The 56,948-nt window shown below is 59.0% G+C and carries 52 protein-coding genes and 1 tRNA gene (2 of these 53 cut by a window edge); 30 read left to right on the forward strand and 23 right to left on the reverse strand.

Annotated features, from left to right (window positions below):
• Together ICA16_RS07680 and ICA16_RS07685 are read left to right on the forward strand one after the other, a co-directional pair.
• Positions 1 to 29 (forward strand) — tRNA-Arg (locus tag ICA16_RS07680); it begins 48 nt to the left of the window's first position.
• A 140-nt stretch (positions 30 to 169) separates the two neighbouring features.
• Positions 170 to 556, forward strand: coding sequence for a c-type cytochrome (locus ICA16_RS07685; RefSeq protein ID WP_411959655.1), 387 nt, complete (start codon positions 170 to 172; stop codon positions 554 to 556).
• A gap of 66 nt (positions 557 to 622) precedes the next feature.
• Here the strand turns inward: ICA16_RS07685 and ICA16_RS07690 are convergent, their stop codons facing one another.
• Positions 623 to 2,104, reverse strand: a complete 1,482-nt coding sequence (locus ICA16_RS07690; RefSeq protein WP_338049915.1) for a lysozyme inhibitor LprI family protein — start codon at positions 2,102 to 2,104, stop codon at positions 623 to 625.
• A gap of 105 nt (positions 2,105 to 2,209) precedes the next feature.
• On the opposite strand from ICA16_RS07690, the gene ICA16_RS07695 reads away from it, so the two are divergent.
• From ICA16_RS07695 to ICA16_RS07710, 4 genes are all read left to right on the forward strand, one after another.
• Positions 2,210 to 3,814: a tetratricopeptide repeat-containing response regulator gene (locus ICA16_RS07695; protein WP_210700342.1), complete on the forward strand. Its 1,605-nt coding sequence runs from the start codon at positions 2,210 to 2,212 to the stop codon at positions 3,812 to 3,814.
• On the forward strand, positions 3,811 to 4,503 hold the full coding sequence (locus tag ICA16_RS07700) for a sensor histidine kinase (RefSeq protein WP_210554075.1): 693 nt from the start codon (positions 3,811 to 3,813) through the stop codon (positions 4,501 to 4,503). The genes ICA16_RS07695 and ICA16_RS07700 overlap by 4 nt, the downstream gene beginning before the upstream one ends.
• Before the next feature lie 313 nt (positions 4,504 to 4,816).
• A complete protein-coding gene (locus ICA16_RS07705; protein ID WP_191626476.1) occupies positions 4,817 to 6,058 on the forward strand; it encodes a glutamine synthetase family protein in 1,242 nt (413 codons plus the stop codon).
• 69 nt (positions 6,059 to 6,127) lie between these two features.
• On the forward strand, positions 6,128 to 7,510 hold the full coding sequence (locus ICA16_RS07710) for an MFS transporter (protein ID WP_210700343.1): 1,383 nt from the start codon (positions 6,128 to 6,130) through the stop codon (positions 7,508 to 7,510).
• Between the two features lie 264 nt (positions 7,511 to 7,774).
• Here ICA16_RS07710 and ICA16_RS07715 read toward each other — a convergent pair whose 3' ends face one another.
• From ICA16_RS07715 to flgA, 4 genes are all read right to left on the reverse strand, one after another.
• A complete protein-coding gene (locus ICA16_RS07715; protein ID WP_210554073.1) occupies positions 7,775 to 8,521 on the reverse strand; it encodes a flagellar brake protein in 747 nt (248 codons plus the stop codon).
• An 83-nt stretch (positions 8,522 to 8,604) separates the two neighbouring features.
• Entirely contained in the window at positions 8,605 to 9,072 is a 468-nt protein-coding gene (locus ICA16_RS07720; RefSeq protein ID WP_042560524.1) for a flagella synthesis protein FlgN, read from the reverse strand.
• A gap of 48 nt (positions 9,073 to 9,120) precedes the next feature.
• Positions 9,121 to 9,447, reverse strand: a complete 327-nt coding sequence (gene flgM, locus ICA16_RS07725) for a flagellar biosynthesis anti-sigma factor FlgM (RefSeq protein WP_042560523.1) — start codon at positions 9,445 to 9,447, stop codon at positions 9,121 to 9,123.
• A gap of 161 nt (positions 9,448 to 9,608) precedes the next feature.
• Positions 9,609 to 10,370, reverse strand: coding sequence for a flagellar basal body P-ring formation chaperone FlgA (gene flgA / locus ICA16_RS07730; protein WP_210554072.1), 762 nt, complete (start codon positions 10,368 to 10,370; stop codon positions 9,609 to 9,611).
• Positions 10,371 to 10,451: 81 nt separating this feature from the next.
• On the opposite strand from flgA, the gene ICA16_RS07735 reads away from it, so the two are divergent.
• The 6 genes from ICA16_RS07735 (at position 10,452) to flgE (ending at position 15,590) form a co-directional block, all read left to right on the forward strand.
• Positions 10,452 to 11,384, forward strand: a complete 933-nt coding sequence (locus tag ICA16_RS07735) for a chemotaxis protein CheV (protein WP_150604264.1) — start codon at positions 10,452 to 10,454, stop codon at positions 11,382 to 11,384.
• A gap of 46 nt (positions 11,385 to 11,430) precedes the next feature.
• Entirely contained in the window at positions 11,431 to 12,258 is an 828-nt protein-coding gene (cheR, locus tag ICA16_RS07740) for a protein-glutamate O-methyltransferase CheR (protein ID WP_150604263.1), read from the forward strand.
• Between the two features lie 368 nt (positions 12,259 to 12,626).
• A complete protein-coding gene (gene flgB / locus ICA16_RS07745) occupies positions 12,627 to 13,037 on the forward strand; it encodes a flagellar basal body rod protein FlgB (protein WP_150616072.1) in 411 nt (136 codons plus the stop codon).
• Positions 13,038 to 13,040: 3 nt separating this feature from the next.
• A complete protein-coding gene (flgC, locus tag ICA16_RS07750) occupies positions 13,041 to 13,484 on the forward strand; it encodes a flagellar basal body rod protein FlgC (protein WP_042560519.1) in 444 nt (147 codons plus the stop codon).
• Positions 13,485 to 13,499: 15 nt separating this feature from the next.
• Positions 13,500 to 14,225 (forward strand): flagellar hook assembly protein FlgD, encoded by a 726-nt coding sequence (gene flgD, locus ICA16_RS07755; RefSeq protein ID WP_150616071.1) that lies wholly within the window; start codon positions 13,500 to 13,502, stop codon positions 14,223 to 14,225.
• Between the two features lie 30 nt (positions 14,226 to 14,255).
• Positions 14,256 to 15,590: a flagellar hook protein FlgE gene (gene flgE / locus ICA16_RS07760; protein WP_210554071.1), complete on the forward strand. Its 1,335-nt coding sequence runs from the start codon at positions 14,256 to 14,258 to the stop codon at positions 15,588 to 15,590.
• Positions 15,591 to 16,280: 690 nt separating this feature from the next.
• Here flgE and ICA16_RS07765 read toward each other — a convergent pair.
• A complete protein-coding gene (locus tag ICA16_RS07765; RefSeq protein WP_210554070.1) occupies positions 16,281 to 19,175 on the reverse strand; it encodes a ribonucleoside-diphosphate reductase subunit alpha in 2,895 nt (964 codons plus the stop codon).
• Between the two features lie 851 nt (positions 19,176 to 20,026).
• On the opposite strand from ICA16_RS07765, the gene ICA16_RS07770 reads away from it, so the two are divergent.
• Positions 20,027 to 20,749, forward strand: a complete 723-nt coding sequence (locus ICA16_RS07770; protein ID WP_150597780.1) for a response regulator — start codon at positions 20,027 to 20,029, stop codon at positions 20,747 to 20,749.
• Positions 20,746 to 22,356 (forward strand): ATP-binding protein, encoded by a 1,611-nt coding sequence (locus tag ICA16_RS07775; RefSeq protein ID WP_150616068.1) that lies wholly within the window; start codon positions 20,746 to 20,748, stop codon positions 22,354 to 22,356. Before ICA16_RS07770 ends, ICA16_RS07775 begins: the two co-directional genes overlap by 4 nt.
• Before the next feature lie 117 nt (positions 22,357 to 22,473).
• Here ICA16_RS07775 and ICA16_RS07780 read toward each other — a convergent pair whose 3' ends face one another.
• Together ICA16_RS07780 and ICA16_RS07785 are read right to left on the reverse strand one after the other, a co-directional pair.
• A complete protein-coding gene (locus tag ICA16_RS07780) occupies positions 22,474 to 23,199 on the reverse strand; it encodes a 4'-phosphopantetheinyl transferase family protein (protein ID WP_150616067.1) in 726 nt (241 codons plus the stop codon).
• A gap of 144 nt (positions 23,200 to 23,343) precedes the next feature.
• Positions 23,344 to 24,135: a dienelactone hydrolase family protein gene (locus tag ICA16_RS07785; RefSeq protein WP_210700344.1), complete on the reverse strand. Its 792-nt coding sequence runs from the start codon at positions 24,133 to 24,135 to the stop codon at positions 23,344 to 23,346.
• A gap of 142 nt (positions 24,136 to 24,277) precedes the next feature.
• Between ICA16_RS07785 and ICA16_RS07790 the strand changes: the two genes are divergently transcribed.
• The 3 genes from ICA16_RS07790 to ICA16_RS07800 all read left to right on the forward strand — a co-directional run bounded on the left by ICA16_RS07790 (position 24,278) and on the right by ICA16_RS07800 (position 27,054).
• On the forward strand, positions 24,278 to 24,883 hold the full coding sequence (locus ICA16_RS07790) for a porin family protein (RefSeq protein ID WP_150604253.1): 606 nt from the start codon (positions 24,278 to 24,280) through the stop codon (positions 24,881 to 24,883).
• Positions 24,884 to 25,033: 150 nt separating this feature from the next.
• The gene (locus ICA16_RS07795; RefSeq protein ID WP_210554068.1) at positions 25,034 to 25,711 is read left to right on the forward strand and encodes a response regulator transcription factor; all 678 of its coding nucleotides are present in this window, start codon (positions 25,034 to 25,036) and stop codon (positions 25,709 to 25,711) included.
• Positions 25,708 to 27,054: an ATP-binding protein gene (locus tag ICA16_RS07800; RefSeq protein WP_150616065.1), complete on the forward strand. Its 1,347-nt coding sequence runs from the start codon at positions 25,708 to 25,710 to the stop codon at positions 27,052 to 27,054. Before ICA16_RS07795 ends, ICA16_RS07800 begins: the two co-directional genes overlap by 4 nt.
• Before the next feature lie 540 nt (positions 27,055 to 27,594).
• On the opposite strand, the gene ICA16_RS07805 is transcribed toward ICA16_RS07800, so the two are convergent.
• Both ICA16_RS07805 and ICA16_RS07810 read right to left on the reverse strand, forming a co-directional pair.
• Positions 27,595 to 28,659 carry a S8 family peptidase gene (locus ICA16_RS07805; RefSeq protein ID WP_210700345.1) on the reverse strand — a complete coding sequence of 355 codons (1,065 nt, stop codon included), beginning with the start codon at positions 28,657 to 28,659 and terminating at the stop codon, positions 27,595 to 27,597.
• A gap of 332 nt (positions 28,660 to 28,991) precedes the next feature.
• Positions 28,992 to 29,990: an AraC family transcriptional regulator gene (locus ICA16_RS07810; RefSeq protein ID WP_150616063.1), complete on the reverse strand. Its 999-nt coding sequence runs from the start codon at positions 29,988 to 29,990 to the stop codon at positions 28,992 to 28,994.
• A gap of 349 nt (positions 29,991 to 30,339) precedes the next feature.
• Between ICA16_RS07810 and ICA16_RS07815 the strand changes: the two genes are divergently transcribed.
• Together ICA16_RS07815 and ICA16_RS07820 are read left to right on the forward strand one after the other, a co-directional pair.
• On the forward strand, positions 30,340 to 31,674 hold the full coding sequence (locus tag ICA16_RS07815) for a dicarboxylate/amino acid:cation symporter (RefSeq protein WP_150616062.1): 1,335 nt from the start codon (positions 30,340 to 30,342) through the stop codon (positions 31,672 to 31,674).
• A 260-nt stretch (positions 31,675 to 31,934) separates the two neighbouring features.
• Complete coding sequence (locus ICA16_RS07820) at positions 31,935 to 33,116, forward strand: CaiB/BaiF CoA transferase family protein (RefSeq protein WP_150604249.1); 1,182 nt, start codon at positions 31,935 to 31,937, stop codon at positions 33,114 to 33,116.
• A gap of 134 nt (positions 33,117 to 33,250) precedes the next feature.
• On the opposite strand, the gene ICA16_RS07825 is transcribed toward ICA16_RS07820, so the two are convergent.
• Both ICA16_RS07825 and ICA16_RS07830 read right to left on the reverse strand, forming a co-directional pair.
• Positions 33,251 to 33,745, reverse strand: coding sequence for a SprT family zinc-dependent metalloprotease (locus tag ICA16_RS07825; protein ID WP_210700346.1), 495 nt, complete (start codon positions 33,743 to 33,745; stop codon positions 33,251 to 33,253).
• Positions 33,746 to 33,893: 148 nt separating this feature from the next.
• Positions 33,894 to 34,496, reverse strand: coding sequence for a Yip1 family protein (locus ICA16_RS07830; protein WP_042560502.1), 603 nt, complete (start codon positions 34,494 to 34,496; stop codon positions 33,894 to 33,896).
• A 476-nt stretch (positions 34,497 to 34,972) separates the two neighbouring features.
• On the opposite strand from ICA16_RS07830, the gene ttcA reads away from it, so the two are divergent.
• Positions 34,973 to 35,797, forward strand: coding sequence for a tRNA 2-thiocytidine(32) synthetase TtcA (gene ttcA, locus ICA16_RS07835; protein ID WP_150616060.1), 825 nt, complete (start codon positions 34,973 to 34,975; stop codon positions 35,795 to 35,797).
• A 130-nt stretch (positions 35,798 to 35,927) separates the two neighbouring features.
• The gene (locus ICA16_RS07840; protein WP_210700347.1) at positions 35,928 to 36,602 is read left to right on the forward strand and encodes a DNA-3-methyladenine glycosylase I; all 675 of its coding nucleotides are present in this window, start codon (positions 35,928 to 35,930) and stop codon (positions 36,600 to 36,602) included.
• A 114-nt stretch (positions 36,603 to 36,716) separates the two neighbouring features.
• On the opposite strand, the gene ICA16_RS07845 is transcribed toward ICA16_RS07840, so the two are convergent.
• Genes ICA16_RS07845 through arsC form a run of 3 tightly spaced genes read right to left on the reverse strand, consistent with a single transcriptional unit; the run spans position 36,717 to position 38,090 of the window.
• Positions 36,717 to 37,142, reverse strand: a complete 426-nt coding sequence (locus ICA16_RS07845) for a DUF2069 domain-containing protein (protein WP_210554064.1) — start codon at positions 37,140 to 37,142, stop codon at positions 36,717 to 36,719.
• Between the two features lies 1 nt (position 37,143).
• Positions 37,144 to 37,740, reverse strand: coding sequence for an NAD(P)H:quinone oxidoreductase (wrbA, locus tag ICA16_RS07850; protein WP_103306881.1), 597 nt, complete (start codon positions 37,738 to 37,740; stop codon positions 37,144 to 37,146).
• Positions 37,737 to 38,090, reverse strand: coding sequence for an arsenate reductase (glutaredoxin) (arsC, locus tag ICA16_RS07855; RefSeq protein WP_150616058.1), 354 nt, complete (start codon positions 38,088 to 38,090; stop codon positions 37,737 to 37,739). The genes wrbA and arsC overlap by 4 nt, the downstream gene beginning before the upstream one ends.
• A gap of 113 nt (positions 38,091 to 38,203) precedes the next feature.
• Here arsC and ICA16_RS07860 point away from each other — a divergent pair, with 113 nt between their 5' ends.
• Positions 38,204 to 38,671: a TlpA disulfide reductase family protein gene (locus ICA16_RS07860; RefSeq protein ID WP_210700348.1), complete on the forward strand. Its 468-nt coding sequence runs from the start codon at positions 38,204 to 38,206 to the stop codon at positions 38,669 to 38,671.
• Between the two features lie 156 nt (positions 38,672 to 38,827).
• Here the strand turns inward: ICA16_RS07860 and ICA16_RS07865 are convergent, their stop codons facing one another.
• Together ICA16_RS07865 and ICA16_RS07870 are read right to left on the reverse strand one after the other, a co-directional pair.
• Positions 38,828 to 39,232 (reverse strand): META domain-containing protein, encoded by a 405-nt coding sequence (locus ICA16_RS07865; RefSeq protein WP_150598205.1) that lies wholly within the window; start codon positions 39,230 to 39,232, stop codon positions 38,828 to 38,830.
• Positions 39,232 to 39,666, reverse strand: a complete 435-nt coding sequence (locus ICA16_RS07870; protein WP_210700349.1) for a hypothetical protein — start codon at positions 39,664 to 39,666, stop codon at positions 39,232 to 39,234. Before ICA16_RS07870 ends, ICA16_RS07865 begins: the two co-directional genes overlap by 1 nt.
• A gap of 133 nt (positions 39,667 to 39,799) precedes the next feature.
• Here ICA16_RS07870 and ICA16_RS07875 point away from each other — a divergent pair, with 133 nt between their 5' ends.
• On the forward strand, positions 39,800 to 40,246 hold the full coding sequence (locus ICA16_RS07875; protein ID WP_210700350.1) for a hypothetical protein: 447 nt from the start codon (positions 39,800 to 39,802) through the stop codon (positions 40,244 to 40,246).
• 12 nt (positions 40,247 to 40,258) lie between these two features.
• On the opposite strand, the gene ICA16_RS07880 is transcribed toward ICA16_RS07875, so the two are convergent.
• On the reverse strand, positions 40,259 to 41,248 hold the full coding sequence (locus tag ICA16_RS07880) for a 2-hydroxyacid dehydrogenase (RefSeq protein WP_210554059.1): 990 nt from the start codon (positions 41,246 to 41,248) through the stop codon (positions 40,259 to 40,261).
• 81 nt (positions 41,249 to 41,329) lie between these two features.
• Positions 41,330 to 44,083, reverse strand: a complete 2,754-nt coding sequence (locus tag ICA16_RS07885; protein ID WP_210700459.1) for a response regulator — start codon at positions 44,081 to 44,083, stop codon at positions 41,330 to 41,332.
• 219 nt (positions 44,084 to 44,302) lie between these two features.
• Between ICA16_RS07885 and ICA16_RS07890 the strand changes: the two genes are divergently transcribed.
• The 7 genes from ICA16_RS07890 (at position 44,303) to ICA16_RS07920 (ending at position 52,896) form a co-directional block, all read left to right on the forward strand.
• On the forward strand, positions 44,303 to 45,025 hold the full coding sequence (locus tag ICA16_RS07890) for a response regulator transcription factor (protein WP_210554058.1): 723 nt from the start codon (positions 44,303 to 44,305) through the stop codon (positions 45,023 to 45,025).
• Entirely contained in the window at positions 45,012 to 46,454 is a 1,443-nt protein-coding gene (locus ICA16_RS07895) for a sensor histidine kinase (protein WP_210700351.1), read from the forward strand. Before ICA16_RS07890 ends, ICA16_RS07895 begins: the two co-directional genes overlap by 14 nt.
• A 297-nt stretch (positions 46,455 to 46,751) precedes the next feature.
• Positions 46,752 to 47,654, forward strand: a complete 903-nt coding sequence (gene cysM, locus ICA16_RS07900) for a cysteine synthase CysM (RefSeq protein ID WP_210554168.1) — start codon at positions 46,752 to 46,754, stop codon at positions 47,652 to 47,654.
• Positions 47,654 to 49,054 (forward strand): 23S rRNA (uracil(1939)-C(5))-methyltransferase RlmD, encoded by a 1,401-nt coding sequence (rlmD, locus tag ICA16_RS07905; RefSeq protein ID WP_210700352.1) that lies wholly within the window; start codon positions 47,654 to 47,656, stop codon positions 49,052 to 49,054. Before cysM ends, rlmD begins: the two co-directional genes overlap by 1 nt.
• Positions 49,055 to 49,131: 77 nt before the next feature.
• On the forward strand, positions 49,132 to 51,375 hold the full coding sequence (gene relA / locus ICA16_RS07910; protein ID WP_150604235.1) for a GTP diphosphokinase: 2,244 nt from the start codon (positions 49,132 to 49,134) through the stop codon (positions 51,373 to 51,375).
• 119 nt (positions 51,376 to 51,494) lie between these two features.
• Positions 51,495 to 52,328, forward strand: a complete 834-nt coding sequence (mazG, locus tag ICA16_RS07915; RefSeq protein WP_210700353.1) for a nucleoside triphosphate pyrophosphohydrolase — start codon at positions 51,495 to 51,497, stop codon at positions 52,326 to 52,328.
• Positions 52,329 to 52,353: 25 nt separating this feature from the next.
• On the forward strand, positions 52,354 to 52,896 hold the full coding sequence (locus tag ICA16_RS07920; RefSeq protein WP_150604233.1) for a DUF2058 domain-containing protein: 543 nt from the start codon (positions 52,354 to 52,356) through the stop codon (positions 52,894 to 52,896).
• Positions 52,897 to 52,966: 70 nt separating this feature from the next.
• Here ICA16_RS07920 and ICA16_RS07925 read toward each other — a convergent pair whose 3' ends face one another.
• From ICA16_RS07925 to ICA16_RS07940, 4 genes are all read right to left on the reverse strand, one after another.
• Positions 52,967 to 53,155 (reverse strand): hypothetical protein, encoded by a 189-nt coding sequence (locus ICA16_RS07925; RefSeq protein ID WP_008079144.1) that lies wholly within the window; start codon positions 53,153 to 53,155, stop codon positions 52,967 to 52,969.
• A 391-nt stretch (positions 53,156 to 53,546) separates the two neighbouring features.
• Positions 53,547 to 54,767: a beta-ketoacyl-ACP synthase I gene (gene fabB / locus ICA16_RS07930; RefSeq protein ID WP_150604232.1), complete on the reverse strand. Its 1,221-nt coding sequence runs from the start codon at positions 54,765 to 54,767 to the stop codon at positions 53,547 to 53,549.
• An 11-nt stretch (positions 54,768 to 54,778) separates the two neighbouring features.
• Positions 54,779 to 55,294, reverse strand: a complete 516-nt coding sequence (fabA, locus tag ICA16_RS07935; RefSeq protein WP_042560484.1) for a 3-hydroxyacyl-[acyl-carrier-protein] dehydratase FabA — start codon at positions 55,292 to 55,294, stop codon at positions 54,779 to 54,781.
• Between the two features lie 247 nt (positions 55,295 to 55,541).
• On the reverse strand, positions 55,542 to 56,948 hold the 3' portion of the coding sequence (locus ICA16_RS07940; protein ID WP_210700354.1) for a response regulator. 498 nt of this gene lie beyond the right edge of the window; 1,407 of the gene's 1,905 nt are visible here — the last part of the coding sequence; its start codon lies beyond the right edge, outside the window; it ends in the stop codon at positions 55,542 to 55,544.

Raw genomic sequence — 56,948 nt, forward strand, 5'->3', positions numbered from 1 at the left:
TGGCAGTTCGAACCTGCCCTGGGACACCATATATTTCAGGCCTTCTGGCCACTTTTCTGCCAGCCGCGTTCCCTGCGATAGCAGCGCGGCAGCAGCAGGATAAAATAAAGCCCCTTTCAGAATGATCTGGAAGGGGCTTTTTCGTATTCACGGTTTAAGGATGTTGCCAATGGATGGCCTGAAAATACTGTTCATCGTTTCGCTTGGATTTTTATCGCTGATCCAAGCGTCGCGATCCTTTGCAGATAATGTCAGTGGGAAGAACCTCTATTCACAGCGGTGCGCCATGTGCCACGGGACAGATCTCAAAGCAACAGGGCCACTGGCTGATAAAAGCAATCCACCTACGCCTGATCTGACAACATCCGCTTTCAAACAGCGACTGAAGGCCTATCCGGGCGTTATCGTGTCATCAATAATTCTTCGCCCAAACGGGGATTTGATCCCGCGGACCTTGCAAGAGAATGGTGTAACGCTGGCGCCGCACGCTTGGACGGTTAAGGATTTTCGCGATTTGAATCAGTACATGAGTGGTGTGATTTCAAAAAGTCGGTGATTTCAGATGAAGCAAAGCCCCGCACAGCGTCAGTTGTCGTGGCTTTTTCATGTGCAGGCATCGGGACTATTGCTCAGCGCCACCTCCGGGTTTGCCGATTGAAGTGCTTATCTCGGTAATGCGCCGACGGCCGTTGACCTTATAGTCGAGCTCTTGTTCTGCCTCGCCCGGTTTGCGCACGGTTACTTGCGCGTACAAGCCATCCTTAGCGCTGTAGGTGCCGAACAAGTTATTCATTCTCGCAATAAAACACTCACCACCGGTGATCACCGGGAAGTCGGCGACTGGCTCGATGGCGTAATAGCCTGCTCCGTAGCCGTAATATTCCTCGACGTCTGTGGCGGACGCAGGAATGGGACAGAGGGGTTTTCTTTCTTGACCTGTGTCGGGAGTGTCTTCCTCGACGGTGGCCAGGCCTTGGGCAAGTGCCCGGTGCAGGTCCGGCTTCAGTTTGTAAGTTTTTTTGTGATCATCATCACGCTGAATGCGGGGGATGCTGAGTCGATAGCGGTAGCGAACCGTCAGCGTGGGCACTTCGCGGTTTACCTGCAACGGATTGAGCAGGTAGACATTATCAATGCCGTACCCACCGTCGCGATAGGCGGCGTAGACCTTGCCGCGAATGCTGATCCAGTTCACGGACTGGTTGGCGCCGCGATCATTGGTGGAGTAGAGGGCGCCGCCAATGGATTCTCCCTCCGACGCTTGGGTTCTGCGGGTGAACCAGTCTCCGACGCGGCGATAGGTTCCAACGAAAGTGAACAGGCCGGTGCCGCCGCTGTAGGTCTGAACAATCAGGTCACGTTGCCCATCACTGTCCAGATCCAGCAGCGTGAATGATGTCGGGCCCTGTGCGGTGTCAGCCTCGAAATCAGTGGCGCTCAAAGCCTTCCACTCATCTCGGGAAACGCCTTTGGGGATGGCTTTCGGGAAGTGGGTTTTATCAGAATACTGATCGGCGTCCGGCTCTGCAGAAAATGTGGTTTCAGGGCTTTTTAACGACAGTGAAGCGAGTGCCCGTTCCAGGGCAAACTCCGGATCATTTTTACTGATTGCCCGAATACTATTTTGCAGATCATCCAATACCTGTTTATCGACGCCACTCGGCTGATGGGCGACAACTACTGTCCACTGCGCATGCAAAACCTTCAGTTGCTCGCGGTAGCGTTGATCCAGGCAGGCGACATCTTCAACGCAATCGTTGCGCACTTTCAACCAAAGCCGCTGAGTACGTTGGAGCTCGGGTTGTGCCTCGACAGAAGCCTTCATCAAACCCCGATAAACCGTCCCCATCTGCGCATCCAGTTCATACAAACCTTTATTCGCGCAGATAGTGGTTTCAACGGCAGTCGCCGCTTTGCTGCAGTCCATTGCGTTCGCCATTGCCTGCTGGAGAAACAGCAGCGCACAGGCGGACACGATGTAGCGTCCTTTGATGTACACGAAGTAAGCCTTGTAGTGAGAGTTGTGCAGGCGCGCAGAGTAATCGCAGTGCGAGGAATCTTGAAGCGCGAGCTTCAGGGAACGCCACTTCTGGCCGATAAACACAAACGGTGACTTCAAAGTCGCGTGAAATCGCTTGATAGCATTTTGCCGCCAGCTATCATCTCCGCGCCCGAAATTGCCCTCACTTCAATTGCCTGGAAATCCTCGATGCTGTCGTATCACCAAAAGCGTTTTCTGATCGTCGATGATTTCTCGGATTTTCGCAGTTCCGTGCGCTCGATGTTGCGCGAACTGGGCGTCAAGGACGTGGATACGGCGGACACCGGCGAGCAGGCGCTGAAGATGTGTGCGCAGAAGTCCTACGATTTCATCCTGCAGGATTTCCACCTCGGCGACGGTAAAAAGAACGGCCAGCAAGTCCTCGAAGACTTGATGGTGGAAAAGCTCATCAGCCATGAAGCGGTGTTCGTCATGGTGACCGCCGAGACCAGTCAGGCGATGGTGCTTAGTGCTCTTGAGCATGAGCCGGATGCCTATCTGACCAAACCGTTCAACCGCTCGGGTCTGGCTCAGCGCCTTGAGCGTCTGGAGCAGCGCAAGACGTTGCTCAAACCGATTCTGCAAGCCCTCGATCGTGGCAAACCGGTCGAGGTGCTCAATGCCTGCATCGCCCTGTGCAAGCAGGACATCCGCTATTCGCCGCTGTGCCTGCGTTACCGCGCCGATGCGCTGCGCGACCTGAATCAGAACGAAGCGCTGGAGCGTCTGTACGACAGCATCATTGCTGATCGACCGCTGCCTTGGGCTTTTGCCGGGTTGGGCAAGTTGTTGTTCAAGCGTGGCCAGGTTGCACAAGCCAAAGGCGTGTACGAGAAAGCCCTGAAAGTGTTCCCGTTGATGCCGTCGCTGTATGACGGCATGGCCGATGTGCTGGTTGCCGAGGGCGATACCAAAGGCGCGCAGCGGGTGCTGGAAGAGGCGATCCGGTTGTCGCCGCTGGCGGTGCGTCGACAGGCGTTGCTGGGCAAACTGGCGATGGCCAACGAAGATTTCGACACCGCCTCGCGCGCTTATCGTCAGGCCGTGGCGCAGGGCGCGCAGTCGCGATTCAAGGATGCGGAAAGCAACCTCGGCCTGGCCCACGCCTTGATCAGCAAGGGCAGTGAGCGCGGTCTCGACACCCGTACGCGGCTCGAGATCAACACCACGCTCAGCGCTGTGGCCAAAGAGAACCCGAGCGATCCGGGCCTGCAGATTCGGGCGCGTCTGATGAAGGCCACCAGCCTGCTGCTCAATGATGCCGAAACCGCTGACAAGCTTACCGAGCAGGCAATGATGCGCCTCGACGGCATGGAGCAGTTCATGAGTCCGGAGGCAGCGCTGCTGGTCGCCAAGCAGTTGCAGATGCTCGGTCAGGCCGAGGCGGGCAACTCGATGCTCAAGAGTTGTGCGGAGATCTACGGCGACGATCAGGCGGTGATGAAAGACATCGCCAAGCTCACCGATGACCCGACTATCCTCAGTTCCAGCAACGCCGCCGCCGACCTCAATCGTCAGGGCGTGCGCGTGTACAAGACCGGCAATCTGGTGGAGGCCCGCGAGGTGTTCCGCAAGGCGCTGAAGATGCAACCGAAGAACATCAGTATTGCGCTGAACATGGCCCAGTCGCTGCTGCACGGCACCGACACCAGTGTGCCGTCGGCGGAGCTGGAAGAATGTCGGGCCTGCCTGAAAATGGTCGGCCTGATGCCCGACACCGACGCGCGTCATGCGCGTTATCAGAAGCTGAAAAGCAAGGCGTTTGGCGAATGAAACAAGACGAGCAGGCTCTGGATTTTTCCACGGTGATCGCCTCCACCGTCCACGACATGAAGAACTCGCTGGCCATGCTCATGCAGGCCCACAGCCAATGGCTGGCGCGTCTGCCGCAGGCGCAGCGCGAAGGCTCGGAGCAGGGCGTGATCGACTTCGAGTTCGCCCACCTCAACGGCATGCTGGTGCAACTGCTCGGGCTGTATAAGCTCGGCGTCAACCAGATGCCGTTACAGCCTGCGTACCACGAACTCGATGATTTCATCGAGGCGCAACTGGCGGCGCATCAAGAAGTGTTCGCCAGTCGCGGGATCATCGCGACCTATGAAGTTGATCCGCTGATTCCGCTGGGTTTCTTCGATCGCGAATTGGTCGCTTCGGTGTTGGGCAACTGCATCAATAACGCCATCCGTTACGCCCGCGAGTCGTTGCTGATCAGCGTAAGCGACGAGGCCGGACAATTGGTGATAAGCATCAACGATGACGGCGACGGTTATCCGGCCCAGATGCTCGAACGTCAGGCCGACTACGTGCAGGGCATCAATCACAGCAGCGGCAGCACCGGGCTAGGCCTGTATTTCGCCAATCGAATTGCGGCGTTGCATCAGCGCAATGGCGTTGAAGGGCGCACCGAAATCGGCAATGGCGGGCCATTGGGTGGCGGAGTGTTCAGTCTCTATCTCCCCTGACACCCGCTCTGCGTCATGTGAGCTGCCGAAGGCTCGGGGCGCGATCGGACGATCTTTTGATATTGAAAAAGCAACATCAAAAGATCGCAGCCTGCGGCAGCTCCTACATGGGGCATGGGATTTTGTTTGACGCTGCTTGATATTGCGAACAGCCGGAGCCTATTTTGTACGGGTCGCCGTTCGCGGCTCGCACAATAACAAGGATTGCGTCATGACAACCGATGGCCAGCGTTCACTCGCACAGCGACTGACGGGCATTGATGAGATTGAATGTGTCACGCCGGATTTGAACGGCGTACCACGGGGCAAGGTAATGACTGCCGAGGGTTTCCTCGAAGGGCGGCGCTTGCAGTTGGCGCGGGGTGTGCTGCTGCAATGCATCATGGGGGGGTATCCGCCGGCGCGGTTTTACGGCAGTGATGACGGCGACCTGGCGCTGATTGCCGAGCCAGGCCAGATTCATCGCTTGCCGTGGAGCGACGAACCACGTGCTCTGGCGATTTGCGATGCCGATGAGCTGACCGGCGAAAGCTCCAGTCTGTCGACCCGCGGCCAGCTCAAGGCAGTCATCGCCCGTTACGCGGCGCGCGGCCTGGCACCGGTGGTGGCGACCGAACTGGAGTTCTTCGTGTTCGCACCGAACACCGATCCAACCCAACCGTTTCGCCCGCCAGTTGGCCTCGATGGTCGCCGCGAGGATGGCTTGTCGGCGTTCAGCGTCAGCTCCAATAACGGTCTGCGGCCGTTCTTCAGCGAAGTGTATAAATGCATGGCGGCCCTCGGTTTGCCGCGCGATACCTTCATGCATGAAATGGGCGTCAGCCAGTTCGAGATCAACCTGCTGCATGGCGATCCGCTGCTGCTGGCCGACCAGACGTTCCTGTTCAAGCATCTGCTTAAAGAAGTCGCGCTCAAGCATGGCTTGACCGTGGTGTGCATGGCTAAGCCACTGGCGCACACGCCGGGCAGCTCGATGCATATTCACCAGAGCATCGTCGACATCGCCACGGGTAAAAACGTCTTCAGTGACGAGCACGGTGAGCCGACCGCGATGTTCCGCCACTTCATCGGCGGGCAGCAGGCCGGCATGGCCGATTTCACCGCACTGTTTGCACCCAATGTGAACTCCTACCAGCGCCTGTGCCATCCGTACGCGTCGCCGAACAACGCCTGCTGGTCGCACGATAACCGTGCGGCCGGGTTGCGGATTCCGGCCAGTGCGCCGGTCGCTCGTCGGGTGGAAAACCGTTTGCCGGGCGCCGATGCCAACCCCTATCTGGCGATCGCCGCCAGTCTGGCCGCCGGTTTGCATGGCATCGAGCATGAGCTTGAGCCGAGCGAAGCGATTCAGGGCGAGTTCGCGGTGCCGGACAATCTTTCGCTGCCGTGTACCTTGCACGCCGCGCTTGAGCGTCTGAAGCGTAGTCAATTGGCGAGGGAACTGTTTGGACAGGAGTTCATCGAAGGCTACATCGCTTCGAAGACCATGGAATTGACCAGCTTCTTTGATGAAATAACTCCCTGGGAACGGCGTGTTCTAGCAGCCCAGGCCTGACGTACCATCGTCACCGGGCTATCGTTCTGGTAGCCCGATCTTTACTGCAAGGAGCCGCTCGGAACGCCGATGCGCCAAATCTGGAAATCCTTTCGAGCGCTGTATTTCGCCTCGCTGATGATGTTGATCGGCTCGGGCCTTTTGTCTACTTATCTGGCATTGCGCCTGGCCGCCGAGAATGTCGACGGACTGTGGGTCGGTGCGCTGATGGCGGCCAACTATTTCGGCCTGGTGCTGGGTGGCAAGATCGGCCATCGGTTGATCGCCCGGGTCGGTCATATCCGGGCGTATTCCGCGTGTGCCGGGATCGTCGGTGCGGCGGTACTTGGCCACGGCATGGTCGATTGGTTGCCGGCGTGGCTGGTGCTGCGGACCATCGTCGGTCTGGGCATGATGTGCCAATACATGGTGATCGAGAGCTGGCTCAATGAGCAGGCTGATGCCAATCAACGTGGGTTGGTGTTCAGCGGCTACATGATTGCCTCGTACCTGGGGCTGGTGCTCGGTCAGCTGATTCTGGTCATGCACCCGGGGCTGGGTCTGGAACTGCTGATGCTGGTCGCGCTGTGCTTTGCCCTGTGTCTGGTGCCAGTGACGCTGACCCGGCGGATTCACCCGGCGCCACTGCATCCGGCACCGATGGAGCCGCGCTTCTTTATCAAGCGCGTGCCGCAGTCGTTAAGCACGGTGCTCGGTGCGGGATTGATCATCGGCGCGTTCTACGGTCTGGCACCGTTGTATGCGTCGCAGCAGGGGCTGTCGACCGAGCAGGTCGGTCTGTTCATGGGTAGCTGCATCTTTGCCGGACTGCTGGTGCAGTGGCCGTTGGGCTGGCTGTCTGATCGTTATGACCGCGCGCTGCTGATCCGTTGCTTCGCCGGTTTCCTTGCGGTGGCGGCGTTGCCATTGGCGATCATGCCGCAGGTGCCGTTGGAGGTGCTGTTCGTGGTCGGCTTCTTCTGCTCGCTGGTGCAGTTCTGTCTGTATCCGTTGGCGGTGGCGTTTTCCAACGACCACGTCGAAGGTGATCGGCGCGTGTCGCTGACGGCGATGCTGCTGGTCACTTACGGGGTGGGTGCGAGTATCGGGCCATTGCTGGCGGGTGTGCTGATGAAGTTTCTCGGCAGCCAGAGCCTGTATGCGTTCTTCAGCTTCTTTGCGCTGGTGCTGGTGTGGCGAATCCGCCCGAAAGCGGTGACCAATCTGCATCAGGTCGACGACGCGCCGCTGCATCACGTGGCGATGCCGGACAGCATGTCGAGTTCGCCGCTGGTCGCTGCGCTTGATCCGCGAGTGGATGAGCAGGTGGTGCAGGAGCAGATGCAGAATCCGGTGTCGCCGGAACCAGAGCCGGAGCCTGAAACAGAGCCTGAATCTCCATCTGAGCCAGAAGCAAGCCCCGATGACGACGGCGAAAAACCAACACCGGATATCAGCGGTGCCAGGCCTTGAATAAGGCAGAGCAATCAACTGAGGATTTGGGAGTTGCGCGGGCTTTTGTGGCGAGGGGATTTATCCCCGATGGGCTGCGCAGCGGCCCAAATCCTTTTGACCTGATCTCACTGTTACACCGCATTGAATGGTTTTTGGGGTGCTTCGCGCCCCATCGGGATAAATCCCCTCGCCACAGGGATTTCCTAGCGCTTCAATCCTTTGGCAGACAAAAAAAAGGGCAGTCACCGCGAGGTGACTGCCCTTTTTATTTGCGCGTACGACTCACATATCGTCTTTGTCGAAACGCCGTGCTTCACGTTGCAACTGATAGACGAAACGCTCGACGTTGCGCGCGGCCGGGCCACTGATGTTGTGGAAACGCAGGCCGGCGAAGGTGATGTTGAGTTTTTCTTCGAAGTGCAGATAACGCAGTTCGACTGAAATCGGCTGGTTGCCGAACAGTGGCGGGGCAATCATGCGGTCGTAGACCTGGCCCAGTTGCAGCCGGTCAGTGATGTCGCCTTCAAAGCGCAGTTTGCAACCGGTGGCGGAAATATCCAGCAGTTTGCCCTGGATCGGCGCCTTGAGCTTTTCGCCACCCAATTCAACGCTGACCAGGTCGGTCAGTTTCAGTGCTGCGCGAAACGCGTTGCGGCGCTGGTGATAAACCACTTCGGTCGGCAGCTCGCCGGTGTAAAAGCGGTCGCCGTCGGATTCTTCGATGTTCAGCGTACCGTTGCATTCCCAGGCAATGCGCACGCCATCATGAAAGCCTTCAACCCTGAACGGTTCACCGGCGAGCAGAAAGCGTTCGCCGTCGCGCGGGATCATTTCGTCCAGAGCGATCGAGGCGCTGTCGCGGTCGACTTTGATCAGGTAGCTCTGGAAGCGCTGGCTGCGTTCATGGAACGTGATGATCAGCGGGTCGTGACTGTCTTGCAGTTGACGCAGGTTGCTGGAGATTTCCAGGGGCGTGGTGAGCACCTTAGGTGGCTGCGGAGCATCATCCGCGCTTAGGGCGTTTGGCACGTTCTCTCAATCTCCAGACAAAATTTGACGATGAATGGCCAGCATTTTGCCAGCATGTTCCGCGTGTTGATAGTGCGAATGGCTCACGCCTGGCTGAAGGTGCGCGGCTTGACGGGTCTGGCGAAAGTGCCGCTGGCGTCATAAAGCGCTGGCGGTTCGCCCCCGGTGAGAATTTTCAACTGATTGGATGTCGCGGCCTGCTGGATCTGGATCGACTGGCCGTTCTTGGCGTTGGCTGCCTGGCACTGGCTGATGAGGTCAGTGAGGGCATCGCCCTGCGTCATCAACTGCTCGCCAATGCTCGACTGGCTGGCCAGTTGCTCGAGGCCTGTGCGGTCAGTCGGCAGGTTCAGGCTGGCGAGGATTTCGCTGCGCTTGCGGCCATGCTGTTCAAGCAGAATGATCAATGCCTGTTTGCGCGCCAGAATTTCTTCCAGCAAGGGCATGTCGCGACCGTGCAAGGCGAGGGCCTCGGTTTGCAGTAACTCCAGCAATTGTTGAGCTGGAGCAAAGTCGTCGTTGATCAGTTGCAGTAAATTAGTGTCGTGCATGGCTGGCCTTGGGTTTTAAGCGTCCAAAAGCCTGGCGCAGGCGAAGGCCTAGCGCTGGGCTTCGAAGTTGAGCAGTTTGCTGGCTACACGGTTGCTGTCGACTTTATAGCTGCCATCGGCAATCGCGGCTTTCAACTCGGCCACACGGGCTTTGTCGACAGCAGGTTGATCGCGCAGCTTGTCAGTGACCTTCTGCAACTGTTGAGCCTCATTGCTGAGGTGTACCGATTCCCCGCTTTTAGCGGTACTGGCCGATTCGGCCGGGGTATTCAGCGGCGCTGAGGTGCCGTTTTCGGCGGTTTCCTTGGCGTTGCTGGTACGCGTACTGCCCGTAAGTGACGAGGAGCTGTTCAAACGGCTGAAATCGATGACCATGATAAAAACCTCTGGGAATTTGGACGCTTGCCATGTTTTCGGCTATCCCCTGGAAAACTTTAGGCCCATTTGCGAATGAGTCTGCATGCGCCGGCGCGTGTCCTGCTGCGGCACAGTTTAAGGAAGCGACGAGGTCCGCGCCAGTTTTCTCACGAGGGCTTCTACATGGCGACTTCCACTTGGCCCGGCGCGACGACTTGCGCCTTGATGACCCGTTGCGAGTTGAGGTTTTTCACCCGGATCTGTTCCCTCAGGCCGCCGTTGGCCAAGGCTTCGCCGGGCATGCGCACGGCCATCGTCCCGCTGCGGGCGGTGATGACCACTTGATCGCCTTTGCGCACAACTTCCGCCTGTTCCAGATGCACCAGGGTAATGACCTGATCGGCTACCGTTGGTCGGGTTAATTTCTGCCCGATCGCGTCGTCTACCGACGTCAAAAAACCCTGGTTGATTGTGCTGACATCGCGCTCGCGCAAAACCACATCCTGAGGCTCGATAATTCCGGCGCGCTTGAGGGGGCGGGTAGTGGTCACAATCTCGCGAAACAGGCGGACTTGAGCGGGTACGAACACGGTCCAGGGGGAGGCGCCCTCGCAGCGAACCTTGACCGTTACCCGGCCCAAAGGACGTGCCGGACTCTCCAGTGAGGCTGTCAATTCCTTGTCGCACATGGGCATGCGCATGCGGGGGTCGAGCTGGTTCACTTCGATTTCGTAGCGGCCTTCCGTTTGACTGGTTGCCAGATAGTCTTCTACGGTGAACTCAAGAAAGCCCTGTGTGACGCCGATAAGCATGTCAGGCAGGGTAACCGCATCAGCAATGGCAGGGCTGCCAGCGAAACAGCAATAAATGGCGGACACCGCGCAAAGCCCTCTGCGGAGGGAAGATGTCAGGCGTCGGAAAAATGTCGTTTGAGCGTTCATACGAGTTAAAAAGCAAGCGCCGTGCCGTTTAGCAATGAATGTGCGTCGCAACAACACTTGGCGTTGGTTTAGGAGTCTGGCATGGCTGGTGTAATGGATTCGGTGAACCAGCGCACGCAACTGGTAGGGCAGAATCGCCTGGAGCTGTTGTTGTTCCGTCTTGACGGTCAGCAACTCTACGGGATCAACGTGTTCAAGGTTCGGGAAGTGCTGCAATGCCCGTCGCTGACGTTGATGCCCAAGTCCAGTCCTGTCGTGTGCGGGGTGGCAAGTATTCGGGGGGCGACCATTCCGATCCTTGATCTGGCAATGGCGACCGGCTCAGGTGCGTTGAAAGACAAGAACAACCCGTTCGTGATCATCACGGAGTACAACACCAAGACCCAGGGTTTCCTGGTCCGCTCGGTGGAGCGCATCGTCAACATGAACTGGGAAGAGATTCATCCGCCGCCCAAGGGCACGGGTCGCGATCATTATCTGACCGCTGTGACTCGGGTGGACAATCAGTTAGTCGAAATCATCGACGTCGAGAAAGTGCTGGCGGAAGTCGCACCGACGCCGGAAGCGATTTCGGTCGGCGTGGTCGATGTCGAGACCCAGACCAAAGCGTTGTCGCTGCGGGTGCTGACAGTCGATGACTCGTCGGTGGCACGCAAGCAGGTCTCGCGGTGTCTGCAGACGGTTGGCGTGGAAGTCGTGGCGTTGAACGACGGCAAGCAGGCGCTGGATTACCTGCGCAAGCTGGTCGACGAGGGCAAGAAGCCGGAAGAAGAGTTCCTGATGATGATCTCCGACATCGAGATGCCGGAGATGGACGGGTACACCCTGACGGCGGAAATCCGCAGCGACCCACGCATGCAAAAGCTTCATATCATCCTGCATACTTCGTTGTCGGGAGTGTTCAATCAGGCGATGGTCAAGAAAGTCGGTGCCGATGACTTTCTGGCCAAATTCCGTCCTGATGACCTGGCATCCCGGGTAGTCGACCGGATCAAAGCAGCAGATATCAGCTAGGGGCCTTCTGCCCCTGGCGGTCAACACGATTTAAGAGGCGGCATCATTGTCTACGGGTAATTTGGATTTCGAACAGTTCCGGGTGTTCCTGGAAAAAGCCTGTGGCATTTTGCTCGGTGAAAACAAGCAATACCTGGTCTCGAGCCGTCTCAACAAACTGATGGAAGTGCAAGGCATCAAGTCCCTGGGTGAGCTGGTTCAGCGCATCCAGACCCAGCCGCGCAGCGGTTTGCGCGAGCAGGTGGTCGATGCCATGACGACCAACGAAACCCTGTGGTTTCGTGACACCTATCCGTTTGAAGTCTTGAAGAACAAGGTGCTGCCCGAAGCCATCAAGGCCGCTCCCAACCAGCGTCTGCGGATCTGGTCGGCGGCGTGTTCCTCGGGTCAGGAACCGTACTCGCTGTCGATGTCGATCGACGAGTTCGAGCGCAGCAATCTCGGCCAGTTGAAGATGGGCGTGCAGATCGTTGCCACGGATCTGTCTGGTCTCATGTTGAACAACTGCAAGACCGGCGAGTACGACAGCCTGGCAATCGGTCGTGGCTTGTCGCCTGATCGCTTGCAACGTTACTTCGACCCGAAAGGGCCGGGTCGCTGGGCCGTCAAGGCGCCGATCAAGAACCGGGTGGAATTCCGCTCGTTCAACTTGCTCGACAGCTATGCAGCGCTGGGCAAGTTCGACATCGTGTTCTGCCGCAACGTGTTGATCTACTTCTCGGCTGAAGTGAAGAAAGACATTCTGTTGCGCATCCACAGCACGTTGAAGCCGGGCGGTTATCTGTTCCTCGGTGCTTCCGAAGCGCTGAACGGTTTGCCGGACCATTACCAGATGGTTCAGTGCAGCCCGGGGATCATTTACCAGGCGAAGTAACTGACATCGGCGTCACAAGAACGGGAGTCCTCAGGGGCTCCCGTTTTTTTGTGCCGAATAATCTCCCAGGCGCCAATTCCCTGTAGGAGCTGCCGAAGGCTGCGATCTTTTGATCTTGTTTCTAAAAAACAAAGTCAAAAGATCGCAGCCTTCGGCAGCTCCTACAGATTGAGACCAGTTCCGGGGTATTCGGTAAAGGCAGGGGCAAGCGGCAGAAAAGCGGCATCTGGCGGAAAGCGGTTGCCGCTTTTCTGGCATTGCCGCATTGCCGATAGCCCGCAAGGCCCCGGTTTACGGGTGTTTCTTGCATTGGCACGCCACTTGCTAAAGCTCAGTTACGAAAAACCGGTCACCTGAAGGTTCCCGACATGAGCATCAGCTTCGATAAAGCGCTCGGCATTCACGAAAAGGCTCTGGGCTTCCGCGCCCAGCGCGCTGAAGTGCTGGCCAATAACATCACCAACGCCGATACCCCGAACTACAAGGCTCGGGATCTGGACTTCTCCAAAGTGCTGGAAGCACAGACCGAGAAAACCAAAAGCGGTGGCCACTTCGCCCTGAACATGACCAACAGCCGTCACATCGAAGCTGAAGGTTTGGGCAATGGTGACGAATCGTTGCTGTATCGCACGCCGATGCAACCGTCGATCGACCAGAACACTGTTGACGCCCAGATTGAGCAGTCCAACTACGCGGAAAACGCCGTGGGCTTCCAGGCCAGCTTCACCCTGCTCAACAGCAAATTCAAAGGGCTGGTTTCAGCCCTGCGCGGAGAGTAATCCATGTCCCTGTCCAGCGTTTTCAACATTGCCGGCAGCGGCATGAGCGCACAAACCACGCGTCTGAACACCGTGGCATCGAACATCGCCAACGCCGAAACCGTCTCGTCGAGCATCGACCAGACCTACCGTGCCCGTCACCCGGTATTCGCCACCATGTTCCAGGGCGGCCAGAGCGGCGGCAGCAACTCGCTGTTCCAGAACCAGGACGCTGCTGGTCAAGGTGTGCAGGTGCTCGGCGTGGTCGAAGACCAGAGCAACCTCGAAGCGCGCTACGAGCCGAACCATCCGGCTGCCGATGGCAAGGGCTACGTCTACTACCCGAACGTCAACGTGGTGGAAGAGATGGCTGACATGATCTCCGCGAGCCGGTCCTTCCAGACCAACGCCGAAATGATGAACACCGCCAAAACCATGATGCAGAAGGTACTGACCCTCGGTCAGTAATAAGGGGCGACTGTCATGAGCGTTACCGATACCACCAGCGGCCTCAGCATGAACGACATCCTGGCGAACTCTTCGAAGAGCACCAGTTCGACCACTGGTGGCATTGCTTCGGCCACCAACAGCGCCACCGGCGGTCAAGCCCTGGGCAAGGATGCGTTCCTGCAGCTGCTGGTCACCCAGCTGAAAAACCAGAACCCGCTCGATCCGCAGGACAACAGCGCATTCGTTGCGCAGTTGGCGCAGTTCAGCAGCCTGGAAGGCATTACCACGCTCAACAGCACCGTTAGCGGGCTGGCCGGCAACTACAACTCGTCGCAAGCGTTGCAGGCGTCGTCTCTGGTTGGCCGCAACGTGATTGTGCAGACCAATACCGCACAGCTCGACGACCCGACCAAAGGCATGACTGGTTCGGTAACCGTGCCATCGTCCATCGCGGAAGGCACCGTGACGATCACCGACAAGGACGGCAAAACGGTTCGCACCATCGACCTGGGTAGCCGCGCCGCTGGCGCCGCCAGTTTCACGTGGGATGGCAAGGACACCAGCGGCACCGTGGTGCCCGTCGGTACTTACACCTTCAAGGCCAACGCACCGATCAACGGCGCCGCGACGGACCTGGCAACTTACCTGCCGGCCACCGTCAACAGCGTGACGATCAGCCAGACCGGCGGCGAGCTGATGCTCAACCTGGCCGGCAAGGGCAGCGTCGCCCTGTCCAAAGTACAAACCATTGGTATATAGAGCCGACTAACCGGCACAAAGGAGTGGAATATGTCTTTCAATATCGGCCTTAGCGGTCTCTATGCAGCCAACAAACAACTGGACGTGACCGGCAACAACATCGCCAACGTCGCGACTGCCGGTTTCAAATCTTCCCGTGCAGAGTTTGAAGACGTCTACTCGGCGACCAAACTGGGCACCGGCAGCAAGGTCATCGGTAACGGTGTGCGCCTGGCCAACGTTTCGCAGCAGTTCACCCAGGGTGACATCAGCAACACCGGCAACGTGTTGGACATGGGCATCAACGGCTCGGGTTTCTTCACCATGAGCAATAACGGCTCGATCTCCTATACCCGTGCCGGTACATTCAAGGTCGATGACGCCGGTTTCATCACCAACACCGATTACACCTCGCGCCTGCAAGGTTACGGCGTGGATGCCAACGGCAAGGTCATCAACGGTGTGTTGACCGACCTGAAAATCGACACCTCGAACCTGGCACCGAAGTCGACTTCGGCCGTGGGATCGAGCATCAACCTGAACTCTTCGTCCCCCGTGATCGTTGATACTGGCGCCAACGCCGTCATATTCGATCCGTCCAAGGTCGAGACCTACACCAAGTCGTTCAGCACCCCGATCTATGATACGCAGGGCAACAAACACGACATGGATCAGTATGTGGTGAAGACGGGCGAAAACACCTGGAAGGTATACACGTTGGTTGACGGTCGTAACCCGGATGCAACGGGTAGCGATCCAAAAACCACTCCGCCAGTGGCATCGACCCTGACCTTTGACTCTGCAGGCAAGTTGACTCAGGTCAGCACACCAAACCCGGCAGATCCGGCCGATCCGATCATCAGCAGCGACCTGACGCTGAAAAGCTGGAGGCCGGGCACGGTGACCAACGGTGTCTTTACGCCCAACGGCGCAGCTGCCAACCCGGCTGGTGTGACCATTTCGATGGCCAAGACTACCCAGTACAACGCGGACAACTCGCGTACGATTCCGACTCAGGATGGTTACGCCACTGGCCAGATCACAAACCTGACCATCGACGGCACTGGTACTCTGTTCGCCAACTTCAGCAACAATCAGAACAAGGCCATCGGCCAGGTTGCGCTGGCCAGCTTCACCAACGAGCAGGGTCTGCAGGCTGTTGGTGGTACTAGCTGGAAAGAAACCTTTGCTTCGGGTATCCCGGGTTACGACGCTCCGGAAACCGGTACTCTGGGTTCCATTCAGTCCAACTCTCTGGAAGAGTCGAACGTTAACCTGACCAATGAGCTGGTTGATCTGATCAAGGGTCAATCGAACTATCAGGCGAACGCGAAAACGATTTCGACTCAGAGCACGATTATGCAGACCATTATTCAGATGGCTTGATTCTGGGTATTGGCTGTACAGGGAGCCCCTCTTTTTGAGGGGCTTTTTTGTGGGTGATTTTTGCTGGTTTTTGGGTGTTTATCCGTTGCTGTGGTTAGGGCTGCTTAGGGTTTCGCCCTTACGGCGAGTCACCTTTTCCAGACGCCGAAAAGGTAACCCAAAAGGCTTTGCCCTGACGTTCGGCCCGCTCGCTGGGGCTCGGGGTTCCTTCGCTCCGGGATCCATCCGGGGCATCGATTTCGGTTTGCTTCGCTGCACCTCCTTTCGATGTCTTCCCCGGATGAACCCCTACGCTCAGCCTCCCGACGGGCCTTCAGATCAAGAGCTGCACTCGAGCTAACGCTCATTGTGTTGAGTGGTGAGGGGCGGGTGTTTGGCTTTTGTTTTTTCAGGTCGGCGTATCTCTCCCAAACACCTCGGTCAGTCCCCTCTCCCTCTGGGAGAGGGCTAGGGTGAGGGGTTCTTGATCTGGCCTTAGCTCTTGATCTGGCTTTTGATCTTCTGCCCCATCGGCATTCCGGTGTTTGGAAAAGTGAGTCGCGGTAAGAGCGAGGCCGCCAGCGGCTACCTCCGCAGCAACGGATATGCCCCAACCCCAAAAAACAAAACCCCCGACAAACCAAAAGTCTGTCGGGGGTTTTCTTTTGCCTGGAGGAATCAGGCGTTTCGCAACGCCTGATTCAGCTCAGCTTATTGGCAAGCTTCGCAATCCGGCTCGTCAATCGCGCAAGCCTTCGGCACTGGAGCGGGACCGGCAGGAGCAGCCAGGACCGAATCTTCACCGTGGTTGCCGCCGCTGGAAACAGCGTTCAGCTTGCCGGTGTTGATGGTCGACTTCTCGGTGCTGGTCGCGGCCAGGGCACGGAGGTAGTAGGTGGTTTTCAGACCACGGTACCAAGCCATGCGGTAGGTGACGTCCAGCTTCTTGCCCGATGCGCCGGCGATGTACAGGTTCAGCGACTGGGCCTGGTCGATCCACTTCTGACGACGGCTGGCCGCGTCAACGATCCACTTGGTGTCCACTTCGAACGCAGTTGCGTAGAGCTCTTTGAGCTCTTGCGGGATGCGCTCGATCTGCTGAACCGAACCGTCGTAGTACTTCAGGTCGTTGATCATGACCGAGTCCCACAGACCGCGCGCCTTGAGGTCGCGAACCAGGTACGGGTTGATCACGGTGAATTCGCCCGACAGGTTCGATTTCACATACAGGTTCTGGTAGGTCGGTTCGATCGACTGCGATACGCCAGTGATGTTGGCGATGGTTGCGGTCGGTGCGATGGCCATGATGTTGGAGTTACGAATGCCTTTCTGTACACGGGCGCGAACCGGTGCCCAGTCCAGGGATTCGTTCAGGTCAACGTCGATGTACTTCTGGCCACGTTGTTCGATCAGGATCTGTTGCGAATCCAGCGGCAGAATGCCTTTGGACCACAGCGAACCCTGGAACGTCTCGTAAGCGCCGCGCTCGTCAGCCAGGTCGCAAGAGGCCTGGATGGCGTAGTAGCTGACCGCTTCCATCGACTTGTCGGCGAACTCGACGGCAGCGTCGGAGCCGTAGGCGATGTGCTGCAGGTACAAAGCGTCCTGGAAGCCCATGATGCCCAGACCCACCGGACGGTGGCGGAAGTTGGAGTTCTTCGCCTGCGGTACCGAGTAGTAGTTGATGTCGATCACGTTATCGAGCATGCGCACGGCGGTGTTCACGGTGCGTTGCAGTTTAACGGTGTCCAGCTTGCCGTCGACGATGTGGTTCGGCAGGTTGATCGAGCCCAGGTTGCAGACCGCGATCTCGTCCTTGTTGGTGTTCAAGGTGATCTCGGTGCACAGGTTCGAGCTGTGAACCACGCCGACGTGCTGCTGCGGGCTACGCAGGTTGCAAGGGTCTTTGAAGGTCAGCCATGGGTGGCCGGTTTCGAAGAGCATGGACAGCATTTTGCGCCACAGGTCTTTGGCCTGGATGGTCTTGAACAGCTTGATCTTGCCTGGGTACTGGGACAGCGCTTCGTAGTACTCGTAACGCTCTTCGAAAGCCTTGCCGGTCAGGTCGTGCAGATCCGGTACTTCGGATGGCGAGAACAGGGTCCACGGACCGTCATCGAAGACGCGCTTCATGAACAGGTCAGGGATCCAGTTGGCAGTGTTCATGTCGTGGGTACGACGACGATCATCACCGGTGTTCTTGCGGAGTTCGATGAACTCCTCGATGTCCATGTGCCAGGTTTCCAGGTAAGCACACACAGCGCCTTTGCGCTTGCCACCCTGGTTAACGGCTACAGCGGTGTCGTTCACGACTTTGAGGAACGGAACCACGCCTTGCGACTTGCCGTTGGTACCTTTGATGTACGAACCCAGCGCACGGACCGGGGTCCAGTCGTTGCCCAGGCCGCCAGCAAATTTCGACAACATGGCGTTGTCGTGAATCGCGTGGTAAATGCCCGACAGGTCATCCGGCACGGTGGTCAGGTAGCAGCTCGACAGCTGAGGACGCAGGGTACCGGCGTTGAACAGGGTCGGAGTCGAAGCCATGTAGTCGAACGAGGACAGCAGGTTGTAGAACTCGATCGCACGGTCTTCTTTGTTCTTCTCTTCGATCGCCAGGCCCATGGCCACGCGCATGAAGAAGATCTGCGGCAGTTCGAAACGCACGCCATCCTTGTGGATGAAGTAACGGTCGTAAAGGGTCTGCAGGCCCAGGTAGGTAAATTGCTGATCGCGCTCGTGGTTGATCGCCTTGCCCAGTTTTTCCAGGTCGAAGGTGGCCAGCACAGGGTTCAGCAGTTCGAACTCGATACCTTTGGCGATGTAAGCCGGCAAGGCCTTGGCGTACAGGTCGGCCATTTCGTGGTGAGTGGCGCTCTCGGTCACTTCCAGGAAGTTCAGGCCTTCGGCACGCAGGGTGTCCATCAGCAGGCGGGCGGTCACGAACGAGTAGTTCGGCTCGCGCTCAACCAGGGTACGGGCGGTCATCACCAGAGCGGTGTTGACGTCGGTCAGGGCCACGCCGTCGTACAGGTTTTTCAGGGTTTCGCGCTGGATCAGGTCGCCGTCGACTTCAGCCAGGCCTTCGCAGGCTTCGGTGACGATGGTGTTCAGGCGACCCATGTCCAGCGGCGCCAGGCTGCCGTCGGCACGGGTGATGCGGATCGACGGATGCGCGTTGACGGCTTCTTCGGCCGGGGCGTGGGCAGCGCGTTCTTTCGAACGACCGTCGCGGTAGATCACGTAGTCGCGAGCGACTTTCTGCTCACCGGCACGCATCAGGGCCAGTTCGACCTGGTCCTGGATTTCTTCGATGTGGATGGTGCCGCCCGAAGGCATGCGACGCTTGAAGGTCGCGGTGACCTGTTCGGTCAGGCGGGCAACGGTGTCGTGGATTCGCGACGAAGCGGCAGCGGTGCCGCCCTCAACTGCGAGAAACGCTTTGGTGATAGCGACGGTGATCTTGTCATCGGTGTAAGGAACGACAGTGCCATTACGCTTGATCACGCGCAGTTGACCAGGCGCGGTGGCTGCCAGATCCGAATTCGAATCGGCGGCCTGCGGCAAGGTGCCCTGCGGGTTCTCGCGAGTTGTGTCGGTTTGCATGAGGGATTGTCTCCACATTCTCTATGTTTGTTTGGGCACCATCATGGTGCTCACCGTTCTGTCCCGAAGCACTACTACCGACGAGAGTCGGCATTCACAACTTCGGAGCAGTAGGAAAAAGGCTACGACGCCGCATCCTTGCCGAAGTTTTTGGTTGCGAGCACATGCTCGAACCGGATTCCTTTCAGGTGACAGTTATGACTGCAACACCCATACCGTTTTGCCCGTTCGGAGCTATAAAAACGGTGCCATCCGCGAGTGCGGTCTGGTCTTCGAAAAACTTGCTGTGTTCAAGCTGAAACTGGCCATAAATCGCTTGAGTTTCAGCTCTGAAATGTGGTTGGGCTTTTCAGGTGAAAACCCTACATGTAGGGTCTCTGTTTTCGCCGTGCTACAAGATAATGCGTTTTAAGGGGTGTTGCAACGTACGGGCTGTGGATAAACCTGTGCGTAAATTGTGTAAGAAAGCTGGAATTCCCGTGTAGGCCGCGAACCTGCTGACCTAGACCGTTTGTCACTGTTTTTCCGCCGACAAAATCGCTTCAGCGGTTTTTTAAGGGCGCGAACCCTATCACAAAAGCTGACCTTGTCCGAACGCATTTACCGACTTGTGTTCTGGCTGTACGCCGTTTATACAATCGGCTCACGCGCAGGCATTCTTATCCTCCAAAAACATGACAAATGAACGGGAGGATCGTGGATATTCCACATGCTTTTGTAGGAGCTGCCGAAGGCTGCGATCTTTTGATTGTAAAAAACCAGATCAAAAGATCGCAGCGTTCCGCAGCTCCTGCAGAGTCTGATTCGCAGCCATCCCTTCTATTAATAAAAACAGCAAGCAGAGGTCACCGGTGGAGCAACAAGCCTTTCAGATATTGATAGTCGAGGATGATCAACGTCTGGCCGAACTCACTCGGGACTACCTGCAAGCCAATGGATTGCGCGTCGAAATCGAAGGCAACGGCGCGCTGGCGGCGGCGCGGATCATCACCGAGCAGCCGGATCTGGTGATCCTCGATCTGATGCTCCCCGGTGAAGATGGCCTGACGATCTGCCGCAAGGTGCGCGACCGTTATGACGGGCCCATCCTGATGCTGACCGCGCGCACCGACGATGCCGACCAGATCCAGGGGCTCGACCTCGGCGCCGACGATTACGTGTGCAAACCGGTGCGTCCGCGACTGCTGCTGGCACGCATTCAGGCATTGCTGCGACGCAGTGACACACCCGAGCCGAGCGCGGAAAAAAGCCGTCGCCTGCAATTCGGCCCGCTGGTGGTCGACAACGCCTTGCGCGAGGCTTGGCTGAGCGACAACGGCATCGAGCTGACCAGTGCCGAATTCGACCTGCTTTGGCTGCTGGTGTCCAACGCCGGGCGCATCCTGTCGCGGGAGGAAATCTTCACTGCGCTGCGCGGTATCGGTTACGACGGCCAGGACCGTTCGATCGATGTGCGTATCTCGCGCATCCGCCCGAAAATCGGTGATGACCCCGATCACCCGCGCCTGATCAAGACCATCCGCAGCAAAGGCTATCTGTTTGTCCCTGAAGCCTGCGTAGACCTGACGCTGTGAACTCGATCTTTCTGCGCATCTACGGCGGCATGTGCGCAGCGCTGATTCTGGTGGCGGTGCTCGGTGTGCTGGCGCTGCACCTGCTCAATCAGGTGCGCAGCGAACAATATCGCGAGCGTCTGGCCCATGGCACGTTCTCGCTGATGGCCGACAACCTGCAACCGATGAACGAAACCGAGCGCCATCGTGCGCTGCTGGTGTGGGAGCGACTGCTGGGGATTCCGCTGGCGCTGAAGAAATTTGCCGAAACCGATCTCGATCTGTCTCAGCGCGCCCGGGTGCAGCGCGGTCTGGCGCTGGTCGAGCAGACCGGGCCACACGCGGCGAAGGTCTATCGACTGGTCAGCGATAAGGAACAACTCGTCCTCACTGGCGAGGTGCAGCAGATCAGCGAGCAACTGGCCCGGGCGACGATTTACCTGCTGGCTGATGAGCTGGTGCGCGTGCCAGTGGCCGAGCAACCGAAACGGCTGGCGCAGATAAAGAAAGACAAGGGTTTTGGTTTTGACCTGCGGCTGGTCACGATCAATGACGCCGACATGGACGAAGACCAGAGCCGGCGCGTGTCCGAGGGCGATACGGTGATGGCGCTGGGCAAGGGCGGCGATTCGATCCGTGTCTTTGCCGGCATGGTCGGCACGCCGTGGGTGCTGGAAATCGGCCCGTTGTATCAGATGAATCCGTATCCGCCGGAGTGGCTGGTGCTGATCGCCGCGCTCGGTCTGAGTTTGATCGGCCTCATCGTTTATCTATTGGTGCGTCAGTTGGAGCGGCGTTTGCGCGGTCTCGAAGCAGCGGCCACGCGCATCGCCAAGGGCAGCCTGGAAACCCGCGTGCCGGCGCGCGGTGCCGACTCGGTCGGGCGACTGGCTTCGGCGTTCAATGGCATGGCCGAGCACTTGCAGCAATTGCTGGCGATCCAGCGTGAACTGGTGCGCGCGGTGTCTCACGAATTGCGCACGCCGGTGGCGCGCCTGCGTTTCGGTCTGGAGATGATCGGCTCGGCGACCACCCCGCAAGCACTGGAAAAGTACCGGGAGGGCATGGATCACGACATCGAGGACCTCGATAAGCTGGTCGACGAAATGCTCACTTACGCGCGGCTGGAGCAGGGTTCGCCGGCGCTGACGTTTCAGCGCATTGACCTCGATGCACTGGTCAATCAGGTGATCGAAGAGCTGGCGCCGTTGCGCGCCGAGGTCACGGTGCAGCGTGGGTTGTGCCTGTCGGCTGCCGACAATGATGATGCCTGGGTCGAGGCTGAGCCTCGGTATCTGCACCGCGCCCTGCAGAATCTGGTGGGTAACGCGATGCGCCACGCCCACTCGAAGGTCACGGTGAGTTATCAGGTCGGGCAATTGCGTTGTCGGGTCGACATCGAAGATGACGGGCCGGGTGTGCCGGAGGTGGCGTGGGAGCGGATATTTACGCCATTCCTTCGTCTGGATGACAGTCGCACTCGGGCGTCAGGCGGGCATGGTTTGGGGTTATCGATTGTGCGGCGGATCATCCACTGGCATGACGGCCGGGCAATCATTGGCAAGAGCAAAAGCCTGGGTGGGGCTTGCTTTAGCCTGAGTTGGCCGCGCAACCAGGAACGGCGCTGATTCCGGTGGCGGCAGTGCTGGTCCCATCGCGAGCAGGCTCACTCCTACATTTGGAATGCGTTTCCCTTGTAGGAGTGAGCCTGCTCGCGATAGGGCCTATTCAGGCAACGCAAAGGTTCAGGCAGGAATGCTGACCAGGCTCAATAACTGTCCATCCTGCACCCCGAACTGGGCATCCAGCTCTGTGCCGTTGCGCCACTCGCCCGACAGATCGGTTAACAAACGCAACCGGACCGATCCCGCCTCGGTCCACTCCAGCACTTCGGCGTGCTCGAAGTAAAAGCGTTTCTGCACGATCGGGTAGAGCGCCTTGAACAAACTCTCTTTCACCGAAAACGTCAGCGTCACCCACAGAGCCAATTGATCCGGCGATGCTGCAGCCATGCGCTGCATTTCCGGCGCGGTCAGAATTTCTCCGGCCAGGCGCTCGGCGCGTTCGCGGTTGAGCAGGTTTTCCAGGTCCATGCCCAAACCGCGCCAATGCTGCTTGTTGGCGACAATCGCCGCCGCGCGGCCGGTGCTGTGGGTGATCGAGCCGCAGATGTGCGCCGGCCAGACCGGCGCGCGATCTTCGCCAATCGGCGGAACCACGCCGCTGCCCTGAAGTTGCTGCAATGCCGCGCGGGCACAGATGCGCCCGGCGAGAAACTCCGCCTGCCGCTTCGCTACCGAACGCTGGATACTCGGCGGCGGCTCGATGGCGCTGCGCTGGAAGTCATCGCCAAGCAGCTGTGACGGATCGAAATGCGTGCTGAGCAGCACCGTGTCGGGCAACACCGTCGGCAACGGCCAGTGGGCGTCGAGCGGGGTGCAACAGGCGGGGAGGGTTGGAGTTGGATTCATGGCGGGCATTTTGCCGGTTAGCACAAGAGCTGGGTAGTGCATATCAATGTAGGAGCTGCCGAAGGCTGCGATCTTTTGATCTTGTTTTTTGCAATCAAAGTCAAAAGATCGCAGCCTTCGGCAGCTCCTACACGGGGGATGCGATCAGTTGAAGATCTTCTTGAAGAACGCCTGCATGTCCGCCCAGGATTTTTCGTCGGCGGCCTTGCTGTAGCCGATATCCGGGCCTCCATGCTCGCCATGACTCAAGCGATCAGCATCCGGATTGCTGAAACCATGCTTGGCACCGTCCAGGCTGACGAATTTATAGTCAGCGCCAGCCTTGTCCATTTCAGCCTTGAACGCGGTAACGGCGTCAGGTGTGACCATGCTGTCGAGCGCGCCATGTTCCACCAGAACTTTCGCTTTCACACTGCCAGGCGTGGCCGGGGTTTTGGTTGCCAGTGCGCCGTGGAAACTCACCACGCCCGCCAACGGCACACCCTGACGCGCCGCGTTCAACACCACCGCACCGCCGAAGCAGTAGCCGATGGCCGCAAGTTTGCTGACGTCGGTCTGCGGCTGTTTCTTCAGCAAATCGAGCCCTGCTTCGAAACGTTTGCTGGCGGCCGCCGCGTCTGCAGTCGCTGCCTGCATGAACGCCATCGCATCTTTCGGGTGCTCGGTGTTCTTGCCTTCGCCGTACATATCGATCGCCAGCGCGCTGTAACCGAGTTCGGCCAGATCCCGCGCGCGGCGCTTGGCGTAATCGTTCAGGCCCCACCATTCATGCACCACGACAATCCCCGGGCGCTTGCCCTTGATGGCGTCGTCGTAGGCGTAGTAACCGATCAGCTTCGTGCCGTCGGCGCTCTGGTAGGGGATTTCTTCAGTCTTGATCGCAGCCTGGGTGAGGCTGCTGACGGCCAGTAACGTGAGGGCGAGGAACAGGCGCATGGTCGGTCTCCTTATTGATAAGTGGTCAAAACAGCCTAGTCGATTTGGTTCAGGTCAGGTTCAGAGAGCGTTCAGGGGCGGTACAGGGGAGGGTCAGTAACCTTGCGCCATACCCAAACAGCACTGTGAAAGAGGAAATACCATGACTCGTTTAAACAAACTGCTGCTGGCATTTACCGTAATGAGCGCCAGCATCGCGGCCCATGCCGACACCACTTCCAACTTCGCTGGCCTGACTTTCGGCCAGACCAGCGACAAGATCAAAAAGTCCCACGCACTGAACGATAACCTTGATCACCCGAACGCCACTGGCGCGATCGACGGCAACAACACCTACGGCGTGCGCGTCGGTCAGCAAAACTCGCAAGGTCGCTACTACGCCACCTACGACAATGTGTCCGGTTCGCACAATGGCATTAAACTGCGTCAGGAAAACCTGCTGGGCAGCTACGATCTGTTTTACCCGGTGGGCAGCAGCACCAAACTGTTCGGCGGCGCAACGGCCGGTCTGACCAAGCTGACTCAGGAATCCCCAGGCTTTAGCCGTGACAGCGACATCGGTTATGCAGTCGGCGGCCAGTTCGGTGTGATGCAGCAAGTTTCGCAAAACACCTCGGTGGAACTCGGTTACCGTTACCTGCGCAGCAATGCCAGCACCGAGATGAGCGAACGCGGTGGCAGCAAGCAAGGCTCGCTGGACCTGACCAGCAGCGCGCAGACGTACTTGTCGGCCAACTACTTTTTCTAAGGAAGTTCGCCTTCTGCACCCTGTGGGAGCTAGCCTGCTGGCGATAGCGTCCTGACAGCCGATCATATTGTCGGCTGTCGAATCGCTATCGCCAGCAGGCTAGCTCCCACACAAGTTGTCTGGAGCATTTGATTTACCCGGGAGAGCGTCATGAAACTATTGGTCGTCGAAGATGAAGCGCTGTTGCGCCATCACCTGCAAACCCGCCTGACGGAGAGCGGTCACGTGGTCGAGTCCGTGGCCAATGCCGAAGAGGCGCTGTACCAGACCGGCCAGTTCAACTTTGATCTGGCGGTGATTGATCTCGGTCTGCCGGGCATGGGCGGTCTCGACCTGATTCGTCAGTTGCGTTCAGGCGGCAAGACCTTCCCGATCCTGATCCTCACCGCGCGCGGCAACTGGCAGGACAAGGTCGAAGGCCTCGCCGCCGGCGCCGATGATTACGTGGTCAAACCGTTCCAGTTCGAAGAGCTCGACGCGCGCTTGAATGCCTTGCTGCGCCGTTCCAGCGGCTTTACCCAGTCGACCATCGTTGCCGGCCCGCTGTTGCTTGATCTCAATCGCAAACAGGCGAGCCTCGATGAGCAACCGCTGGCGCTGACCGCCTATGAATACCGCATCCTCGAATACCTGATGCGCCATCACCAGCAAGTGGTGCCCAAGGATCGCTTGATGGAGCAGCTCTATCCGGACGACGGCGAGCGCGATCCAAATGTGATCGAAGTGCTGGTCGGTCGCTTGCGCCGGAAACTCGAAGGCCCGGCCGGGTTCAAGCCGATCGACACCGTGCGTGGCCTCGGCTACCTGTTCAATGAGCGCTGCACTTGATTCGTTCCCTTCGCGTTCGGCTGATGCTTGCCGCCACCACGTTGGCGGTGTTGTTCATGCTCGCCTTGCTACCAGCGATGCAGGGCGCATTCAGCCTTGCCTTGCAAGATTCGATCGAGCAACGCCTGGCCTCGGACGTCACCACGCTGATCTCTGCCGCGCGCGTTGAAAACGGGCGACTGATGATGCCGTCGCAGTTGCCCGATGAGCGTTTCAACCTCACCGACTTCCGTTTGCTCGGTTACATCTACGACCGTGAAGGGCATCTGGTGTGGCGCTCCAAAGCCACCCAGGAAGAACAGATCAACTACAAGCCGCGTTACGACGGACTCGGCAATGAGTTCGCGCGGATACGCGAAGCCAATGGTCAGGAGTTCTTCGTCTACGACGTTGAAGTCAAACTGCTCGGCGGCAAAAGTGCGGCGTTCAGCATCGTCGCCCTGCAACCGGTGCGCGAGTACGAAACCACCCTTCAAGGCCTGCGCGAAAACCTGTATCTGGGCTTCGGCGCCGCCTTGCTGGTGCTGCTGGCTCTGTTGTGGATCGGCCTGACCTGGGGCTTGAAAGCCTTGCGCCAACTCAGTCAGGAACTCGACGAAATCGAGACCGGCGCCCGCGAAAGTCTCACCGAACAACACCCGCGCGAACTGCTGCGTCTGACGGGTTCGCTTAACCGGTTGCTGCTTAGCGAACGGCAGCAGCGCAGCCGTTATCGCGACTCGCTGGATGATTTGGCGCACAGCCTGAAAACGCCGTTGGCGGTGCTGCAAGGCGTCAGTGAGGACATGGCTCAGCGGCCTAAAGACGTCGATCAGGCCTGGGTTCTGCAGAGTCAGATTGAGCGCATGAGTCAGCAGATCAGTTATCAGTTGCAGCGGGCGAGTTTGCGCAAAAGTGGGCTGGTGCGGCATCAGGTGCGGTTGCGTCCGGTGCTGCAAAGTCTGTGCGATACGTTGGACAAGGTGTATCGCGACAAGCGTGTGCGGGTGGCGTTTGATCTGCCGGAGCATTGTTACGTGCCGATTGAGCAGGGTGCTTTGCTGGAGATGATGGGGAATTTGCTGGAGAACGCTTATCGGCTTTGTCTGGGTGAGGTGCGCATCAGTGTGCGTGAGAGCCTGACCGGGGTTGAGTTGTGTGTTGAGGATGATGGGCCGGGTGTGCCGGCGGATCAGCGGGCGCGGATTCTTGAGCGTGGTGAGCGGCTGGATCGGCAGCATCCGGGGCAGGGGATTGGGTTGGCGGTGGTGAAGGATATTATTGAGAGCTATAACGCGAAGTTGATGTTGGGGGATTCGCCGATGGGGGGGGCTGCGTTTCGGATTGTTTTTCCGGTGGTTTGAGTTGGGGTTTGGGGTTGGGTGTATATCCGTTGCTGCGGTGATGGCAGCTTAGGGTTCCGCCCTTACGGCGGGTCACTTTTGGCAAACGCCCCAAAAGTAACCAAAAGGTCTGTGCCCTGACGTTCGGCCCACTCGCTGGGGCTCGGGGTTCCTTCGCTCCGGGATCCATCCGGGGCATCGATTCCGGTTTGCTTCGCTGCACCTCCTTTCGATGTCTTCCCCGGATGAACCCCTCCGCTCAGCCTGCCGACGGGCCTTTAAGATCAACAGCTGCACTCGAGCTAACGCTCATTGTGTTGAGTGGGGTGGCTGCGCCACGTGCTTCGCGGGTAAATTAGAACTGTGGGAGCCAGCGTGCTGGCGATGGCGGCCTGACAGCCGACCAGCCTCTAACGTGAACTCGGTTCAACTGTAGGAGCTGCCGGAGGCTGCGATCTTTTGATTCTGATCTTTGCGGTGCTTTTCTGGATGCGAGCACGGTTCGGTATACCGCGGGTGCGTACTTCCCCCTAACTCCTCCGTCAGTCCCTCAAAACTGCATCAATCAATGCTGGAGTCCGGCGCTTGGCGGGAGGCGGCTTCCAGATCCAGCAGTCCTTGTCCGTAGGCTTCGCTGTTGGCGTAGATGCCTGTCCGGTTGGCTGTGGCCAGCAGGTGTGCGCGGACTTGTTGTGGCGTGAGTTCGGGATAGCGACTTTGCAGCGCTGCCATGGCGCCACTGACCAGTGCTGCCGCGGGAGATGTGCCGGCAGTCTGGACGTATTTGCCATCCTTGTTGGTGGTCAACAGACCTTGGTCAGTACCTGAGTCGCCGCCCGGGACGGCGATGCACCAGGCCGCTGCCACGCCGCAGTAGTTGGATTTGGCATTGATGGCGCTGCCATCGTTTTTCAGTGCAACCACGGCGATCCAGTCTTTTTCAAGTTCTGGCAGGGCGAGTGGCAAGCCAGGTTCGGCCAAGGGTTCTCGTTTCAACTCGTTACCGGTCGGGAAGACGAATACCGCGCCGTCCTGAACCAGTTTTCGGGCGGTTGCCAGCGACTCCGGCATGACCTGCTTGTAGCGTGCTTCATTGATCTCGGTCGCCGGGATGGCATTCGCCCATGAGTTATTGAGGATCCGTGCGCCTTTGTCGAAACCGGCCTGCCAGGATTGGGCAATCTCGCTGTCGAAGAAAAACGGCTCGTTGTCGTCGCCGAATCGAAACGGGATCAGCTGTGCGTTGAACGCGACGCCGTGCATGCCCTGGTCGTCCTTGTTGGCTGCGAGAATGCCCGCCATCTGGGTGCCGTGTCCGATTCGGTCAAAGGTGCCGACGCGGTTTTCGACATGATCAAACCCCGGGTCACGCAGCCGTCCCTGAAACTCCGGCAAGTTGCTGTTCAATCCCGAGTCGATCAGTGCGACGGCCACGCCCTGACCGGTACCGCCGCGGGCATAAAGGGCTGAAGCATGGACAATCGCCAAGCCTTTCTGGGCCTGATATTCCGGCGTCTCGAACGGCGTCGGATCTATCGAGGGCTGTACGGGGTTTGTCAGGCATCCGGTTAACAGGAGTGTCAGCGCAAGCGCGGGGATGAGTGAAATATCGGGGATTTGAAGCATGATCGTTCCTTGATAAGGCTCCGTGCACAGCAGGCTTCCTCGCCTGTGCAAATGTCGCGGAGGAGGTTTTTTTGAAGCGAGAACCTTACCGGTGTGAAGCGATGAAGTGTCATGGAGGCAAAGTGCCCCGTCTGTTTCAAAGGATGGCGAATGGAAAAGTTCGAGTTATCCAAGCTTGAGGCGAGGGAGCGCAGCGTCCGGATTTACGTGCCTGCCCCGATTTTTATCGCCTGAATAAACGTTCAACGAAGGCGTTAAACCGACATCTTCAGACATGCTTTCAGGCTATGCATCGAGGCCTGTCATTACCTCTCCCAAATCCGTCAGCGTTTTCAATGCTCCTGCGCCCGATAAGCCCCGGGCGTTAACCCGGTCCACTTCTTGAACGCCCGATGAAACGCCGACGGTTCGGAAAAACCCAGCTGTTCAGCGATCTGTTGCAACGACAGATCCGCGCGGCCCAAATGGTAGATGGCGATATCCCGCCGCAGTTGATCTTTCAGCTCCTGAAAACTGGTGCCTTCCTCGCGCAAATGCCGGCGCAGGGTTTGCGGGCTGATGTGCAGGTGCGCGGCCACGGCGTCCAGGTCAGGCCAGCGTGCGCTGTCGCGGCTGAGCAAACGGCGCAGGCGGCTGCTCAGGCTGTCGCCGTCGTCGGGGCGTGACAGCAAATCAGCGGGGGAGCGTTCGAGGAAGTGTTTGAGGGTGCGTTCGTCCTGCAGCAACGGCATGTGCAGGTAGCGGCTGTGGAACAGCAGGCTGGTCTGGTCTGCTGAAAACGCCAAAGGGCAGGGGAACAGTAGATCGTACTCGGCGCCGTGGGCAGGTTTGGGATAGCTGAAGGTCACTTGCTCCAGGCGGATTCGCTGGCCGATCAGCCAACTGCCGAGACGATGCCAGATCACCAGCAGGCTTTCGCTGAGGAAGTGATCCGGGTCCCACCATTGCGCATCGTCGAGGCTCAGTCGCACCCATTCGTCTTCGCGGCTGAGGCTCAGGCGCGGGGCGTCGGGGAACAGGCTGTAAAACAGCAGGCCGCGTTGCAGAGCCTTTTCCAGATTGCGGCAGTGGATCGAGGCGTGGCACATCATGGCGAAGCTGCCGGGTTTGCTCGCTGCCTTGCCGAAACCCAGGTATTCGTCGTCCAGTGCCAGCCACAGGCTCTGGATCAAGCGGGTGAACTGTTCCGGGGCGATGCGCGCGCGGGGCTCTTCGAGCAGTTCGGGGCCGATGCCCAGTTGCAACAGCAGGCCCGAGTAATCGAACCCCAGACGGCGTGCGCCACCGAGGGCGGCACGGGCGAAATGACTGGCAATGGTGCGTTCGCGCATAAGCGGCAGATCCTTCCTCAGGCGCCGGATGGTAGCCGGAGGGTGGCACGTGCAACAAGGCGGATTTCCGCCAAATTGTAGGACGAGAGCTGGCGAGTTGGCGGATATCCGCCACACCTGAGTAACTGAATGGTGACGATGAAAACCTGTAACCCCTGATATCAAAAGGCTCACAGCCATATGCACCAATGTGGCACGACGATTGCGATACAAGTGACAGAAGCGTGCGTTCTGCTTGCCGCAAAGCGCCGTTCCAACAACAAATCCCTCCAGTGCAGGAGGGTTCGCAATTCAGGTTTCGCTGACGACAGATGGATGTTGCCACGCGGGACGCTTGAGGAAACTTGCAATGACGACTCGTCAGCCAATTTACAAATCCCTGTATTTCCAGGTGATCGTTGCCATCGCTATCGGCATTCTGCTTGGTCACTTCTATCCGCAGACCGGTGTGGCCCTCAAGCCGCTGGGTGACGGGTTCATCAAACTGATCAAAATGGTCATCGCCCCGATCATCTTCTGTACCGTTGTCAGCGGCATCGCCGGCATGCAGAACATGAAATCGGTGGGCAAGACCGGCGGCTATGCGCTGCTGTATTTTGAAGTCGTATCCACCATCGCTTTGCTGATCGGCCTGATCGTCGTCAACGTCGTGCAGCCGGGCGCCGGCATGCATATCGACGTGACCACTCTGGATGCCTCGAAAATCGCCACCTATGTGACGGCCAGTAAAGACCAGAGCATCGTCGGCTTCCTGCTCAACGTGATCCCGAACACCATCGTCGGCGCGTTTGCCACTGGCGACATCCTGCAAGTGCTGATGTTCTCGGTGATCTTCGGCTACGCCCTGCATCGTCTGGGTTCGTATGGTCGTCCGCTGCTGGACATGATTGATCGCTTCGCCCACGTGATGTTCAACATCATCAACATGATCATGAAACTGGCGCCGCTCGGTGCGTTCGGTGCCATGGCTTTCACCATCGGTGCCTACGGTGTCGGCTCGCTGGTGCAACTGGGCCAGTTGATGATCTGCTTCTATATCACCTGCGTGCTGTTTGTGTTGGTGGTGTTGGGTGGGATCTGCCGCGCGCACGGTTTCAGTGTTTTGAAACTGATTCGCTACATCCGCGAAGAGCTGCTGATCGTACTGGGCACTTCGTCCTCTGAATCGGCACTGCCGCGCATGCTGATCAAAATGGAGCGTCTGGGTGCGAAGAAGTCGGTAGTCGGTCTGGTGATCCCGACCGGTTACTCGTTCAACCTCGACGGTACTTCGATCTACCTGACCATGGCCGCGGTGTTCATCGCTCAGGCAACCGACACCCACATGGACATCACCCACCAGATCACGCTGCTGCTGGTGTTGCTGTTGTCCTCCAAAGGTGCGGCTGGCGTAACCGGTTCGGGCTTCATCGTGCTGGCGGCTACGCTGTCGGCGGTAGGTCACCTGCCGGTGGCTGGTCTGGCGCTGATCCTGGGTATTGACCGCTTCATGTCCGAAGCTCGCGCCCTGACCAACCTGGTTGGTAACGCTGTTGCGACTATCGTTGTCGCCAAGTGGGTGAAAGAGCTGGACACCGACGTGCTGCAAACCGAACTGGCTTCGGGCGGTCGCGGTATCGCTGATACCCGTCCTGAAGATGACCTGGGTGTGGCTGAAGGCCCAACCCCGATTAACGTCAAGTAAGAAAAGATCCCGCATCTGTTGATGCGGGATTGTGAGAGCCCTTGTGGTGGGGGATTTATCCCCGATGGTTCGCGCAGCGGCCCCCTTCTTGTCACTCTGAAGGGGACTGCTTCGCAGTCCATCGGGGATAAATCCCCTCGCCACAGGGGTTTTTTATTGCCTGCGATTTGAGCGTAACGGTCACGGCTGGTGACACTTGCGGTGATTGCCGCATTGGTAATGCCTGCCTAGGCTGAAGGCATCGTCCAAGGAGTTCGCCCATGTCCGCACCGCTGGCCTCATTGAAGATTCTCGATTTCTCCACTCTGCTGCCGGGGCCGTTTGCCTCGCTGTTGCTGGCGGACATGGGCGCCGAGGTGTTGCGCATCGAATCGCCGACGCGCATGGACTTGCTGCGAGTCTTGCCGCCGCATGATCAGGGTCTGTCGGCCAGTCACGCTTATCTGAACCGCAACAAGCGCAGTCTCGCGCTGGACCTGAAACAGCCCGAAGCGCTGGAGCTGGTCAAGCAGTTGCTGGCCGATTACGACATCGTCCTCGAGCAGTTTCGCCCCGGCGTTATGGAGCGTCTGGGTCTGGGGTATGAGGCGTTGAAGGCGATCAACCCGAAGCTGATTTACGTATCGATCACCGGTTATGGGCAGACCGGCCCCTACAAGGACCGCGCCGGGCATGACATCAACTACCTGGCGCTGGCCGGGCTTGCCAGTTACACCGGCCGCGCCGACAGCGGGCCGTTGCCGTTGGGGATGCAAGTCGCTGACATCGCCGGTGGTTCGTTGCACGGGGTGATTGGTCTGCTCGCTGCAGTGATCGCCCGTCAACAAACCGGGCAGGGCACGCATCTGGACGTGAGCATGACCGATTGTGCATTCAGCCTGAATGCCATGGCCGGTGCCGGTTTTCTCGCCTGCGGCGCGGAGCCGGGCTGGGAAGACCAGATGCTCAATGGCGGCAGTTTTTATGATTATTACCGTTCACGGGATGGCCGCTGGATGTCGGTGGGCAGTCTGGAACCGGCATTCATGCAGCCATTGTGCGCGGCACTGGGGCGGCCGGAGTTGGCGGCGCAGGGCTTGTCGCCCAAGCCCGAGCATCAGCGAGCACTGAAGGAGGCATTGAAGGTCGAGTTTGAAAAGCATGATTTTGCCGAGCTGTGCGAGTTGTTTGCCGGGATCGATGCGTGTGTCGAGCCGGTGTTGAATCTCGGCGAAGCAACCGAGCATCCGCAGTTACAGGCGCGGGAGTTGGTGACGCAAGTGCCGCGCGGGGATGGTTCGACGCAGGCGCAAATGGCCTGTCCGCTGAAGTTTTCCCAAGCGTTGCCGGCGCCACGGCATGTCGGGGCGGGGTTGGGGCAGCATACGGATGAGGTGTTGGGAGAGTTGGGGTTGAGTCCTTCGAAAATTGAAGAGCTGCGCCGGGCCAAAGTCATTCTTTAGTGCCTGTTCTGGCTTCATCGCTGGCAAGCCAGCTCCCACAGGTTTCGGTGTCGTACACAGAATCTGTGGACACCTCGAACACTGTGGGAGCTGGCTTGCCAGCGATGGGGCCAGTCAGGGCAACACAACACTGACTATTCCACCCGTATCTCACCACTGAACACCAAGGTGTTCCGGCAGCGCCGGCACAGATACCGTCGCCCCTGCCGCACCAGGCTATGGCGCTGCGCCGAAAATGGAAAGTCACTTTCCGCACACGGGCATTTGTAGATATAGCGGGTCACGCTGCGGCGTTTGATTGCATAAGTGTGGCAGCGATCCGGCGGCAGTTCGTAAACGCCGCGCATGATCAATTGCCACTCCTCGCCGTGGGGCTGGATGCGGTCACCGAACAGCTGATGGGCGATCAGGTGCGCCACTTCGTGGGCCACGGTTTGCTTGAGGAAGTGTTCGGCGTTTTCCCGGTAGAGCTGCGGGTTGAAGCGCAGCAGGTTCTCGTGCAGATGCGCGACACCGGCTTTTTGTCCGCGCAGCTTGAGACTCACCACGGGGCGTTGGAAATGACGTTTGAAAAAGGATTCAGCGAGTTGGTAACAGTCTTCGACGCGAGTATTGAGTTGCTCGGGCATGCTTGATGGATCTCCAGAGGCGTCAAGTATGCCGCAACCCTCAAGACTTGCGAATCGCCGAACCGCCGAATGGTCATCCTCCACACGAGAAGGCCGCCTTGCGGCGGCCTGTATTGGCAGATCTTGTTTTTCTCGGGAAGTCATTGCGTCAGTTGGTATAGACGGGCCCCACGCCCAGTCCCCAGACAATCACGGTGAACGCCATGATGGCCACCAGCACCACCAGACCCACCGCCAGCACCGAGCTGGAAAACAGGAAGCCTTCGTCCGACGGAATATTCATGAACGTCGGTAGCCCCACATACAACAGATACACCGTGTAGCAGATGGCCGCCGTGCCGACGATCATTCCCAGCCACATATGCGGATACAGCGCCGCCAGCCCGCCGACAAACAAGGGTGTTGCGGTATAGGTGGCGAATGCCACGCAACGGGCCAGGCTCGGGTTGGCGTCATAGGTGCGGGCCATCCAGTGCACGAAGGCACCCATGACCGCGACCCCGCCGAGCATCGCCAGGTATGACATGACCGTCATCCACGCCGCACTTTCGACCGTGAGCATGACCGGCGCGCGATTACCAATGACCCAGCCAACCTGGGTGGTGCCGATAAACGCCGAGACAGCGGGGATCGCCGCCAGAATCAGCGTGTGCGTCAGGTACATGTGGCTGATGCTTTCCTCTTGGTCGCCACGGATTTCCTTCCATTCCTGATCGGGGTGGGTAAAAAGTCCCACTACGTGATGGATCATGCCATTCACTCCTCTTGTTATTGCCATCGCCCCCCAACGGAGCGCCTACGGGCCAAGGTGGCCGAGCAAATTCAGGTCTTCAGATGTGTGCGACCTTACGTCGCAGTATAGAAAGGTCTTAACCGCACAGGCACTAGGGGCTTAGAGCAAATTGCGCTGTAAACACCGGGCTTAATCGCCTTGAGGTCTTGCGCCATTACGGACACGCCTTCTATGAGGGAGGGAGTTCAAGTGGCGAGGGGATTTATCCCCGTTGGGCTGCGCAGCGGCCCCAAAACCTGAACATCAGGTTTGCATGACGCACCGTGGTGAATGCCTTGGCGACTGCTTTGCAGCCGAACGGGGATAAATCCCCTCGCCACAGGAATTTATTCCCCCCACATCTACTGAGCAAGAAGGACAGACCGGCCCTTCGCCCTCACGGTGTTTTTTGCGTAAAATGCCGGCCTTTCGTCACACCTCACGGATTTCGCGTCATGGGCACTCTTACGGTCAACCAGAACAAGCTGCAAAAGCGCCTGCGCCGGCTGGCGGGCGAAGCTGTCGCCGATTTCAACATGATTGAAGACGGCGACAAGGTCATGGTCTGCCTGTCCGGGGGCAAGGACAGCTACACCATGCTCGACGTGCTGATGCACTTTCAGAAGGTTGCGCCGATCAAGTTCGAGATCGTCGCCGTGAACATGGACCAGAAGCAGCCGGGGTTCCCCGAACACGTGCTGCCGGCCTACCTCAAAGAGTTGGGCGTCGAGTATCACATCGTCGAAAAAGACACTTATTCGGTGGTCAAAGAGCTGATCCCGGAAGGCAAGACCACCTGCTCGCTGTGCTCGCGTCTGCGTCGCGGCACGCTGTACACCTTCGCTGACGAAATCGGCGCGACCAAAATGGCCCTCGGTCACCACCGTGACGACATCGTCGAGACGTTCTTCCTCAACATGTTCTTCAACGGCAGCCTCAAGGCGATGCCGCCCAAGCTGCGCGCCGACGACGGCCGTAATGTGGTCATCCGTCCGCTGGCCTACTGCAGCGAGAAAGACATCCAGGCCTACTCGGACCTCAAGCAATTCCCGATCATCCCGTGCAACCTTTGCGGCTCGCAGGAAAACCTGCAGCGCCAGGTGGTCAAGGACATGCTTCAGGAATGGGATCGCAAGACGCCGGGCCGCACCGAATCGATTTTCCGCAGTCTGCAGAATGTGATTCCGTCACAACTGGCCGACCGCAACCTGTTCGACTTCACCAGTCTCAAGATCGACGAGACGGCGGCTTCGCGCTTCGTCAATGTCGTAAACCTCTAATCAAAAACTGTAGGAGTGAGCCTGCTCGCGATAGCGGTGTGTCTGTCGACATGAGTGCTGACTGATACTCCGCTATCGCGAGCAGGCTCACTCCTGCAATTGTTTTTCGTTGAATTCATCAGGAGAGGGCATGCGCGATTACAAGTGGCTGCACGAATACTGTCTGAACCGTTTCGGTTCGGCGGCTGAACTGGAAGCCCATCTGCCCGTTCCCAAGACCCCGGCGCAATTGCGCAAGATCAGCGACGACCGCTACCTCTCGACCATGGCCCTGCGCGTGTTCCGCGCCGGCCTCAAGCACAGTCTGGTAGACGCCAAGTGGCCGGCGTTTGAAGAAGTGTTCTTCAAGTTCGACCCGGAAAAAGTCGTGCTGATGAGCGCCGAACACCTTGAACGGTTGATGCAGGACGCGCGGATTATCCGTCATTTGGGCAAGCTCAAGAGCGTGCCGCGCAATGCGCAGTTCATTCTCGATGAGGAAAAAGAACGCGGCAGCTTTGGCGCGTTGATTGCCGACTGGCCGGTGACCGACATTGTCGGTCTGTGGACGTACCTGAAAAAGCGTGGACATCAACTGGGTGGGCTGTCGGCGCCACGGTTTTTGCGCATGGTCGGCAAGGACACGTTTGTGCCGAGCTATGACGTGGTGGCGGCGCTGAATGCGCAGAGGATCGTCGACAAAGTGCCGACCAGTCTGCGTGATCTGGCGATTGTGCAGGACGCGTTCAATCAGTGGCATGAACAGAGTGGCGGGCGGGCGATGAGCCAGATTTCGATGATGCTCGCTTACACCGTCAATCATTAAGACCGAGTCGTCCCAATCGCTGGCAAGCCAGCTCCCACAGGATCTGTATCGAAACACAATTGTGTGATCGCTACAAAAACCTGTGGGAGCTGGCTTGCCAGCGATGGCGTCCACTCAGGCGACGGAGATTTCCCCTTCGCCAGCCAGTTTGCGATTCAACTGATACCGCCACCGCACATACAACAGCGCCGAGCAGAACACCGCCAGGCTCGCCGCCATCTCCAGCACCCCGAACAACTGCCGGTTCGGGTCATACGCGGCCAGTGCGCCTTTGATGAAATACAGATTCACCACAAAACACATCCACGAATGCCCGCGGGCGCTGCCCATGATCATCGCCGGGGCGAGGATCAGCCACGGGATCAGCTCGACCAGCAAAATCACCCACGGCCGCGCGCCGTGCAGGTCGGCGAATATCAGGTAATAGGCAGCCAGCAATCCGCCGAGGGCGAAAAAACTCAGCAGGCTGATCACTCGCATCGCCTTCACGCGCGGCTCCAGCCACTCGACAGAGGGCAGGACTTTCGGCTTCCTGGCCACGTCAGCCCTCCAGTTTCTGCGCGGTCTTGGCCAAGCGCAGACCGAGCGCGCGACACAGCGCCACTTCGTGCTGATCCAGCCCACTTTTACCATCCGCCCCGGCGTGATGGCTTGCACCATAAGGCGTGCCGCCGCCCTGGGTTTCCAGGAGCGCCGATTCGCTGTAGGGCAGGCCGGTGATCAGCATGCCGTGGTGCAGCAGCGGCAGCATCATCGACAACAGGGTGGTTTCCTGACCGCCGTGCAGGCTGGCGGTGGAGGTGAATACGCCGGCCGGCTTGCCGACCAGTGCTCCGGTCAGCCACAGGTTGCTGGTGCCATCGAGGAAGTACTTGAGCGGCGCAGCCATGTTGCCAAAACGCGTCGGGCTGCCCAGGGCCAGACCGGCGCAGTTTTTCAGGTCGTCGAGGGTGGCGTAGAGCGCGCCTTCGTCCGGGATGTCTGGCGCTACTGCTTCGCACTCGGTGGAGATCGCCGGCACGGTACGCAGACGCGCTTCGAGTCCGGCCTGCTCGACACCACGGGCAATCTGCCGCGCCATCTCGTTGGTCGAACCGCTGCGGCTGTAATAGAGGACCAGAATGTACGGCGCGCTCACGGCAGCAACTCCAGAATATTCTCCGGTGGACGACCGATGACGGCTTTGTTGCCGACTTCGAGAATCGGTCGCTCCATCAGTTTTGGGTGCTCGGCAATCGCAGAGATCAGTTGATCTTCGCTGAGGCTGTCGTCAGCGAGCTGAAGCATTTTGTATTCATCTTCCCCGGTACGCAGCAATTGCCGCGCGCTGATGCCGAGCTTGCCGAGCAGGGCCTTGATTTGCGCCGCATTCAGCGGGGTTTCGAGGTAGCGCACGACGTTTGGCGTCAGGCCGCGGGCTTCAAGAAGCTCCAGTGCCGCGCGAGATTTCGAGCAGCGCGGATTGTGATAAAGCGTCAGATCGGTCATGTCGGGTCGCTTCTGGCGTAGAGTGGCGGCTATTCTAACTGTGCAGCGCGCAATCCAGAACCTTCAGAGGCGATGGGTCGCAGGCGTATTCAGATTTTCACAAGGAACATGACATGACACGGCGATTGGCAGCGGCATTGACGATAATCGGGGCGTTGATGCTGGGGGGCTGCGGCAACGATTACGGGATTGACCAGAACGGTCAGAAGGTCGCATCCGAGCGCCTCGACAAGCAATGGGTGATCATCAACTACTGGGCCGAATGGTGTGGCCCGTGTCGAACCGAGATCCCGGAACTCAATCACTTGGCTGATGAGCTCAAGAGCAGGAATGTCGGTGTGTTCGGGGTCAACTTCGACAACGTGCAGGGTGAAGAGCTGAAGAGTGCGAGCGAAAAACTCGGCATCAAGTTCACCGTGCTGGCGCAGGATCCGGCGGAGTTGTTCGAGCTGCCACGCAGCGAAGCGCTGCCGGTGACGTACATCATCGACAACAAGGGCAAGGTGCGGGAACAGCTGATGGGTGAGCAGACGGCGGCGGGGGTGATGGCCAAGCTTGATGCGTTGCAGGCGGCGAAGTAGGCATGCCAAGCATATGTGGCAAATGAGCCTCTGTGGCGAGGGGATTTATCCCCGATGGGGCGCGAAGCGGCCCCCGCGTAGTTTCAGACAACCGTACTCCGAGGTTTCAGGGCTGCTACGCAGCCCATCGGGGATAAATCCCCTCACCACAGCAGATCAACCCTCTTCCAGCCACCAGCGCAACGGTTTGCCTTGCGCCGGCCAGAAACGCATCTGCTCGATGGGCGAAATGTCCCAGCGCTCGACATGCTCCAGCGCCTCCAGGAAGCGTTGTTCCTGTTCCATCAGCGCCGGTGCACACAGTTTGCGGGTCTTGCCGATCTTGCCGAAGGTCAGCTTGTCGCCATCCAGGGTGTACGGCGCGAACCAATGGTTGCAGCCGCCGTTACCGTAGGCGCGACCATCATCGCCAAGGGTCACGGTCAGATGGCTGTAATCCATCAATGGCCGCTCGCCGATCCATTCCAGAATGTAACTGCGGTTCTGTTGCAGTTGCACAGGCTCGGCGGCGCAGCCCGCGAGGCCAACACCGACCAGAGCGGTCAGGGCAAAGCGTTTCATCACGCGGGCTCCTGGCATTTCGGGCACAGGTGCTTGTCGCCAACAGCCTTCCAGCCCAACTCGGCGATGCGTGTGGTGGCGGCCGGTTTTTCTGCCGTTTTGCCCAGCTTGGCGTCCACTGCAAACTCGAAGCTCAGCTCTTTGGCGCAGCTGTCGCAATTGACCTGCCAGGTGTGGATCGCCAGTTCGCCGAACACCGGGCCTGTGGTCATCGCGGTCCATTGGCCCGGCGGGTTGATCAGGTGGCGGACGGTTTCGACAGTCAGGCGCATGGACAAATCCTTGCTGCCTTTGAGGGTGACCAACAGCGCGTCACCGATGCGGATCGAGCCACCGTTGCCGGTGACTTGATAGCGGCCCGGGACGAGGGCGCGGCATTCGGTGAGGGTGTGTTGTGGGTTCATCAGGTTGTAGCGGAAATCGTGTTCGACCATGGGTCCTCCAAATATGCGCGACATGCTAGCACGGGCTGGATTGCAGAATGATGCACGCGTGCGACCTTCGATCAGGTTCAAATCGACCTGCGAGCATGGCAAACTGCCGCCCTCGACTCTGAAGGAACGGAACATGGCGCTGATCGAATGTTATGAATGCAAGCGGAGCATCAGTTCCGAAGTCAAAGCGTGCATTCATTGCGGGGCTCCGATGGCGGAGCACCAGACCCACGCACAAGCGCAGACCGCAGCCGCTCGGGTTCAGGCTTCGGCGATTTCTTTCGGCAGTCTGCCGCGTAACAGCGCGGTTCCTGAGGCTGCGGTGTTGCCGCAAGCGTCCGAGGGTTTGCCGAAAATCATGCCGGCCGCGGCGGGGCGTCGGCGTCGACAACAGGCCGCGCAAGCTGCGCAGATCAATGAGGACGGCAGCCGCCCGGTGGAAGGCTGGCTGAAGATCATGGTGTTTCTGATTCCGTGGATTTTCGTCTGGTTCCTGCTGCGCAACGGCCATTCGGCGAAACAACGGCTGTTCGGTTTCGGCTGGCTGGCCCTGCTGATTCTGGCGTCCACGCTGAAATAATCGCCTGAGCGATCAACCTTCGACCTGGTTCTGTGGCGAGCCCGCCGCCCAGGTCGCGATGTTGTGCAGGGTGGTCGCGGCAATTGCGCCCAATGCCTCCTGCGTCAGGAAAGCCTGGTGCGCGGTGACAATCACGTTAGGAAAGGTCAGCAGGCGCGCCAGCACATCGTCCTGCAACGGCAGGTCGGAACGATCCTCGAAAAACAGCTGCGCTTCTTCTTCATACACATCCAGCCCCAGATAACCGAGTTGACCGTCCTTGAGGGCGTCAATAAGCGCGGGAGTGTCGACCAGTCCGCCGCGACCGGTGTTGATCAGCATGGCGCCCGCTTGCATGTGGGCCAGTGAATCGCGATTGATCAGGTGTTTGCTCTGTTCGTTCAGCGGGCAGTGCAGGCTGATGATGCGCGACTGCGCGAGCAAGTCCGGCAGGCTCAGATAACGTGCGCCGAGTGCCAGAACATCGGGATTTGGATACGGATCGTACGCCAGCAACTCACAGCCGAAACCGTGCATGATTTTCGCGAAGGTGGCGCCGATCTGCCCGGTGCCGACGATGCCGACAGTCTTGCCGACCAGATCAAACCCGGTCAGACCATGCAGGCTGAAATCGCCTTCGCGGGTGCGGTTGTAGGCGCGATGCAGGCGGCGGTTGAGGGCGAGAATCAGCGCTACGGCATGCTCGGCCACGGCATGCGGCGAGTAGGCCGGAACCCGCACGACGGCCAGCCCCAGACGTTTCGCCGCGAGCAGATCGACATGGTTGTAACCGGCCGAACGCAAGGCAATCAGCCGAGTACCGCCCGCCGCCAGACGTTCCAGCACTGCAGCGCTGAGGTCGTCATTGATAAAGGCGCAGACCACTTCGTGCTGGTCGGCCAGTGCCGCCGTGTCGAGGCTGAGCCGGGCCGGTTGAAAATGCAGTTCGATACCCGCGGGGCAATCGGCGCCGAGGAAACTCTCGCGGTCGTAGGTCTGGCTGCTGAAAACGATCGTGCGCATGAAATCCTCCTGAGGCATCACCTGGGCTGCATCCCCAGAGTCCACTTTAGCCGTGAAGGCGTTGACCGGCATTGCGCTGGATCAGGCACTGATCTTCGCTTGCGCGGCCAGTCGGTTGATCGCCCGTTCCAGCTCATCCAGCGCTATCGACGCTTTCGGGTCTTCCTGTTTGAGCAGGGTTTCACTGCGCTGGCAGGCTGCGCGCAATTGCGGTACGCCGCAGTAACGCGTGGCGCCATGCAGGCGATGCACGCGTTCAATCAGTGCATTCTGATCGTGGCTGTCGCGCGCGGTGCGGATGGCTTCGCGGTCGGCTTCCAGTGAGGCCAGCAGCATCGCCAGCATGTCCGCCGCCAGATCTTCTTTACCGGCAGCCAGACGCAAACCTTCCTCGTGATCAAGCACCGGCAATTCGTGATTGCCCACAGCACTTTCGCTGACTCGCTCCGGCGCCTGATTGCGCAGTGCCAGACCGGTCCATTTCAGCACCACTTGCGCCAGTTGCCGCTCGCTGATCGGTTTGGTCAGGTAGTCATCCATGCCGCTTTGAAGCAACGCACGTTTTTCGTTGGCCATGGCGTGGGCGGTGAGGGCGACGATCGGCAGCGGTGTGCAATGCCGTTCGCTTTCCCACTGGCGAATGGTTTCGGTGCTCTGGCGACCGTCCATGCCCGGCATCTGCACGTCCATCAGCACCAGGTCGAACGATTCGGTCTGCACCGCTTTGACCGCGGCATAACCGCTTTCCACGGCCAAGACCTTGGCGCCCATGTCTTCGAGCAGTGTCTGCACCAGCAACAGGTTGGCCGGGTTGTCGTCGACACAGAGCACTTTCGGCGCGCGACTCGACAGCGGTTCGCCGGGTTCGTTACGCGGTTGGCGCGGATTGGCCAGATCCGACAGGGCGCGGCGCAGTTTGCGCGTGCAGGCCGGTTTGGCTTGCAGCTGGCTGTGCGGGTTGGGCACTGACAAATGGAACAGCGTCTGCTCGGTGGTCGGGCACAGCACCAGCACTTTGCAGCCCAGGTGTTCGAGGTCCCAGATATGCTGGTTCAGGCGCTCGGGCAGCATGTCGTTACTGGTGATGCCGATCACCGCCAGATCAATCGCCTGATCGGTCTGGTGGGCGCCGGTAACGCCATTGGTCAGGCTTTCCAGCGTATTGAACGGGGTGACAACAAGCCCGCAGTCTTCCAGTTGATGCTGCAAGGCCTGACGCGCCAGTTCATGGTTTTCCAGCACGGCGACCCGGCGGCCGAGCAGCGGCGCCGAGGGCAAATCTTCGGCGTCGTCGCGGGCCTTGGGCAGGCTCAGGCTGATCCAGAATTCCGAACCTTCGCCCGGCGTGCTGTCGACGCCGATTTCGCCGCCCATCTGTTCGATCAGGCGCTTGGAAATCACCAGGCCCAGACCGGTGCCACCGGGCTGGCGCGACAGCGAATTGTCGGCCTGGCTGAAGGCCTGGAACAACGCACGCACGTCCTGATTCGACAGGCCAATGCCGGTGTCCTGAATGCTGATGCGCAACTGCACGCTGTCTTCGTGTTCTTCTTCAAGCATTGCGCGGGCAACGATGGTGCCCTCGCGGGTGAACTTGATGGCGTTGCTGACCAGGTTGGTGAGGATCTGCTTCAGGCGCAGCGGGTCACCGACCAGCGACAGCGGCGTGTCGCGGTACACCAGACTGACCAGTTCCAGCTGCTTGGCGTGAGCGGCGGGGGCGAGAATCGTCAGGGTGTCTTGCAACAAGTCGCGCAGGTTGAACGGAATGTGGTCGAGCACCAGTTTGCCGGCCTCGATTTTCGAGAAGTCGAGAATCTCGTTGATGATTCCGAGCAGGCTGTCGGCAGACTTTTCGATGGTGCCTAAATAGTCGAGCTGGCGCGGGGTCAGTTCACTTTTCTGCAACAGGTGGGTGAAGCCGAGAATACCATTGAGCGGCGTGCGGATTTCGTGGCTCATGTTGGCGAGGAATTCGGATTTGATCCGGCTCGCCTCCAGCGCCTCTTTACGGGCCAGATCGAGTTCGATGTTCTGGATCTCGATGGTCTCAAGGTTCTGGCGTACGTCTTCGGTGGCTTGATCGACGCTGTGCTGCAATTCTTCCTGGGCGTTTTGCAGGGTGCCGGCCATGCGATTGATGCCCGACGCCAGTTCATCCAGTTCCTGACTGCCGAGCGGTGGCAGGCGGGTTTCCAGGTGACCGTCCTTGAGTTGCGCGACGGCCTGTTTGATCTGGCTCAGCGGCCGATTGATGGTGCGGCCCATGCGTAACGCGAGCAGCGCCGCACCGGCAAGGCCAGCGGCGATCAACAACAGGCTGGCAAACAGGCTGCGATAACCGCGCAGCAACATGCCGTTGTGCGAGAGCTCGAGTTCAACCCAGCCGAGCAGGCGGTCGGATTCTGCCGGAATCAGTTCTCCGGCAAGGTTGCGGTGCTTGCCGAAGACCGGCATCAGGTAACGGGTTGCGTCATTGCCGCTGCGTCGTTGCAAATGCGCGCTGTTGCCGCTCGGCGCCTGATTGAGCATGGTCGGGCCGGCGTGGGCCAGTGGCGAGCGATCCGGCGCGAGAAAGGTCACCGCGCGCACGTCCGGTTGCTCAAGGGACTGAGTGGCAATGCGTTCGAGCAGTTCGCCATTGCCGTGGCCCATCGCCGGCGCCACCAGTGGTGCCAGTTGCTCGGCGATCATTTCGCCACGCTGGAGCAATTGGGTTTGCAGGTCGGACTGCTGCGTCCAGGTGAAATAACCACCCAGCACCAGCGCCATCAGGCTGGTCGGCAACAAGGTCAGCAACAACACGCGACCTTTGATTCCCAGTTTCTTGAGCACGCCTATCTCCTGCATCCCGCTGATCTGTTGACTCATGCGTGCATCCGGCACGCGACATGGGCGCAGTGTAGCGATTTGCTCGCGGGCAATCTCCGGAAAAATACGGGCGTTGTCGTTCGGCGTGGCAAGGCGCGTTCGTCCGACAGTGCAACCTTGGGTTGCCCGGTGTCCGACAATCTTGAATAATCGCGCCTAACTGAGAATTACTTGCAGATACTCATGACTCCTGTTTCCGTTGGCCAGCCACGCATTCTTTCCATCGAGGACGATCCGGTCCTCGGTGCCTATGTTCATGAACATCTGGGTCGCAGCGGCTTTCAGGTGACCTGGTGCCAGAACGGGCAGGAAGGCCTGAACATCGCCCAACGCCAGCCGTTCGACGTGGTGTTGATGGACATTCTGCTGCCGGGGCTGGACGGTCTGAACGTGCTCACCCAACTGCGCCAGAGCCATTCGACGCCGGTGTTGTTGATGTCGGCGCTTGGTGCCGAAGCCGATCGTATCAGCGGCTTTCGGCTCGGCGCCGACGATTACCTGCCCAAGCCGTTCAGCATGGCCGAACTGCATGTACGCATCGAAGCGATCCTGCGCCGGGTTGCCCTTGATCGGCGTCCTCCAGGGCTCTCGGTGCCAGTGGCGACAGGCACGCTGCGTTTCGACGATGAACAGTGCGACGTGTTCTTCCGCGAGCAACCTGCCGGCCTGACCCGAAGCGAATTCCGTCTGCTGGAAACCCTCAACCGCAATGACGAGGAGGTACTGAGCAAGGCCTTCCTTTATCAGCACGTTCTGCAACGCGGCTACGCCGCTCACGATCGCAGCCTCGACATGCACATCAGCCAGATCCGCCGCAAACTCAAAGCCATCGGCTACACCGAACGCGAAGTGCGCACCGTGTGGGGCAAGGGCTACGTGCTTAGTGGTGCTGATGAAAGTGTCTGAGTTGCCGGGGCGTCATTCGCTGTTCTGGAAACTGGCCTGTTTGCTGGTCGCGTTCTGTCTGCTGATGATCTGGCTGAGCTGGTCGTGGGGCCGTTATATGGAGGAGCGTAACCAGTTCCTCTCCGACGAGGCTCGCGGCACTTTGGCGCGTTATGCCGGTGAGGCCGAACGGGCATGGCAACAAGGTCGGCGTGACGGCATCGATAGTTGGCTGCAGAGCATGGAATTGCGCGAGGCTGGCTGGGTCGGCGTAATTGACAGCAATTTGCAGTCGCTGGGCACTGAGCCACTGCATGATGAGGAAATCCAGCGCCTGACGTTTCTGCGCGGGCTCGATTGGCCGATTCATAAAAAGGGCAGGCCCGGGCTGCGCATATCGTTTCCCAAGGATCCTTCCGCCGGCAGTCTGGTGATCGAGTTGCCCGAGCGTTTTCTGCCGGGCAAATATCGACTGTTTTGGCGGGTGATCACCAACGGGGTGATTCCGGGGCTGTTCACCTTGCTGCTGTGCGTCGGGCTGTATCGCCTGCTGGTGGTGCCGCTGAACAATCTGCGCGAACAGGCCAATGCCTGGCGTGCCGATCAATTGAATGTGCGGTTGTCCAGCGGCATCACCCAGCGCCCGGACGAACTCGGTGAACTGGCCCGGGCGTTCGACTCGATGTCCGAACGCCTGCAAACCACCGTCGCCCTGCAACAGCAATTGTTGCGCGATCTTTCTCACGAATTGCGCACACCGCTGAGCCGCCTGCGCGTGGCCAGCGAAAGCGAACAGGGCCTGGTGCAATTGCGCGAACGCATCGGCCGTGAAGTCGACGGCATGCAACGACTGGTCGACGACACCCTGCAACTGGCGTGGCTCGACACCGAGCGCTCACCATTGCCCGACGAAGCGATCCAGATTCAGGCGCTGTGGGAGATGCTTACCGACAACGCCTGTTACGAAAGTGGCTGGCCGAGCCTGCAATTGCAGTGCTCGGTGCACGCTTCTTGCTGGGTGCGCGGCAATCTCAATACATTGGCCCAGGCGCTGGAAAACATCCTGCGCAACGCCATTCGTCATTCGCCCGAGGGCGGGATTGTGCGGCTGGATGGGCGGCGGGACGGGGATTACTGGCACCTGTGGCTGGAAGATCAGGGCGGCGGGGTGGCTGAAGCGGATTTGCAGCGGATTTTTGATCCATTCACCCGACTCGACGGCTCGCGACCGGGGGACGGTGGTTTTGGCTTGGGGCTGAGCATCGCGCGCAATGCCGTGCAGCGCCAAGGCGGAAGTATTTGGGCGGAGAACAGCGGGGCGGGGTTGCGGCTGAATCTGCGGTTGGTGGCGGATGATGGTGTTGTCAGCCAAGACGCCATCGCTGGCAAGCCAGCTCCCACAGGTGCCAGCGTTGCTCACCCAACCTTCACCCACCCGCAAGCCCTGTAGGAGCATTCGAGTGAAACGAGGCTGCGATCTTTTGATCTTGTTTTTTTAAACGCCAGATCAAAAGATCGCAGCGTGCCGCAGCTCCTACACGTATATAAGCAACACCAAAATCCTGTGGGAGCTGGCTTGCCAGCGATGAGGCCTTTTGCACCACTACTGGATCTGAAATGTCTCACCACTGGCGAGACAATTGCTGCTTATTCCCATAAACCATAAGCACCGCACTTTGCGTGATATGGCCTTCGCGGGTTTGCCGGTATGATAGGCGCCCCCGCACGTCTGGATTGCGAATACGCCATGACCCTGCAGTACCCAACCATCGCCGATTGCGTCGGCAACACTCCGCTGGTGCGTTTGCAGCGCCTGCCCGGTGCTACCAGCAACACCCTATTGCTCAAGCTCGAAGGGAATAACCCGGCGGGTTCGGTCAAGGACCGTCCGGCGCTGTCGATGATCACCCGTGCCGAGTTGCGCGGGCAGATTCACGCCGGCGATACGCTGATCGAAGCGACCTCGGGTAATACCGGGATTGCGTTGGCGATGGCCGCCGCGATCAAGGGTTACAAGATGATCCTGATCATGCCCGACAACTCCAGCGCCGAGCGCAAAGCGGCGATGACCGCTTATGGTGCCGAGCTGATTCTGGTCAGTCAGGAAGAGGGCATGGAAGGCGCTCGCGATCTCGCCCAACGCATGGAGGCCGAAGGCCGTGGCAAGGTGCTGGATCAGTTCGCCAATGGCGACAATCCTGAAGCGCACTACACCACCACCGGTCCGGAGATCTGGCGTCAGACCGAGGGCACCATCACTCACTTCGTCAGTTCGATGGGTACCACCGGCACCATCATGGGCGTCTCGCGCTACTTGAAAGAGCAGAGCGACACCGTGCAGATCGTTGGTCTGCAACCGATGGAAGGCTCGGCCATTCCCGGCATTCGTCGCTGGCCAGAGGAATACCTGCCGAAGATCTATCAGGCCGATCGCGTTGATCGGATTGTCGACATGGCGCAAAGCGAGGCCGAGGACGTGACCCGTCGTCTGGCCCGCGAAGAAGGCATCTTCTGCGGCGTGTCCTCGGGCGGTGCGGTAGCAGCGATGCTGCGTCTGTCTCAAGAGGTTGAAAACGCGGTGATCGTCGCGATCATCTGCGACCGTGGCGACCGATACTTGTCGACCGGCATTTTCGACGCGCCCAACTGATGGCCAAGCAAGAGAGAGGCCTGCGCTTCCAGCCCACCGGCGGCAGCAAGGCCCCGCAGATCCCGACTGGCAAGAAACAGCGCTTGAACATCGAGCGCCTGGCCAATGACGGGCGCGGTATCGCGTTTTTCGAAGGCCGGACCTGGTTCGTCCTCGGCGCCCTGGCCGGTGAAGAGGTCGAAGCGCGCGTGCTCGGCGCCCACGGCAAAGTGGTCGAGGCGCGCACCGAACGCGTGTTCAAGGCCAGCGAACTGCGCCGCCCGGCACCGTGTCAGCACGCCGGTCGTTGCGGTGGTTGCAGCGTTCAGCACTTGCCCCACAGCGAACAGCTTGCCCTGAAACAGCGCATGCTCGCCGAGCAATTAACGAAGGTTGCCGGTGTCGAACCGCAAGAGTGGGCAGCGCCGTTGACCGGCCCCGAGTTCGGCTATCGCCGTCGCGCCCGTGTTGCTGTGCGCTGGGACATGAAAGCGAAGAAACTCGAAGTGGGTTTCCGCGCCGCCGGCAGTCAGGACATCGTCGGGATTAATGAATGCCCGGTGCTGGTACAGCCCTTGCAGCCGATCATGACCCGTTTGCCGGAGATGCTCCGTCGTTTGAGCAAGCCGCAAGCGTTGGGCCATGTCGAATTGTTCGCAGGTTCGTCGCTGGCAGTGTTGCTGCGACACATGGCGCCGTTGTCCGAAGCAGATCTGACGATCCTCAAGGACTTCTGCCAGTTTCATGAAGCGCAGTTGTGGTTGCACGGCGAAGACGGGCCGCAACCGGTCGATGCCACGCAGTCGCTCAGTTATCGCCTGGAGCAGTGGGATCTGGATCTGGCTTACCGGCCGGGGGATTTCATTCAGGTCAACGCGGGCGTCAACGAAGCGATGGTTGCGCAGGCACTGGACTGGCTGAAGCCGACCAGCGAAGAGCGCGTGCTGGACCTGTTCTGCGGGCTCGGCAACTTTGCTTTGCCACTGGCCAGAACGGTGCGTGAAGTGGTGGCGGTGGAGGGTGTGCAGACCATGGTCGAGCGTGCCGCCGCGAACGCAGCCAGTAACAATTTGCATAACACAAAGTTTTTTCAAGCCGATTTATCCCAGCCTTTGAGCCATGCTCAGTGGATCGGAAATGGCTTTTCTGCGGTACTCTTGGACCCACCGCGTGACGGTGCTTTCGAGGTGGTGCGCAAGCTGGCGACCCTGGGTGCCAAGCGGTTGGTGTATGTGTCGTGCAACCCTGCAACGCTGGCGCGCGACACGGTCGAATTGATCAAGCAGGGCTACCGGTTAAAACGTGCCGGGATTCTCGATATGTTTCCTCAGACGGCACATGTCGAGGCCATGGCGTTATTTGAAGCGAGCCAGGATGGCTCGTCTGATCCGTCTGGTCCGTCCGTACAGCGCTCGCTCTAGCCCCACGAGTGCAAACGGGCAACGAAGGTCAGCGATTTTGACGCATTGAATCTGCGTCGTAGGGAAGGTAAAGCAAGATGGTACAGGTGAGAGCACACCAGCCGATCAACACTGACGGCAGTATCAATCTCGAGGCTTGGCTCGATCACGCGGTCAGTGTCGATCTGGCACTGGATCGCGAAGCCTTGAAAGAAGCCTGCGAGTTTGCTCGCGAGGCCGAACAACAGTCCAATGCTGCGAAAAACCTGTGGGCCGAGGGCTCCGGGAGTTTCAGAACCGGCCTTGAGATCGCCGAGATTCTCGCCGATCTCAAGCTCGATCAGGATTCGCTGGTCGCGGCGGTCCTGTACCGTGGCGTGCGCGAAGGCCAGATCGAATTTGCGGCGGTCGGCCAGCGCTTTGGTCCTGTGGTGGCCAAACTGATCGACGGCGTGCAGCGCATGGCCGCGATCAGTGCCAGTCTCAGTCCGCGCCAGTCGATGGTCATGGGCACGCAAGGGCAGGTGGAAAACCTGCGCAAAATGCTCGTTGCCATGGTCGACGACGTGCGGGTTGCCCTGATCAAACTGGCGGAACGCACCTGCGCCATTCGTGCAGTGAAAACCGCCGACGACGAGAAGCGTAACCGCGTCGCCCGGGAAGTCTTCGACATCTATGCGCCGCTCGCGCACCGGCTCGGCATCGGTCATATCAAATGGGAACTGGAGGACTTGTCCTTCCGTTATCTGGAGCCTGATCAATACAAGCAGATCGCCAAGTTGCTCCATGAGCGACGGCTTGATCGCGAGCGTTTCATCGCCGACGTGATGACCCAGCTCAAGGATGAATTGCAGGCCACCGGCGTCGACGCCGACATCAGCGGTCGGGCCAAACACATCTATTCGATCTGGCGCAAAATGCAGCGCAAGGGTCTGGAGTTCAGTCAGATCTACGACGTGCGTGCAGTGCGCGTGCTGGTGCCGGAAATGCGCGATTGCTATACCGCGCTGGGTATCGTCCACACGCTGTGGCGGCACATCCCGAAAGAATTCGACGACTACATCGCCAACCCGAAAGAGAACGGCTACCGCTCGTTGCACACGGCCGTGATCGGCCCGGAAGGTAAAGTGCTGGAAGTGCAGATTCGTACGCATTCGATGCACGAAGAAGCCGAGCTCGGCGTCTGCGCGCACTGGCGCTACAAGGGCACTGACGTCAAGTCCGGTTCCAATCACTACGAAGAGAAAATTTCCTGGCTGCGTCAGGTGCTCGAGTGGCATGAAGAGCTGGGTGATATTGGTGGTCTTGCCGAACAGCTGCGCGTCGATATCGAGCCGGATCGGGTCTACATCTTCACGCCCGACGGTCACGCCATCGACTTGCCGAAAGGCGCAACACCGCTGGACTTCGCCTACCGCGTCCACACCGAAATCGGTCACAACTGCCGTGGCGCGAAGATCAACGGGCGCATTGTGCCGCTCAACTACAGCCTGCAGACCGGTGAGCAGGTCGAGATCATCACCAGCAAACACGGCACACCAAGCCGCGACTGGCTGAACTCCAACCTCGGTTACGTCACCACGTCGCGGGCGCGGGCGAAGATCGTTCACTGGTTCAAGTTGCAGGCCCGAGACCAGAACGTCGCCGCCGGTAAAACCCTGATCGAACGCGAGCTCACACGCCTCGGCCTGCCAGCGGTAGATTTCGACAAGTTGGCCGAGAAGGCCAACATGAAAACCGCCGAAGACATGTTCGCCGCCCTCGGTGCCGGCGACCTGCGTCTGGCGCAACTGGTCAACCTGGCGCAGCAACTGGTCGAGCCGGAACGCGGTAACGAACAGCTGGAACTGATCCCGCGCAAAGCGACCGGCTACAAGCCGGGCAAGCGCGGCGACATTCAGATTCAGGGTGTCGGCAACCTGATGACGCAAATGGCCGGCTGCTGCCAGCCGTTGCCTGGCGATGCGATTGTCGGTTACATCACCCAGGGCCGTGGCGTGAGCATTCACCGCCAGGACTGCGCCTCGGTGCTGCAACTGGGCGGGCGCGAGCCAGAGCGGATCATTCAGGTCAGTTGGGGACCAGTGCCGGTGCTCACCTATCCGGTGGACATCGTCATCCGCGCCTACGACCGTTCGGGGCTGCTGCGTGACGTCTCGCAGGTGCTGCTCAACGAGCGGATCAACGTGCTGGCGGTCAACACCCGCTCGAACAAGGAAGACAACACCGCGCTGATGTCCCTGACCATCGAGATCCCGGGGCTGGATGCACTGGGTCGGTTGCTTGGGCGGATTTCGCAGTTGCCGAACATCATCGAGACGCGGCGTAATCGCACCCCGTGACGCAATCCCCTGTAGGAGCTGCCGCAGGCTGCGATCTTTTGACTTTGATTTTGAAAACAAGATCAAAAGATCGCAGCCTGCGGCAGCTCCTACAGGGATCGGTTCTAAGAGAGAATTTGATGTACAGCCTTGAAGACCTGCTCCATCTCATGAGCCGTCTGCGCGATCCGCAGTTCGGTTGCCCGTGGGACATCAAGCAAACCTACGCGACCATCGTCCCGCACACCCTCGAAGAGGCCTACGAAGTGGCCGACGCCATCGAGCGCGGCGATTTCGATCATTTGCAGGGCGAGCTCGGCGACCTGTTGTTCCAGGTCGTCTATTACAGCCAGTTGGCGCGCGAAGAAGGTCGTTTCGAGTTTGCCGGAGTTATCGACAGCATCACCCGCAAGCTGATCCGCCGTCATCCTCACGTTTTCCCTACTGGCGACCTGTACGCGCCGCTGGACGTGCCGCGTTTGAATGAAGAGCAGGTCAAGCAGCGCTGGGAAGAAATCAAGGCCGAAGAGCGTGCCGAGAAATCCGCCGCGCCGCAGCAGCTTTCATTGCTTGATGACGTACCGGCTGCGTTGCCTGCATTGTCGCGCTCAGCCAAATTGCAGAAGCGTGCAGGGCAGGTCGGTTTCGACTGGCCGGACGCCTTGCCGGTGTTCGACAAGGTGCGTGAAGAGCTCGATGAAGTGCTCGAAGCGATGTCCGAAAACGATCCCGCAGCGGTGGCTGACGAGATCGGTGATCTGCTGTTTTCCGTGGTCAATCTGGCCCGGCATCTGAAGGTCGACCCGGAAACTGCATTGCGTGGCGCCAACGGCAAGTTCGAAAGACGTTTCCGTTTTATCGAACAGGCATTGCGCGACACCCACCGTCCCATAGAAGATTGCACCCTCGAAGAGTTGGACGCCCTGTGGGGTGAAGCCAAACGTCAGGAAAAGAATTTGCCCAGCTGCGGCTGAGCAACTGCCCAAGTGAGTAAGCACCATGAGTATTTCCCTTCGCGATCAGTTGCTCAAAGCAGGCCTGGTCAACCAAAAGCAGGCCAAGCAGGTCAGCAAGGACAAGCAGAAGCAGCAGCGTCTGGTCCACAAAGGTCAGATCGAGCTGGACGACTCGCAGCAGCGCGCCGCCCAGGAAGCCATGGCCGAGAAGGTCAAGCGCGACCAGGAACTGAACCGTCAGCAGAAAGAGAAGGCTGAAGCCAAGGAGCGCGCCGCGCAGGTCAAGCAGTTGATCGAAGTCTCGCGTCTGCCGAAGCTGACCACCGAGGATTACTACAACTTCGTTGACGACAAGAAGGTCAAGCGCCTGTCGGTCAACACGCTGATGCGCAACAAGCTCAGCAGCGGTTCGCTGGCGATCGTGCATCATGCCGGCGGCTATGAAGTGATCCCTCGTGAAGCGGCCCTGAAGATCCAGGAGCGCGATCCACAGCGCATCGTGCAACTCAACGTGCAGACCGAAGAGGTCAACGCCGAGGACGATCCGTACGCGGCCTATCAGATCCCTGACGATCTGATGTGGTAAATCGCTGAGCCTGTAACAACGACAAACCCCGCTCATGGCGGGGTTTGTCGTTTTCAATGCTGTGGTTGATTCAGGCGGATCGTAAATCCCGTTGCTGCTCTTGCACTTCCAGTTCGGCCTTGTAGTTGTGGGCGTCGATTTCGTTGTGGAACATGCCGACCAGCAAGTCTTGTTGATGCACATCCCAGATCCGGATACCGGCGGCTACGCCTTCATGGGACATGTGTGAATCGTCGCGTTCAGTTACTTTTACAGTCATCTGCTAGCTCCAAATCTCAAGTTATCTGCAGCAAGGCGTGTGCAGGACTCTTTTATAGGATTTGTTAGGCAGCTAAGTAAACGGCTGATTCGCGCAAGGTGTTGTTGCGTATTTTGCAACAGTGCTGCAGGCCGCTGAATCCGCGACATTCGGTCGCAGGGCGGTAAGTTTCATGACAGAAGTTTCATTTTCAGACTCACACAATCCCCTGTAGGAGCTGCCGAAGGCTGCGATCTTTTGACTGTGATTTTTAAAAGAAAAGATCAAAAGATCGCAGCCTTCGGCAGCTCCTACACAGGCATTTGTGTTGGGTCATGAGGTTTTTTGCAGGCCAAAAAAAACGCCCCGAACCAGTCGGGGCGTTTTTCATGTGTGGCTCAAGCCTTGGGAATTACTTGCCTTCCCAGCGCTTCATCACCAGCGTGGCGTTGGTGCCGCCGAAGCCGAAGCTGTTGCTCATCACGGTGTTGATGGTGGCGTTTTCGCGAGTCTTGGTCAGAATCGGCATGTCAGCCACTTCCGGGTCCAGCTCGTCGATGTTGGCGGAACCGGCAATGAAGTTGCCTTCCATCATCAGCATGCAGTAGATCGCTTCGTGAACGCCGGCAGCGCCCAGGGAGTGACCGGACAGGCTCTTGGTCGAGCTGATCGCTGGAGCCTTGTCGCCGAACACTTCACGCACACCTTTCATTTCCGCGACGTCGCCGACCGGAGTCGAAGTGCCGTGGGTGTTCAGGTAGTCGATCGGGGTATCAACGGTGGACATCGCCATCTGCATGCAGCGGATCGCGCCTTCGCCACTTGGGGCAACCATGTCGTAGCCGTCGGACGTCGCGCCATAGCCAACGATTTCCGCGTAGATCTTCGCGCCACGGGCCAGAGCGTGTTCCAGCTCTTCAACCACAACCATGCCGCCACCACCGGCGATGACGAAACCGTCACGGTCGGCGTCGTAGGCACGGGAGGCTTTTTCCGGGGTGTCGTTACGCTTGCTGGACAGGGCGCCCATCGCGTCGAACAGGAACGACTGGCTCCAATGCTCTTCTTCACCGCCACCGGCGAAAACGATGTCCTGCTTGCCCATCTGGATCTGTTCCATGGCGGTACCGATGCAGTGAGCACTGGTGGCACAGGCAGAAGCGATGGAGTAGTTCAGGCCCTTGATCTTGAATGGCGTGGCCAGGCAAGCGGAAACGGTGCTGCTCATGGTCCGCGTTACACGGTATGGGCCGACGCGCTTCACGCCTTTCTCGCGCAGGATGTCCAGCGCTTCCATCTGGTTCAGCGTGGAAGCACCGCCGGAGCCGGCGATCAGGCCGGTACGCGGGTTGGACACTTGCTCTTCGGTCAGGCCGGAGTCAGTGATCGCGTCTTTCATCGCCAGGTAGGCGTAAGCCGCGGCGTGGCCGACGAAGCGAAAGATCTTGCGATCGATCAGCTCTTCGAGGGGAAGGTCAATGGAGCCGGAAACCTGGCTACGCAGACCCATTTCGGCATATTCCGGGTTGAACCGGATGCCAGGGCGGCTTGCACGCAGGTTAGCGGAGACGGTCTCTTTGTCATTGCCCAGGCAAGAAACGATACCCAGACCAGTGATAACGACGCGGCGCATGCGGATAACCCTTAGAAGTTTTCAGTGGAGGTAAACACGCCGACCCGGAGGCCTTCGGCGGTGTAGATTTCGCGACCGTCCACAGAGACCGAACCGTCAGCGATTGCCAGGTTCAGCTTGCCCTTGAGGACGCGCTTGATTTGAATGTTATAGGTGACTTTCTTGGCGGTCGGCAGAACCTGGCCGAAGAATTTCACTTCGCCCGAACCCAGCGCACGGCCACGGCCCGGCAGACCTTGCCAGCCCAAGAAGAAGCCAACCAGTTGCCACATGGCGTCAAGGCCCAGGCAGCCCGGCATCACCGGATCGCCCTCGAAGTGGCAAGCGAAGAACCACAGGTCAGGGGTGATATCCAGCTCGGCGACCAATTCACCTTTGCCGTACTTGCCGCCTTCTTCGCTGATATGGGTGATGCGATCCACCATCAGCATGTTCGGGGCGGGCAGTTGCGCGTTACCTGGGCCGAACAGCTCACCGCGACTGCAGCGCAGCAGGTCTTCCCGAGTAAAGGCGTTTTGTTTGGTCATGCGAGCTCCTCAATAATCCCATGCGGCAGGTGGGGCAAATCTTCCCGACCGTTCGAAGCATTCATGCCTCGAACCGGCAGCCTACTCATAGACTATTGCGTTGTGGTGAAAGTCACAGCACCAAGGACATGAATGTACACTTGTGCACTGAAATTTTTAATCAAGCCTCTTTTGAGGCTCGTTCGGGTGCCTAAGACTGCCGCACTTTCGCTTTTCATGCCAGTCGCAGATGGTCGAAAAGCCGACACTAAGACACCCACCGCTGCAGAATCTGCTGCAGATCATTACGTTTGAACGGCTTCGCCAGATAATCGTTCATCCCCGCCGACAGACAGGTTTCCCGGTCGCCCTGCAAGGCATTGGCGGTCAGCGCGATGATCGGCACGTCGCTGCGTCCGGGCAGGCGGCGGATCTGCCGGGTCGCTTCATAGCCATCGATGATCGGCAGACGACAGTCCATCAGAATCACTTCGAACTCACTGCCCTCGACACTACGCACCGCCTGCACGCCATCGGTGGCGACACTGACAGTAAAGCCCAGACTGCGCAGCATCGCTTCAATAACCGTCTGATTGACCGGATTGTCTTCGACCAACAACACATGGCGTCCTTCACCATCGCCGCTGCCATTGAGCACCCGCGGCGCAGCCAATGGCGGCAATGCTTGCTTATATAGAGCCAGCGGAATTTCCAGGGTGAACACCGACCCAAGACCTTCCTCACTCTGCGCTCTTAATGTACCGCCCATGCGTTCGGCGAGTGTGCGGGCGATCGGCAGGCCCAGACCGGTGCCGCCATAACGTCGCGATATCGAACTGTCAGCCTGCTGGAAAGCGTTGAACATCAGTTCCAGGTGCTCGGACGAAATACCGATGCCACTGTCGCGCACCGAGCAGGTGAACCACAGCAATTCGTGATCCAGCGACTGCCACTGCGCCTCGATACTGACCCGGCCCTGTTCAGTGAACTTCAAGGCATTGCCGACCAGATTGACCAGAATCTGCCGGATGCGCGTCGGATCGCCCTGCACCTGCAGGCCGCGCATGTCTTCGGGAATCCGCAGGTTCAGCGCCAAGCCACGTTGCACTGCGCTGTGCTGGAACGACTGGGCGCACGCGCCGATCAGTTCGGCGAGGTTGAACGGAATATGTTCCAGCTCAAGCTCCGAACGCTCGATGCGCGAGAAGTCGAGGATGTCGTTGATCACCTTGAGCAAGTGTTCAGTGGACTCCGAGGCGAGCGCGGCGTACTCGATCTGCTCCTCGGTCATGTCGGTGGTTTCCAGCAATTGCAGCATGCCGAGCACGCCATTCATGGGCGTGCGCAGTTCATGGCTCATCATCGCCAGGAAATCGGATTTGGCGTTGTTGGCCTTTTCCGCTTCTTCGCGGGTCTGGATCAGTTGCGCCATCGCCTGATGCTGTTCACGACTGGCCTGTTCCAGCGCCTGAGCGAGATTGTTGATGTGCTGCGACAGTGCGCCCAGTTCGGTGTCATCGACGATCGGCAGCGGGGTTTTAAAGTCGCCATCCTGGATCGCCTTGACCGCGTCGCCGATATTGCGAATCGGCTGCGACAGGCTGCCGGCCAGACGCCGCGCCAGGACAAACGTGAAGAGCAGGGCGAACAGCGCCAGAATCCCGGCCTTGAGCAG

It is taken from the genome of Pseudomonas anatoliensis, assembly GCF_017976235.1.
GTDB lineage: Bacteria > Pseudomonadota > Gammaproteobacteria > Pseudomonadales > Pseudomonadaceae > Aquipseudomonas > Aquipseudomonas anatoliensis.

Bases quoted from the DNA above. Each gene is read 5' to 3' on its own strand.
- ICA16_RS07685 (WP_411959655.1), top strand. From the start codon at position 170: ATGGATGGCCTGAAAATACTGTTCATCGTTTCGCTTGGATTTTTATCG.
- ICA16_RS07695 (WP_210700342.1), top strand. From the start codon at position 2,210: ATGCTGTCGTATCACCAAAAGCGTTTTCTGATCGTCGATGATTTCTCG.
- ICA16_RS07700 (WP_210554075.1), top strand. From the start codon at position 3,811: ATGAAACAAGACGAGCAGGCTCTGGATTTTTCCACGGTGATCGCCTCC.
- ICA16_RS07705 (WP_191626476.1), top strand. From the start codon at position 4,817: ATGACTGCCGAGGGTTTCCTCGAAGGGCGGCGCTTGCAGTTGGCGCGG.
- ICA16_RS07710 (WP_210700343.1), top strand. From the start codon at position 6,128: ATGCGCCAAATCTGGAAATCCTTTCGAGCGCTGTATTTCGCCTCGCTG.
- ICA16_RS07720 (WP_042560524.1), bottom strand. From the start codon at position 9,072: ATGCACGACACTAATTTACTGCAACTGATCAACGACGACTTTGCTCCA.
- flgM (WP_042560523.1), bottom strand. From the start codon at position 9,447: ATGGTCATCGATTTCAGCCGTTTGAACAGCTCCTCGTCACTTACGGGC.
- flgA (WP_210554072.1), bottom strand. From the start codon at position 10,370: ATGAACGCTCAAACGACATTTTTCCGACGCCTGACATCTTCCCTCCGC.
- ICA16_RS07735 (WP_150604264.1), top strand. From the start codon at position 10,452: ATGGCTGGTGTAATGGATTCGGTGAACCAGCGCACGCAACTGGTAGGG.
- flgB (WP_150616072.1), top strand. From the start codon at position 12,627: ATGAGCATCAGCTTCGATAAAGCGCTCGGCATTCACGAAAAGGCTCTG.
- flgC (WP_042560519.1), top strand. From the start codon at position 13,041: ATGTCCCTGTCCAGCGTTTTCAACATTGCCGGCAGCGGCATGAGCGCA.
- flgD (WP_150616071.1), top strand. From the start codon at position 13,500: ATGAGCGTTACCGATACCACCAGCGGCCTCAGCATGAACGACATCCTG.
- flgE (WP_210554071.1), top strand. From the start codon at position 14,256: ATGTCTTTCAATATCGGCCTTAGCGGTCTCTATGCAGCCAACAAACAA.
- ICA16_RS07765 (WP_210554070.1), bottom strand. From the start codon at position 19,175: ATGCAAACCGACACAACTCGCGAGAACCCGCAGGGCACCTTGCCGCAG.
- ICA16_RS07780 (WP_150616067.1), bottom strand. From the start codon at position 23,199: ATGAATCCAACTCCAACCCTCCCCGCCTGTTGCACCCCGCTCGACGCC.
- ICA16_RS07785 (WP_210700344.1), bottom strand. From the start codon at position 24,135: ATGCGCCTGTTCCTCGCCCTCACGTTACTGGCCGTCAGCAGCCTCACC.
- ICA16_RS07790 (WP_150604253.1), top strand. From the start codon at position 24,278: ATGACTCGTTTAAACAAACTGCTGCTGGCATTTACCGTAATGAGCGCC.
- ICA16_RS07795 (WP_210554068.1), top strand. From the start codon at position 25,034: ATGAAACTATTGGTCGTCGAAGATGAAGCGCTGTTGCGCCATCACCTG.
- ICA16_RS07805 (WP_210700345.1), bottom strand. From the start codon at position 28,659: ATGCTTCAAATCCCCGATATTTCACTCATCCCCGCGCTTGCGCTGACA.
- ICA16_RS07810 (WP_150616063.1), bottom strand. From the start codon at position 29,990: ATGCGCGAACGCACCATTGCCAGTCATTTCGCCCGTGCCGCCCTCGGT.
- ICA16_RS07815 (WP_150616062.1), top strand. From the start codon at position 30,340: ATGACGACTCGTCAGCCAATTTACAAATCCCTGTATTTCCAGGTGATC.
- ICA16_RS07820 (WP_150604249.1), top strand. From the start codon at position 31,935: ATGTCCGCACCGCTGGCCTCATTGAAGATTCTCGATTTCTCCACTCTG.
- ICA16_RS07825 (WP_210700346.1), bottom strand. From the start codon at position 33,745: ATGCCCGAGCAACTCAATACTCGCGTCGAAGACTGTTACCAACTCGCT.
- ICA16_RS07830 (WP_042560502.1), bottom strand. From the start codon at position 34,496: ATGATCCATCACGTAGTGGGACTTTTTACCCACCCCGATCAGGAATGG.
- ttcA (WP_150616060.1), top strand. From the start codon at position 34,973: ATGGGCACTCTTACGGTCAACCAGAACAAGCTGCAAAAGCGCCTGCGC.
- ICA16_RS07840 (WP_210700347.1), top strand. From the start codon at position 35,928: ATGCGCGATTACAAGTGGCTGCACGAATACTGTCTGAACCGTTTCGGT.
- arsC (WP_150616058.1), bottom strand. From the start codon at position 38,090: ATGACCGATCTGACGCTTTATCACAATCCGCGCTGCTCGAAATCTCGC.
- ICA16_RS07860 (WP_210700348.1), top strand. From the start codon at position 38,204: ATGACACGGCGATTGGCAGCGGCATTGACGATAATCGGGGCGTTGATG.
- ICA16_RS07865 (WP_150598205.1), bottom strand. From the start codon at position 39,232: ATGAAACGCTTTGCCCTGACCGCTCTGGTCGGTGTTGGCCTCGCGGGC.
- ICA16_RS07870 (WP_210700349.1), bottom strand. From the start codon at position 39,666: ATGGTCGAACACGATTTCCGCTACAACCTGATGAACCCACAACACACC.
- ICA16_RS07875 (WP_210700350.1), top strand. From the start codon at position 39,800: ATGGCGCTGATCGAATGTTATGAATGCAAGCGGAGCATCAGTTCCGAA.
- ICA16_RS07880 (WP_210554059.1), bottom strand. From the start codon at position 41,248: ATGCGCACGATCGTTTTCAGCAGCCAGACCTACGACCGCGAGAGTTTC.
- ICA16_RS07890 (WP_210554058.1), top strand. From the start codon at position 44,303: ATGACTCCTGTTTCCGTTGGCCAGCCACGCATTCTTTCCATCGAGGAC.
- ICA16_RS07895 (WP_210700351.1), top strand. From the start codon at position 45,012: ATGAAAGTGTCTGAGTTGCCGGGGCGTCATTCGCTGTTCTGGAAACTG.
- cysM (WP_210554168.1), top strand. From the start codon at position 46,752: ATGACCCTGCAGTACCCAACCATCGCCGATTGCGTCGGCAACACTCCG.
- rlmD (WP_210700352.1), top strand. From the start codon at position 47,654: ATGGCCAAGCAAGAGAGAGGCCTGCGCTTCCAGCCCACCGGCGGCAGC.
- relA (WP_150604235.1), top strand. From the start codon at position 49,132: ATGGTACAGGTGAGAGCACACCAGCCGATCAACACTGACGGCAGTATC.
- mazG (WP_210700353.1), top strand. From the start codon at position 51,495: ATGTACAGCCTTGAAGACCTGCTCCATCTCATGAGCCGTCTGCGCGAT.
- ICA16_RS07920 (WP_150604233.1), top strand. From the start codon at position 52,354: ATGAGTATTTCCCTTCGCGATCAGTTGCTCAAAGCAGGCCTGGTCAAC.
- ICA16_RS07925 (WP_008079144.1), bottom strand. From the start codon at position 53,155: ATGACTGTAAAAGTAACTGAACGCGACGATTCACACATGTCCCATGAA.
- fabB (WP_150604232.1), bottom strand. From the start codon at position 54,767: ATGCGCCGCGTCGTTATCACTGGTCTGGGTATCGTTTCTTGCCTGGGC.
- fabA (WP_042560484.1), bottom strand. From the start codon at position 55,294: ATGACCAAACAAAACGCCTTTACTCGGGAAGACCTGCTGCGCTGCAGT.